Genomic DNA, 53,495 nt, shown 5'->3' on the forward strand with positions numbered 1-53,495 from the left:
CGCGCCTGGCACCTGGAGCTGAGCAACACCACGGGCGCCGAGTGCCGCGCCATCCACCCCATCGCGATCCTCGTCGACCGCGGGCACGTGCTGCGGCCCCGCCACATCCGGATGGAGTTCCTGGACCCCGACGAGGGCGGCAGATGGCGGCCCGTCTCCTTCGAGATCACCGACGAGGACGAGAACATCGGGGTCTTCGACGTCCCCTTCCAGGGGTTCACCGTCCCCGCGCACGGGAGCGTGAAGGTGGCGGTGCGGTCCCGCTTCACCGGCGCCGCGCCGATCGGCCCCGTCACCGCGAACGTCATCACCATGCAGCGCCGCGCGGACGACGGGGACTGGGTCGGCCAGTCCGACGACTACGACTTCAGCGTCGAGGGCGCGAGGGACGCGAGGGGCGCGGGGGACGCGAGGGGCGCGGGGGCGGAGGAGACGGGAGAGGCCCGGACGGAGGGGGCCCGTACCGGCGCGCCCCGCACCGACGGGCCCCCTGCCGACCGCGAGCCCGGCGCCGATCAGAGGACCGGCGCCGACGGGCGCACCGAGCGCACCCGCGAGGAGGCCTCCGGCGGCACCGACCCGCGCGGCGAGGGCAGCAGTCGCGACCATCTGCCGCCGGAACTCGCCGCGACGGGCCGGGGCGCCGTGCTCCTCCGGCTCGCCGTCGTCAGCGGCGCGCTCGTCCTCACCGGCACCGCGCTGCTGGTCAAGGCCCGGCGGCTGAGGCGGTGAGGCCCGGCGCGGCCGCTACTGCCCGCGGGGCGGCCCGCCCCGGCGGCGCATCTCCTCGTCCAGCTTCTCCGCGCCGCTCCGGCGCTGGTCGGCGGCGCCCTTGTCGCTCTTGCGCGAGGCCTGCCGCGCCCGCTCCTGGCCTTTGTTGATCGCTTCCTTGAGCTTGTCCTTGATGCTCATCTGAATCTCCTTCGCGGGGGAGCGGAAGAGGCCCGTCGGGACGCGGCCCTGCACCAACAGGATCGGCCGCCCGCCCGGCCCTGTCGCGCCGGGCCGCCCGCCGCGGCCCCACGGCGGCCCCGCAGCGGGTGCTCAAACAGGTCTACCGAGGTCAGAAGGGGACCGGGGCGGTCCGCTCCGGGCGCGGCTGACTACGCTTGGCTCGTCGGCACCGCTCGCAGTGGCGCGGCCGGTGTCCCCACTCACGCGTTACTGGCGCATGGCAGGAGTGTCCGCAATGGCAGAGCGCAAGCCGATCGAGTCCTGGCTCACCGACATGGACGGGGTGTTGATGCACGAGGGCATCCCGGTGCCCGGGGCCGACGCCTTCATCAAGCGGCTGCGCGAGTCCGGCAAGCCCTTCCTCGTGCTCACCAACAACTCCATCTACACCCCGCGCGATCTGCACGCCCGGCTGTCCCGGATCGGCCTCGACGTGCCGGTCGCCAACATCTGGACGTCCGCGCTGGCCACCGCGCAGTTCCTGGACGACCAGCGGCCCGGCGGCACGGCGTATGTCATCGGCGAGGCGGGGCTGACCACGGCCCTGCACGACATCGGCTACGTCCTCACCGACGTCGAGCCGGACTACGTGGTGCTCGGCGAGACCCGTACGTACAGCTTCGAGGCGCTCACCAAGGCCATCCGCCTGATCGACAACGGCGCCCGCTTCATCGCCACCAACCCCGACGAGACCGGGCCCTCCGCGGAGGGCGCGCTGCCCGCGACCGGTTCCGTGGCCGCGCTGATCACCAAGGCGACGGGGGCCGAGCCGTACTTCGTCGGCAAGCCGAACCCCCTCATGATGCGGGCCGGGCTGAACGCGATCGGCGCGCACTCCGAGAGCAGCGCGATGATCGGCGACCGGATGGACACCGATGTGCTGGCCGGTCTCGAGGCGGGCATGGAGACCTTCCTGGTGCTCACGGGGGTCACCCAGCCCGATGAGATCGACCGGCACCCCTTCCGGCCGTCCACGGTCGTGAACTCCATCGCGGACCTGGTCGAGCGGATCTGACGCCCGCCGGAACGCGCTGGAACGTACCGGAGCGCGTCTGACCCGTACGGAGCAGCCGGGGGCCGCAGCGGATGCGGCTTCCGGCGGTGCGCGTGAGCCTCGGTGGTATCAGGAGGTTTCACCATGCGCCCGCTCGCCCTCACGCTCCGTATGGCCGTCTGTGCGGCGGCGGTGGTCATGGCCATCGCCGGTCCCGCCGTCGCGGACCAGGAGGACGCCGCCCCCGCACGCCCCGGCCATGTCCACCGCGCCCACTCGGACCTCGCCCCGGCCGACGACGCGGCGCGCCGCGGCCTCGGCGGGGCCGAGGCGTACGGCCTGGCGCTCTCCGGAGCCACGGCGCTGGCCGTCGCCGGGCTGGCGGTGCGGCGCCGCCGTCGCCCGGTCGCCGCGGCGTCGGGCTGACGGCGGTGTATGGGAAGCGGCCCGGCGGCGTCGGCCGGGCGAGGGCGATCGCGGGGGTGGCCTGGGCGGCGCTGCTGCTCGGACTGTGGCTGTGGGGCCATGACGCGGCGGAGGGCCTGGGCGGAGCGGTGCCGTTGACGGGGGATGTGGCGGCCGTGGGGCGCCCGCCCACGCATCCGCTGCCCAGGGCCTGGCACCCGCTGCCGGCCGCGCCCGCGCGTCGTGTCGTCGTCGAGTCGGCGGGGATCGCGGCGCCGGTCGCCGGCCAGGGCCGGGACGGGAGCGGGGGCTGGTACGAGATGGGGGCGCGGCCGGGCGCCTCGGGGGCGGCGGTGCTGGTCGGGCCGGCCGACGCGGGGCTCCTCCGCCGCCTCGGCGGGGTCAGGCGCGGCGACGCGGTGCGGGTGTCCCGGGCGGACGGGACGGTGGCCGAGTTCACGGTCGAGGACGTCGCGATGGTCACCGCCACGCGGTTCGACGCGCGGCGGGTGTACGCGGCGCGGGCCGGGGGCCGCGCGGAGCTGCGGCTGCTCGCGGGCGGCGGGGCGGGCGGCGGAACGGTGGTGGTGTCGGCGTATCTGACGGGGAGCCGGTAGGCGGGAGCCGGTGGGCGGGGAAGCCCGCCCACCGGGCCCGAGGGTTACGCCGCGGTCGGGACCGGGTCCGGCCGGTGCGTCGTCGTGCCGCGCTCGCGCAGGGCGCGGAGGCCGAGGGCGCCGAACGTGGCGCCGAGGACCGCCCACATCACCGCGTGCGAGGCGAACGAGAGCATCCGGAAGTCCCAGAGGAGCGTGGACTCGACGGGGACCGGGTCGGGGTTGTCGGGGAGGGCGAACAGGGCGAGGAGCACCGCGACGACGGTCGCGGCGACCGCCGTCTGGGCCACGGCGGGACCACGGCCCGCCGCCGTCAGCCGGACGTGCACCAGCCGGGCGAGCACCATGCCGAGCACGCCGATCGCCACCGCGGCGATCCACATTGCCTGGCGGTCGCCGACCGTGCCCGCGTCGCCGACGCCCGGCGGGTTGGCCGGGTAGCGCAGGCCTGGCAGGAGCGAGAGGCCGGCGAAGCCCGCCGCGGCGAGGGTGAGCGCGCGGGGCCAGGGGCGTGCGGAGGCGTCGGATCCGCGGTGGACGAGCGCGTGCGCGACCGCGAAGAAGACGCCGAGCGCCAGCCCGACGACCACGGCGGTGACGACGAGGCCGAAGTGCTGGGTGCCGCGGGAGAACAGCTCCTCGTGGTGGGTGACCGCCGCGGCCGCGGCGGCGTGCGAGTGCTCGCCCTCCTGGCGTTTCTCCTCCAGCCGGATGGCACGGTCCATCAGGGGCTCGGCCAGCAGCAGGGAGAACAGCCCGGTGGCGAGGCCCGCGAGGGCGCCCGCCGCCAGGCCCCGCCGGAGCAGGGGGAGTACGGGAACGTGACCGTCTGCCATGGGGTGCCGGACCCCTCAGTGGCAGGGGGCACCGAAGAGGTGCCGGCCGTCGTGCGAGAACTCGTGCAGATAGTCGCCCGTCGCCGAGATCAGCGAGCCGTTGTCGATGAAGACCGCGTACAGGGCGATGAGAGCGAGGATGACCGCGCCGGCCGCGATCAGCCAGTCGCGGGTGCGGGCGGTGGCGGCCGAGACGGCCGCGGGGTCGGTGTGCCGTGCCGTGTGCAGGGACATCCGCTGTTGCCTCCTAGTGGGGTTTCCACGCCCCTCAGCAGGAAGGAGAACGACGGCCAGTTCCTGACTCCCGGGAAGTGCGGCGCCGTTCGCGCGCGCCGACTCCTGGTCACAGTGGCGGGACCGTCCCGGATTCGCACCGGGTTCCTGTACGCCGTCGTCTCGTTGTGTTGACTTGTCGCATCGGAGAGTCCCAGGCGGACGGGTACCTGTCAACCGGGCCCGGAGGGGCCGCTTCGCGCCGTACGGGCGAATTCACGCAAAGGGCTGTGGATAACCCCGTGAGGGCCGGTGTGGTGTGTAAGCATGGTTTCGACCGGTCTTGTCCTACCGGGGGCCTGAGGGGTGTCCCCCGGAGCGTGCACCCAAGGGGGAGTGGATGTACGGGAGTTACACCGGCCGTCGGCGAGGGGCTGTCCGTGCCGGGGCGGCGGTGGGGGCGCTGCTGTCGCTCGTGACGCTCTCCGGCTGCTTCGGCTCGTCGGGTTCCGGGCGTTCCGATCGCGAGGAGGAGGCGATCGCGGCGGCGAGGCCCGCACAGCGGCCCAGGAATGTCGTGCCGTATTGGGTGAACCCGGACGGCGCCGCGGCCCGGCAGGTCGCCGCGTACCGCAGGAAGGGGGAGACCGTCGAGGCGAAGCTGATACAGAAGATCGCCGCGCAGCCGGTCGCGGAGTGGCTGGGGGTGGACGACCCGGAGGGCCAGGCGCGGGGGTTCACCGAGGCCGCCGTGTCGGAGGAGCGTGACGCGCTGCTGGTCTTCTACAACATCCCGCACCGCGACTGCGGCCAGTACTCGAAGGGCGGCGCCGCCGACGGCAACGCGTATCGCGCCTGGCTGGACAAGGCGGTCAGGGGCATCGGTGACCGGGCCGCCACGGTCGTCCTGGAGCCGGACGCACTGCCCCACGCGGTGGACGGCTGCACGCCCAGGCGGTTCCTCGAGGAGCGTTACGACCTGCTGACCGGGGCCGTGGACAAGCTCAAGGGGCTGCCCCGCACCAAGGTCTATCTGGACGCGGGGAATCCGCACTGGATCAAGGATCCGCGCCGGATGGCCGAGCCGCTGCGGCGCGCCGGGCTGAAGAAGGCCGACGGCTTCGCGCTCAACATCGCCAACTATCAGACCACCGCGGACAACAAGGCGTACGGCAGGAAGCTCTCCGCCCTGGTCGGCGGAAAGCCCTTCGTGATCGACACCAGCCGCAACGGCAATGGGCCGGTGCCGGGCAAGGAGGACCCCGAGGCCTGGTGCAACCCCAAGGGGCGGGCGCTGGGCGAGACGCCCACGGTCCGCACGGGCGACGCCGCGGTCGCCGCGTATCTGTGGATCAAGCGTCCGGGCGAGTCGGACGGCACCTGCAAGGGCGGCCCGCACGCCGGCCGATGGTGGCCGCGATACGCCCTCGACCTCGCGCGCAACGCGAAATAGCCGCGGCGCCGGGGAAGCTCGGCGCCGCGGCTGTCGGGCGGGGGATCGGGGCGGTCAGGGTTCGGGGGTGTCCTTCGAGGCGGGCACCTTCACCCACACCGCCTTCGACGGAGTCCCCTCCTCGTCCGCCGCCGTGAGCATGTACCACCCCGGCGGGACCAGCGACGAGTCCTTCGGGATCCGCACCGTGACGCTGTCCTTGCTCCTGACGAAGTCCAGGGCGATCGACCGCTGCTCGACATTGGTCACATGGGTGAAGGAACCGGGCCGGATCAGCCGCACCCGCTCGATGGCCGACGCGTGCGGGGTGCGGTAGGTGGCCTTCGCCCCGCGCTTGAGGGTCCGGGGCGCGGTGTCGGTCAGCTTGGGCCGTGCGTCGCGGAACAGATAGGGAGGGGTGTAGAGATCGATCTGCTGCTGGAACGTCCCCGGCTTGGTGTTGGCGTCGTCGCCGAACAGCGAGTCGGAGCCGAAGGTCATCACCCGTCCGTCGGGCAGCAGCAGCGCCCCGGAGTGGTAGTTGCGGCCCACCAGCGGGTCCGCCACGCCGCGCGCGGTGTTGCTCCTGGCGTCGTAGATCTCGGCCCGCAGCACATTGCTGCCGTCCCGCCCCCGGTAGTCGCCCGAGCCGTTGGTGGTCAGGACGGTGTCGTCCGGGAGGATGACACTGCTGGGGTAGCGGACCTCGGAGTAGAGCTTCGGCCCGTCGTGGAAGCGCGGCCGGTCCTCGCTCAGATCGACGATGCGGGTCTTCGCGGTGGACTTGGGGTCCTCGCCGACCCCGCCGCCGCCGATCACCATGTACCGCTGCCGCTGGGCCGGGGGCAGCAGCACGGACATCGACGTCTCCAGGGCGTCCGGGTCGCTGATGCCGGGCACGGCCTTGAACGCGTTGGTCTTCAGGTCCCAGAGGCCGGGGGTGCGGCCCTTGTCGGCGGGGCCGTAGCCGGCGTTGGAGCCGGTGTAGAAGATCTTGCCGCCCTCGGCGAGGAACAGCGCCGGGTAGGTGGGGAAGAACCGCTTCTTGGGCAGGTACTTCCACTTCTTGGCCTTGGGGTCGTAGACCTCGTTCTTCCCCGGCACGACCTGGCCGATCTCGTCCAGGCCGGAGACCGAGAGCACCCGGCCGTCCTGAAGGGTGGTCAGGGTCGGGTACCAGCGGGCCTCGTTCATCGGATCGACGGGCACATACCGCTCGGCGACGGGGTCGAACTCGTACGCGTCCTTGATGCCCTGGAAGTCCTTCTTGTCGAAGGACAGCTTCTGCGCGATGCCGTAGAAGTTCTGCCGGTCCTTGCCCCGCAGCCCCGCGATCCGGTAGTTGTCCTCGGTGCCGGTCTGGTAGCGCGCTCCCTTGCGCAACGCCTCCACATAGACCCGGGCGGTGCTGGCGGTCACGGTGACCTTGCCGGTCTTGTCGTTCTTGGTCTTCTTGGCGCGCGGGACCAGGACCGGGTCCTTGGACTCGAAGGTCCTGCCGTTCTCCTTGCCGGTGAAGCGGGTGCCCGACGGGAAGGTCTTCGGCTTGTCCGGGTTCTCGTTGTGGACGAACATCAGGCCGCCGGCCTTCTCGACATCGCCCTTGAGCTTCTCGTAGCGCTGGGTGCCGCCCGCCACCAGCAGCTTTCCGTCCGGCAGCTGGGAGTGTCCGGCGCAGAAGAGGTCTTCGGGGGTGGGGATGTTCTTGAAGGTGTTCGTCTCCGGGTCCCACAGGACGCTCCGGAAGGACTTGGCGGCGAAGTTCTTGGCGTTGTTGCCCGAGCCGGCGACCAGCAGCACCTTGCCGGTGTGCAGCAGGGCGGCGTGGATCGTGTTGATCCGGTATTCCTCGGGGACGTTCACCACGGCCCAGTGGCCGTTCCTGGCCTTGTACTCCGGTTGGTTGATCTTGTATTGCTGGTATTTGTCCGAGCTGAACCGGTAGAGGGCCGGTCCGTTCATTCCGGCCAGCACGAACACAGCCGCCGCACCGATCCCGAAGCGGCGGGTGCGGCGACTCGGTCGGTACTTCACGTCTTATCGTCCCCCAAGGGATGCTTCGGCGGTCTGCTTCTCGGTCCGTTTCCCCTGGCGGACGGTCCACCGCCAGGCGACGATCGGCGCGGCCGTGACAGCCAGGGCAAGCGATGCCCAAACGGTCATCGCTGGATGACTGTGGCCGAAGTAGGAGGAAGAGGCGAGCGACCCGCCGAAGACCGCCAGGAAGAAAAGGTGAATCCGGAAGGTGCCGAAGAGCGTGTCGGGGCTCGCCGAGTCGCCCTTGGGCGTCACCACGAACCGGCTCTTGCGGCGCAGCACGGCGTCCATCAGCGAGCGGGCGTAGATCGGCGCGGAGAGCGCGGACATCACCATGCCGGCCACGCCCCCCGAGCCCTCCGGCTCGTGCGGGGAGACGTTGTGCCGCCGGTTCCAGACGTACAGGCCGATCTGGAGGGCCGAGGCGTTGCCGTAGAGCATCATCCAGATGGCGGAGTCGATCTGGAGGCCGGCGGCGCCGAAGCCGAGGAAGAGCGCGCAGCTGAGGGCGGCGAGAATCCAGTTGAGCGCCGACGCCGGATAGAAGATCACCATCAGTGTGTAGTTGAGGAGCCTGCCGGGCGGCAGGGTGAACGGCGCCTTCCAGAACTGCTTGAGGAGCGTCTCGTAGGTGCCCCGCGACCAGCGCAGCTGCTGGGTGAAGAAGTCGGTCCAGGCGGCCGGGCCCTCGCCGACCGCGAGCACGTCGGGGGTGTAGACGGAGCGCCACTTGCGGCCGGTGGCGGGGTTGCGGTGGCGGTGCAGCTCGAAGCCGGTGGCCATGTCCTCGGTGATCGAGTCGTACAGCCCGCCGATGCCCTTGAGCGCGCTGATCCGCACGGCGTTGTTGGTGCCGACGAACATGGGGCCGCCGTAGGCGTTCCCCGCGCGCTGGATGAGGGCGTGGAAGAGGAACTGCTGGCTCTCGGCGGCCTTGGTGACGGCCGTGTCGTAGTTGCCGTAGACCTGCGGGCCGACCACGAAGGCCACGTCGGGGTCGCGGAAGTAGCCGAGCATCCGCTCCAGGTAGTTGGGGAGCGGTACGTGGTCGGTGTCGACGGAGGCGAAGTAGTCGTACGCGGCGCCGTGGGCGTCCAGCCAGGCGTTGTAGTTGCCGTGCTTGGTCCGGGCGCGGTGCGGGCCCTTGGGCCGGTTCCACCTCTCGACGCCCTTGCGGCTGAAGTGGCGTACGCCCAGGCGCGCGCAGACCGCCTTGACCGCCGGGTCGTCGCCCTCGTCGAGGAGCCAGACGTGCAGCGCTCCCCGGTGGCGCACGCGCACCGCCGCCTCCAGGGTCCTGGTCACCATCTCCAGCGGCTCCTTGCCGGGCACGAAGGAGGTGAGGAAGGCGACCCTGGTGCCGGCCTCGGGCACCACCGGGACCGGGTCGCGGGCGACCAGGGTGGCATGCGCGTTGGAGAGCACATTGAGCGTGCGGAACAGCTCGATCAGCCCGATGGAGACCAGCATCACCGTGTCCATGACGGCCATGACCGGGCCGACGCCCTCCCGGCTGCTCCAGTGGGCGGGCCGCATCAGCCACAGCAGCAGCCCCAGCGAGAGCAGGGGCGCGGCGCCGATCAGCAGTGAGGCGCGGATGCGGTGCGGCTCCTCGGCCAGCAGGCCGCGGTAGCGCACCCGATACGGTTTGGCTGAATTCGCGGCATCTTCGGCACCCGGTCGAGTGAGCGGGCCGGCGAGCCGGCTGTAGTGCTCGTAGTCGTACTTCGGCAGCGGCGGCCGGGGCCGGCGCCATGGGCGGCGGCCCCGGTGCTGCCGTGGGATGCGCAGCGGGATCGTTGTGGACGGATCGGCCGCGGACGGTTCGGTGGTGGACGGATCGTACGAATGCTGCCGGGCGCCGGTCGGCGTCGACGTCATGGTCATTCCCCCCGCACGCGAAAGCCGTTCGCGTGCCTGAGCCGTTCTCGTGTGCTCTCCCCCGAAACGGCCCCTCTCGGCCGTACGGGCACATTAGTGGAGGCAACCGACCATGCGGACATAGAACGACTACCGCGCAATACGCAACAGCGAGAATCAGACTTTTCCGGCGGGGAGCCGGATCATGGGTGACGGGTCATGGGTGGTGCGGGGAGCCCAGCCGCTCCCGGATGTCGCCGAAGTGATCGCGGACCGCGGCCTCGGCCCGTACGACATCGCCGCTGCGCACGGCCTCCAGGATCTCCCGGTGCTGCCGACAGGTGATCTTGGGGTCGGCGTGGCGGTCGACCAGATCGGTGCGCACCCGGTGGAAGGCGTCCCAGAACGCCTCCAGCATCTCGCTGAGCAGCCGGTTGTCCAGCCCGCGGTGGAGGGCGGCGTGGAAGGCCCGGTCGGTCTCGGCGTGCACCGCGCCCTCGGCGGCCTCCGCCTCCATCCGCTCGACCAGGGCGTCCAGCTCGGCCAGGTCGGCCTGGGGTATCCGCCCGGCCAGCCGCGCGATCAGCCCGGTCTCCACCGCCTCGCGCAGCTCCAGCAGCTGGAGCAGGCTGTCCTCGCCCCGGTAGTGGCCGGCGACGGTGCGGAAGATCAGCCCCTCGATCATCGGAGCCATCGACATCGGGCCGACGTAGGTGCCGAAGCCGTGCCGGATCTCGACGATGCCCATGGCCTGGAGCCCCTTGAGGGCCTCGCGCACGGAGTTGCGGCTGACGCCGAGCAGCTCCATCAGCTCGGTCTCGGTCGGCAGCGAGGCGCCGGAGGGCAACCGCTGGTCGACGATCAGGCGCTTGATGCGCTCCTGGATGTCGCTCGCCATGCCGCGAGTGTGCGCCGCCACAGCCACCTCCGATCCGATCAGCTTAGCGGGGCGCGCGGCCGGGTGGACCGCGGCGAGCGCCCTTGCCGGGCCGTCCCGTCCGGGGGCGCTTCCGTAAGTTGCCCGAGCATGTTGAAATGGGCCATACATGCTGCTACTGGCATAAGTAGGGCATTTACGTTCTCCCCAGGGGACTCGCGTGGCGCAGTCACCGCGGGCCCCCGTCGGCTGTCGGGGTGGTGCGGGAGCCGGTCTCCTCGCCACCGGGTGAGGTCTCGATGGAGGAGTGGCACGCGGCGAAGGCGACGGATCGCCCCCGGACCTGGAGCGAGGAGCGGCTCGCGCTGCTCTCGGCGGTCGACGCGGGGCTCACGGACCGCGAGGTGGTGCAGCACGCCCTGGACCAGGCGGTGGCGGAGCTCGGCGGCCTGGCGGGAGTGGTGCACTGGTCCTGCGGGCCGGCGGGGAGCTGTGCGCTGCGCCTGGTGCTCGCCACCGGGCTGCCCCGGCCCGCCTTCCGGGAGTGGGAGGAGATCCGCGAGGACGACGCCTCGCTCGCCCCGGTCCGCGCGGTGCGGGACGGCGGGTTCGTCTGGATGCCCGCGACGGCCCCCGGCGCCCCCGTCCCCGAGCCCTCCGTCCCCGAGCCCCCCGTCCCTGATACCCCTGCCCCTGATACCCCCGGGGCCGCAGTCCGTCTCTCGCGAGGGCGGTTGCCCCCGGACACCATGGTCGCCTCGGTCCCGCTGTCCGGCCCCGGGGCACGGCTGGGGGCGCTGTCCGTGCTCACCGGCCCCCGCGAGCCGACCGCCGCACAGCGGAGCTTCCTCGCGGCGGTGGCCGGCTGGGCGGCGGAGCGCCTCGCCCGTTCCTCCCCGCTGGACACCGAGCGCTACCCCTGGTGGCAGGAACAGGGGCGGGAGCAGCCGGGCGGATCCGACCTCCGGCTGGCCCTGGAAGCGGTCAAGATCGGCTCCTGGGAGTGGGGCATACGCACCGGCGACATGGTCTGGGACCAGGCGGGGCTCACCCTCCTCGGGATACCCGACGACTACGAGCACCGGATCGAGAGCTGGATCGACCTGGTCCACCCCGAGGACGTGCCGCGCGTGATGGCCGCCACCGAGGAGTCGCTGCGGACCCGCGGCATCTACGAGGCCGAGTACCGGGTCTGCCGCCCCGACGGAACCACCGGCTGGGTCCACAGCCGCGCCCATCTGGAGCTCGACGAGAACGGCGAACCCATCCGCATGATCGGCAGGGTCTGGGACACCACGGAGAGCCGGATCGCGCGGGAGTCGGTCGGCCGGGCGCTCCAGTACATGAGCGACGGGTTCCTGGCCGTGAACCGGGAGTGGCGGATCACCTTCCTCAACGTCGAGGCCGAGCGCCTGGTCGGCCCCGCCGGGGACGTACTCGGCCGGCTGCTCTGGGACGGCCCCGCGGGCACCGTCCCCGGTCTGGAGGGCCGCTGCCGCCAGGCCGCCGCCGACGGCAGGCCGGCGGGTTTCGACATCCAGTGGCCCACCGACGAGCGCTGGTACCACATCCGGCTGGTCCCGGTCCCCGACGGGCTGACGGCCTATCTCACCGACGTCACCGACCGGCGGACCCGCGCCGCGCGGCGTGAGGCCGCCGAGCGCGCCGCCGCCGAGCAGGCGGCGCGGATCAGCGAGCTGACGAGCGCCCTCGCCGAGGCGGTGACCACGCGCGATGTCGTCGATGTCGTCGCCGCGCACATCCTGCCGCCGTTCGGCGCCACAGGCCTGCTGATCCAGGCGATCGAGGGCGACCGGCTCCAGGTGGTCGGATCGGTCGGCTATCCGCAGAGCTTCCTCCAGATCGTCGACGGGGTTCCCGCGCTGAACGGCTACCGTCCGGTCAACGAGGTGGTCAGCTCGCGCCTTCCGCGCTTCATCTCCTCGGCCGCGGAGTACGCCGAGCTGTTCCCCGACCTGGCCGGGAACCCCGCGATCGCGGAGAAGAACGCATGGGCCCTGCTGCCGCTGATCGTCTCGGGCAATCTGATCGGCAGCTGTGTGGTCTCCTTCGACCGGCCCCGCCACCTCAGCGGGGACGAGCGCACCCTGCTCACCGCGCTCAGCGGCATGGTCGCCCAGGCCCTGGCCCGCGCGCGGCTCTACGACGCGGAGCACGCCCGCGCCCAGGCGCTCCAGCGCGGGCTGCTGCCCCGGGCCCTGCCCCCGTCCGCGGCCTTCACCGCCGCCGTCCGCTATCTGCCCGCCAGCAGCGGCACGGACGTGGGCGGCGACTGGTACGACGTCATCCCGCTGTCCGCGGAGCGGGTGGCCCTGGTCATCGGCGATGTGATGGGGCACGGGCTGACCGAGGCGGCCACCATGGGCCGGCTGCGCACCGCCGTGCACACGCTCGCCGACCTCGAACTGCCCCCCGAGGAGGTCCTCGCCCACCTGAACGACATCGTGAGCGACCTGGGCGACGACTCCTACGCCACCTGCCTGTACGCCGTGTACGACCCGGTCACCGGCGTGTGCTCGCTCGCGCGCGCCGGCCACCCCCCGCCGTTCATCGTGCGTCCGGACGGGTCGGTGGACAGCCTGGACCTGTCGCCCGACCCGCCCCTGGGCGCCGCCGAGCCCCCGTTCTCCACCGTCGAGCTGCGGCTGCCCGGCGACAGCCTGATGGTGCTGTACACCGACGGGCTGGTGGAGTCCGCCACCCGCGACATCGAGCGGGGCATCGCCGAGTGCTCCCAGGTGCTGACCCGCGGCCTCGGGCGGAGGCTCGCCGGTCTCCCGGCCGACGGCCCGCACACGGCGCACACGGCGCACACGGCGCACGCGGACGAGGGTCCGGCGGGGCCGCCGCCGGACCCCATCGCGGACCGCGAGCGTCTCGACCGCCTCTGCGACGTCCTGATCAGCGCCATGCTGCCCGCCCAGCAGCTGACCGCCGACGACACGGCCCTGCTCATCGCCCGCCTCCACCGGCTGCCCGCCGAGGACGTCGCCGTCTGGCCGCTGCCCGCGGACCCGGTGGCCGCCGGCCACGCACGCGAGTACGTCCGGGAGCAGCTGGCGGCCTGGGGCCTCGACGAGCTGGTCATGACCACCGAGCTGCTGGCCAGCGAGCTGGTGGGGAATGTCGTCCGGCATGCGAAGGGGCCGGTCCAGCTGCGGCTGCTCCGGGGCCGGGCGCTGGTCTGCGAGGTCTCGGACGGCAGCGCCACCGTGCCCCGGATCCGCCGGGCCGCCGACACCGACGAGGGCGGGCGGGGGCTCCAGCTCGTGGCGGCGCTCTCCCAGCGCTGGGGCACCCGCTACACCGCCCACGGCAAGTCCATCTGGACGGAACAGGCCATACCGTCCGCCTGCCCCCGGGTCCGGGAGGAACCCCGGACTCGGGAGGACCGCCGGGAGCGGGAGGCCGCGGCGTCGCGGGGGACGGCGGCCCAGGAGCAGGAGACGGGAGCGCTGGGATGACCGCACCGGCCGCGCCGGTGTACGGGGACGCGATCGCCAAGGTCGAGCCCTTCGGCACCGGCCATATCCCCGACCACGAGCGGCACGGCACGCCCCGGTCGCAGTTCTTCGTCTGGTTCGCCGCCGGGCTCAACTTCCCCATCGTGGTCCTCGGCTTCGCCGCCACCGGCTTCGGGCTGAGCCTCGGCGCGGCGATCGCCGCCATTCTGCTGGGCGCCCTCGTCGGATCGGCGCTGGTCGCGATGATGAGCCGGATGGGGGTGCGGCTCGGGGTGCCCCAGCAGGTCCAGGCCCGCGGACCGCTCGGCTACTACGGCAACTTCCTGCCCGTGGCCTATGTGAACGTGTTCGCGGGGATCGGCTGGGCGGCCGTCACCGCGATCCTGGGGGGCAAGGCCTTCGCCGAGCTGACCGGGGTGTCGTTCTGGCTGTGCGCGCTGGTGCTCATGGCGCTCCAGGCGGTGGTCTGCGTCTATGGCTACAACATGATCAACAGCCTTCAGCGGGTGCTGGCCTATGTCCTCACCCCGCTGTTCGTGCTGATCACCGTGGTGGCCCTGGTGCGCGGCGGCGGCGCGGCGCACCCCGCCCGGCACCCGGGCGGATCCCTCGGCGCCGGAGGCTGGATCACCTTCGCGAGCTGGTTCCTGGCCTTTCTGGTGGCCTGGGCGCCGTTCGCCTCGGACTACTCGCGCTATCTGCCGGACACCCCGGAGGTCGCCCGGCGGGCGGCCTGGTACACCGGGCTCGGCAACTTCGTCACCATCTCCTGGCTCGGCACGGTGGGGGTCCTGGTGGGCAGCGGGGCCCACGGCGCGGACCCGATCGTGGCACTGCACCGGCTGGCCGGGCCCTTCGCCGCCCCCGCGCTGATCGCGATCGCGGTGTCGGCCTTCGCGCAGAACTTCCTGAACATCTACGGCAGCGCGCTTTCCCTCCAGACGCTGCGCGTACCGGTGTCCCGGGTCGGTGCGGTGGTCTGCGTCAGCCTGCTGACGTACGGGGTCGTGCTGTGGGGCGCGGCCGGTACGGAGGCGAAGTTCGTCTCGTTCCTCAATCTCACTACGTACTTCATCGCACCCTTCGTCACCGTGCTGATACTCCACTACCTGCGCGGCGGCGGGTCCGACAGCCGCCGGGTCGGTGAGCTGTACGACCGCGGCCGGGTGCTGGAGTGGGGGATCGTGGCCTGGGCCGGCGGGGTGCTGGCGGCCGTGCCGTTCTGGAGTTCGCGGCTGTACACCGGCCCGCTCGCGGCCGCGCACCCCGGCTGGGGCGATCTGAGCATGTTCGTGGCGGCGGCCGTGGCCGCGGTGCTCTATCTGGCCCTCCACCGGCTGCCGCCGCTGTGGACATGCGACAGGGGCCCCTCGGAGAACCGAGAAGCCCCTGGTCAGTGGCTTAAGCCAAGGTGCGCCGCCAGGGACTCGAACCCCGGACCCGCTGATTAAGAGTCAGCTGCTCTAACCAACTGAGCTAGCGGCGCCTGCTGACGATTGAATCCTACCTGACCTGGCGGGGTGCTCCGGACCGGGCGCGTTCCATTGGTATGGACATGTCTCTGACTTGGTATGGACATGACCAAGAATTCGCCGCTACTCTGCGACTTGGTCTAGACCGCAATGCACTCGGCTCGCCGAAGCACTCCCCACGTCTTCAGGAGCGAAGCATGCGCAAGAAGATCAGCGCCGCTGTGATCGGCATCGGGCTCGCGGCGATCTCCGTCCTCACCACCGGCGGCAGCGCCTCCAGCCACGGCTACACCGACTCACCCATCAGCCGCCAGAAGCTGTGTGCCAACGGCACCGTCACCAACTGCGGCGACATCCAGTACGAGCCGCAGAGCGTCGAGGGCCCCAAGGGCTTCCCGTCCGGCGGTCCCGCGGACGGCACCCTCTGCGCGGGCGGCAACAGCAGGTTCTCCCAGCTGGACGACCCGCGCGGCGGCCAGTGGCCGACCACCAAGGTCAGCTCCGGGCAGAGCTACACCTTCAACTGGCGCTTCACCGCCGTGCACGCCACGACGGACTTCAAGTACTACATCACCAAGAACGGCTGGAACCCCAGCCAGAAGCTCACCCGGGCGAGCCTGGAGTCCGCGCCGTTCCTGACCGTCCCGTACAACGGTCAGCGGCCGCCGACCACGTTCTCCCACACGGGCACCCTCCCGAGCGGCAAGTCCGGCCGGCACCTGATCTTCGCCGTGTGGACGATCGCCGACACCTCCAACGCCTTCTACGCGTGCTCGGACGTGCAGTTCTGATGGGCCCACGGGCCTGAACAACGCGGAGCCCGGCCCGCCGTCGGACCGGGCCCCGCGCCGTCTCACGCGTCGTACCGGCCCGCCTTCACGCCGCGTACGAAGGCGGCCCAGACGGCCGGGGCGGCGCCGAGGACCGCGCCCGGGTCGTCGCTCTCGCGCAGCCGGACCAGGCCGTCCCACGCGGCGACCTCGACACACTGGCCCTCGCCCACGGAGTGCGAGGACTTGCGCCAGCGCGGGCGGGCCGCGCCGGCGGGCGGATACGGGCTCGGGGCCGCGTCATGCGGGTTCTCGGGTAACTCGGGGATGTTCATGGTGTGGGGCCCTCTTTCCTACGAGATCGTCGAGGAGGGCCTTCGTCTCATCCGGCGACAGCGCGCTGTCGACGATGTGGCCGAAGGCGTCGGCGAAGACATTGACGTCGTCGGCTCCTTCGACGTACACGGGGCCGCGCAGGTTCTCCTGGGTGACCACGTCCGGCATCGGACCGGGGAACTCCACGAGCGTGAAGGCGCCCGCGTCCCCCGGGTTGGGCGCGGCGTCGATCGGCATCACCTGGAGCGTGACCGTGGGCCAGTCCGCCACGTCCCGCAGCCGCCGCAACTGCTCGGTCATGATGGCCGGGCGGCCGGCGAACCGCCGGTGCAGGGCCGCCTCATGGATCACGGCCCACAGCAGCAGCGGAGCGCGCGGGCGCGTCAGCACCGCCTGGCGGGCCAGCCGCACCTCGGCGAGCGCGGCGACCTCCGCCTCGGTGCGGGCGACCGCGTTGGCGGCGATCGTCTCCCGGGCGTAGTCGGGCGTCTGGAGCAGGCCGGGAACGACCAGCGGGGCGTAGTCGCGGACGCGTTCGGCGTCGCTCTCCAGCGAGATGTAGTCGGCGTACGCGGGGGCGACCACGCCGCGGTAGGTCTGCCACCAGCCGCGCTTCCCGGCGTCCTTGGCCAGCCTCTCCAGCGCCGCGCGCACCTCGGCGTCGCTGATCGCGTAGGCCTCGAGCAGGGTGGCGACCTCGGTGGCGCGGATCGTGGCGTTCGCGTTCTCTATCCGCGACAGCTTGGGGGCGCTCCAGCGGCGGGCGTCCGCGCGCCCCCTCTGGGCCGCGTTCAACGCCTCGGCGGCCGCGTCCAACGTCATCCCCGCTTCGGTGCGCAGCTTCCGCAGAGTGGACCCCAGCCGCCTGCGCCGCACGGTGGGCACTGGGTGGTAGGACATACCGCCAGTCTGACGTATCGCCAACTACGACGACCAGGCGGCATATGCCAGTCTTGTGTGAGTGGGTCGAAACATTGCGAGTAGCACGGACATGGGACAGGATCGCCTGTGCGACACGGCAGCGCGCCGTGCTCTGGAGGGCCCTGGACGACATGGCAGAGAACACCCCGCAGGGGGCACCTCCCAGCGGTGGCTGGGGGAGATACGAGCTACGTCTGCGCGTCCATCCGCAGACGCTCGCGGACGTGCGCCGCGCCGTGGGCGCGCGGCTGCGCCAGTGGGGCCGCGAGGAGTTGATCACCCCGGCTGCCATGTGCGTCACCGAGCTGCTGTCCAACGTCCATAAGCACGCCGCCTCGCCCGACTGCGTGCTCACCCTGGAGAACCGCCCGTACGGAATATGGGCCGCCGTCAGCGACACCGAGCCCTCGCTGCCGGTGGTCAAGGAGCCCGACTTCCTGTCCGAGAGCGGGCGCGGGATGTTCCTGCTGAGCAAGACGGCCGACGAATGGGGCACGGACCTCAACACCACGGGAAAGACGGTCTGGTTCACGCTTCGTGCGGAATCCGTCGGTCCGTGAGCCGCCGTTCGGTAGCGTGCTGTGTGGATGACGATGGCGGCGCGTGAACCGGGGAGGGGCCGATGGATCCGCTGACGGCGGGAGCGCTGATCGCGGCGGTCAACGCGGTGGTGTCCGGGGCCGGCGGCGAGGCCGGCCGGCGGGCGCTGGAGGGGCTGAGCGCGCTGTCCCGCAGGGTGCTGCGGCGGGGTGCGGCCGACCCGGCGGCGGATCCCGCGGGCGACCCGGGCGCGGACCCGGCGGGTGACGGCGAGCCCGTCACGATTCGGTACGACGACCCGGAGCAACTGCGCCGGCTGGCCGAGCTGCTGGTCGAACGGGCCCGTCAGGACCCGGAGTTGAGCCGCGATCTGGCGGCCTGGATGAGCCGGTACGGAACGCCGTCCGGCGCCGTCCACAATTCCGTCTCGGGCGATGCCCGTATCACCGGGCCGGTTATTCAGGGCCGGGATTTCCACGGCCCCATCAGCTTCGGCTCGTAGCGCCGGGACGCGGCGCGACGCGGTGACCCCCGGCGCCCGGCGGCGTCTCACCCCCCGGACGGGGGTAGCGGGCATCCGGTGGGCGGCTGGCAGCAACCGGACAGCGGCTCGCGCCGTCGCTCGCCCAGTGTGGTCCGGTGGATGCGCTCGGTGTCGGTCCGGCGGCCGTACGCCGGGGATGCCTGCAACTTCCTGACAGACGGCGTGTCGTTCCACGCGCGAGGCGATGCGCTAGGGTCTGACACGCCGTCATTTGCCAACCCTTTACCTAACCCGTTGCGTTGACGTCGTCGCTGTGTGCGAATTAGTGTCGTCGACGAAATTGCATGGCAATTGCTCCTGCCTGCGCGGCGCAACAAGAAGAGCGCGGGGCGGGAGCGGCACGAGCAACTGCACGACCAGAAATTCTCGAACCAGGCCCGCAGCAGGGGAAGTCATGGTTGGTCTTGCGAGGATGCCCGAGCCGTCACCCGAGCACGGGGCGGCCGGCGCCGCGGGCTCCGACCATGTGGAGCGGGCGCTGCTGGCGGCGCACGACCTGATCGAGACCGCGGTGTCCCGGCACCGCCAGGATCTGGCCCGCCAGTCGTGGGTGCGGGCCGGGCCCGGCGGCCCTTCGGTCGCCGAGGCGGCCGTCCGGCTCATCGCCGGAGCCGAGCGGACCGTGGCCGTCGTCCTGTCCGGGGACCCGGAGCAGGAGGAGACCGTCTGCTCGGCGCTCGCCCGTCCGCCCGTCCCCGGCCGTGAGGGCGTCGCCGTCCGGCTGCTGTGTCTGCCGCGCGCCCTGGCCGGCCCGCGGGTCCGCGCGCTGGCGCGCACCGACCCGCGCTGCGAGGCGCGGACGACCGACGGCGGGTTACCCGAGGCCCTGCTCGTCGACGGCCGGATCGGCTACGTACGGCCGGAGCCCGGTGCGGGGCCGGGGGTCTCGCTCGTGGAGGACCCGGCCACGGTGCAGACCCTGGATCTGATGTTCGCCGGGGCCTGGGGGAACGCCGTGGCGCTCGCCGAGCCCCCGCGCCCGGCCGGACGGCTGTGCACCGACTCCGCGCTGCTGATCCTGGAGTGTCTGCGGGCCGGCCTCACCGACGAGGTGGCGGCGCGCGACCTCAAGGTGTCGCTGCGTACCTACCGCCGGTACGTGGCGGAGATCATGCGCGAGCTGGGCGCGCACTCCCGGTTCCAGGCGGGGGTGCGGGCCGTGGAGGCGGGGCTGCTGCCGGGCCACCCCTGAGAGCACTCGAGACCTGACCATGTCGCGAGGCGGGATGACGAAGGCATGACCAAGCGATGACGGAGCGGATCAGCGAGGACGTCCTCGACCGCACCCTGCGGGAGGTGCGCACCCTCCTGGAGTCCACCGTCCACGAACACCGGGCCCGGCAGTCCCGGAGCGCGCAGTTCGCCGAGGTGGGGGCGGCGGACGCCGCCTTTCTCGCCGCCGCCGAGGAGGTCGCCGGCCAGGCCGTGCGCAGCGTCGACGTCGCCTTCCCGGAGCCGAGCCCCCGGCTGGCCGCCGACCACGCGGCCCTGCACGCCCTGGTCTCGGGCCTCGGCGACACGGTCGACGTACGGGTGCTGCGCACCCGGCCCCTGGCCGAGCCAGGCCCCGCGCTCGGGCCGGGCGGCGGCCTCGGGGCGCGCCCCGCGCAGATCCGGATCGCGGCGGTCGCGCTGCCCACGGCCGTGATCGCCGACGGCCGGACCGCCCTGGTGTGCACGGACTCGGCCGACGGGCGGCAGGCCTCGCTCGTCCAGGACCCCGCCGTCGTCGCCGCGCTGCACGGCATGTTCGGCAACATCTGGCGCACCGCCGCGCCCGCCGCCCGCCCCCTCGACTTCGGCAACCGCGCCCGCACCGAGATGGTGCGGCGGGTGCTGCGGCGGCTGGGGGACGGGGTCACGGACGAGGCCGCGGCCCGGGAGCTGGCGATCTCGGTGCGCACCTACCGCCGGTACGTCACCGGAATCCTGGAGTTGCTCGAGGTGAACTCCCGTTTTCAGGCCGGTGTGCGCGCCTCCGAGCTCGGCATCCTCGACCGAATCTCCGGCGGTGCGTGAAGAACCGGCGTGAAGAACGGGCGTGAGAACCGGCGTGGACAACCGGGGACAACCGGTGGGAAGAACCTGCGGGAGAGTCCCGGGAACATCCCTGTCAAGATCGCCGTCAAGAGCCCGGCTAAGATCGCCGTCAAGCTCTTTTTCATGTCGGAGCGATTTCCTTTTTCCCAACCGCATTGTGATCCGGAGCGGGCTGGCGATAGGTTGCACGCGGGCGTGCCGGGAGATCTGGCAACAGCCGGTAATACAAGGGGATTTGGGGATGACGCAAGGGCGCGGAAGGGGTGCGACCGCCACGGCGGGCGCCGATGGCGGACCGGGTACGGACCCGCCGCATTCACCCCGTCCCGGACAGGTACGAAAGTCCGGCAAGAACAGCGGCAAGAACAGCGGAAAGGCATCGCACAGGGGTCGCGGAAGTCAAAGCGCCCGAGGGGCGCATGGCCGCCGAGTTCGCGGGAACGCGGCGGGATCCCTGTTCCGCGGGGTGCTCCCGCCGCTCGTATTCGGGGCGGCCCTGCTCATCGTGTGGGATCTCGCCATCCGCGTCGGCGCCGTGGACACGTTCTACCTCCCGGCGCCGTACGACCTGGCGAAACATTTCGTCGACGAGTTGCTGCACGGCGATCTGCCCAAGTACACCGAGCAGACGGTGCGGGAGGCGCTGGCGGGCTGCGGCATGGGGCTCGGGGTGGCCCTGCCGCTCGGCTACCTCATCGCGCGCAGTGACCTCGCGGCCTCGGCGCTCCAGCCGTATCTGGCCGCGTCGCAGGCGGTGCCCGCGGTGGCCCTGGCCCCGCTGTTCGCGCTGTGGTTCGGCTACGGGCTGCTGCCCTTCGCCATGATGTGCGCGCTGCTGGTCTTCTTCCCCATCCTGGTGAACACCGTACTGGGCCTGCGTTCGCTGGACCCCGATGTGATGGGGGCCGCGCGCGTGGACGGCGTGGGCTGGTGGGGGATGCTGTGGCACATCGAGCTGCCGCTCGCGCTGCCCAGCATCCTCACGGGGGTGCGCAACGGCTTCACCCTGTCCATCACCGGTGCGGTGGTCGGCGAGTTCGTCATGGGCGGCGAGGGGCTGGGACAGCTCCTCTCGGTCCAGCGGCAGGAGGCCGACACCATTGGGCTGTTCTCGACGCTCGTCATGCTCGCACTTCTCGCCGCAGTGTTCTATGGCGTGATTCGCCTGGTCGAGCGGCTCGTACAGCGCTGACCGACATCTTCCACTCATTGAGGAGAAGTACGTGCGTTTGGTTAGGACGTCCACGAGGCACACCCCGAGACACCGGGTCATGGGGGCGGCTCTCGCGTCGGTGGTGGCGCTGGCCACCCTGACCTCGTGCGCCGAGAAGCCGAAGGACGCGGGGGACAAGGTCGGAGAGAGCGTCACGGTCGGGCTGACCTACACGCCCAACATCCAGTTCGCCCCGTTCTATGTGGCGGCCGAGAAGGGGTACTACAAGGACGCCGGGCTGAATGTCACCCTGCGTCACCACGGTGCGGCGGAAGATCTTTTCGGAGCCCTGAAGTCGGGCAAGGAAGACGTGGTCTACGCGGGCGGGGACGAGATGCTCCAGGCCCGCTCCAAGAATCTCCCCATCGTGGACATCGCCACCTTTTATCAGAAATACCCCGTGGGCCTGATCGTCCCCAAGGAATCCGACATCAAGAAGCCCACGGACCTGAAGGGCCGTACGCTCGGCACCCCCGGTCCCTATGGCGAGACCTATTTCGGTCTGCTGGCCCTGCTGAAAGAGGGTGGCCTCTCTGTCAAGGACGCCGACGTGAAGAACATCGGCTTCACCCAGCAGGCGGCGCTGACCGGCAAAAAGGTCGAGGGCGTGATGGGTTACCTCAACAATGACGCCATCGCCTTCCAGGAGGCCGGCAAGGAGGTCCGCGCCCTGACGCTCGACGGGGGTGCGGAGGGCGACCCGCTGGTCGGGGTGGGAATCGGCGTCGAGAAAAAGACGCTGGACAAGCGCGGCGACGACATGAAGAAGTTCGTCGAGGCATCTCTGCGGGGTCTGCGGTACGCCATCGACAACCCCGAGGAGACCGTCAAGCTCAGCGAGAAGTACGTGCCCGGGCTGGGAGACTCCAAGCGGCACAAGAACGCGCTCGCGGTGCTCAAGGCCACCACGCCCATGATGCAGAACGACGCGGGCGACCTGGGCGCCAACGACCCGCAGAGCTGGAGCCGCATGGCGGACTTCATGTACGAGCAGGGGCTGCTGGAGAAGACGGTCACCCCTGAAGAGGCGTACTCCAACGACTATCTGCCCAAGGCGTAGTCAGCCACACCCGGCCGGGCGGCGGGAGCTCACCCGCCCGCCGCCCGGTGCTCTGCCGCCCGGTGGTGCAGTGCGCCCGCCACCGCGAACGCCGCCGCCGCGCCGCCCGCGAGCGCGACCCAGCTGCCCGTCGCGGAGGTGTTCGCGATCACCAACAGCCCGATCGGCGGCCCGGAGGCCGTGCCGAGGTTCCACGCCAGCGACGCCAGCGCGCTCGCCCGGCCCACCGCCGCCTCCCCGGACCAGCGCAGCAGCAGCGGATAGAACGCCGAGGAATACATCAGCTCGCCCGCCGCGAACACCACCGCGAAGGCCAGCAGCAGCCCGTACCGCACCACGGACGAGGCCGAGTCCCCGGCGAGCACCGCGCCGAGACCGCAGCCGAACGCCGCCGCCCACAGCACCGGACCGGCGGCCAGCGCGACCGTCTCCGGCAGCCGCTCCAGCCGCCGTCGCAGCAGCGGCTGGAGCGCCACCAGCGCGAACGAGTTCGCCGCCACCACCGCGGACACCCACCCCAGCGTGACGCCCATGTGGTCGTGCAGCAGCAGTGGCACCGTGGCCTCGATCTGCGTGAAGCCGACGATCGCGAACAGCGCCTGGGCCAGCACCAGCAGCGCCATCGGGCGGCCGCGCAGCAGCGTGCGGTAGGTCGGCCCGCCGCCCGGCTCGCTCTGCTCTTCCCGTACCTGGGCGGACTCCCGCGGCCGCAGCGCCCAGATCGCCACCAGCAGCGGCACCGCGGCCGCCGCGTTGGCCACATACAGCCAGCGCAGCGTCCCGACCGGGGCCTCGGCCCCGTGCAGCACCAGCCCGGCGACGACCGAGCCCGCCCCGATCCCCACGTTGTTCACGATGTGCCGGACGGAGAACGCGGTACGGCGCCCGCTCTCCGGGACCGCGGCGTCCACGACGCCGACGATCGAGGCGTAGAACAGGCCGAAGCCCACCCCGACGCACGCGCCCGAGATCAGCACCGGAACCACCGCGTCGACCGGCGCCAGCATCCCGTACCCGACCGCCAGCGCCGCGGCGCCCAGCGCCCCCACCCGGTGCGGCCCCGCCCGGTCCGCGAGCGGTCCGCCGAGCAGCGCGGCCGCGAAGCTGGCCGCCGCCATCGCGATGAAGTAGCCGCCCGCGGCCCGGGAGCCCAGCCCGAGCAGCTCGCTGATGTAGATGGCGGTGAACGGGAAGCAGAGGCCGTTGCCGAGGGTGGACACCAGCAGACAGCCCATGAGCAGGCGAAAGCGCCGCCCCAGGGACTCGCGGGGCGGCGCGGCGTCTGCCGTCAAGAAGCCCGCCCGGCGCCCAGCGCCTCGCGCACCTTGAGCAGCTCCTCCACCTGGCGCAGGTCGTACGGCGCGGCCAGGGACAGCACCACATGGACCGCGCCGGCCTCGGCGAAGCCCTCCACGAGCGGCAACTGGTCCGGGTTGATCATGACCGTACGGGCCACCTCGCCCGGGTCGCGGCCGACCCGCTCGCACCACTGGTCCAGCACGCCGTTCAGCTCGCGGAAGTCGGCGACCGGGTCCTCGGAGGCCCAGCCGTACCAGTTCCACCAGTCGGCCTCGCGCGCCACCAGCTCCAGCGTGCGCCGCCGCCCGGCGCCGCCGATCAGCAGCGGAAGCGGCCCGGCGGGCCCGGGGTTGAGCTTCCCCAGCCGCTCTTTGACGGCCGTGAGGGAGGCGGCGAACGCGTCCATGCGCTCGGCCGGGCCCGGGAACGGGATGCCGTACTCCGTGTGCTCCGCCTCGAACCACCCCGCGCCGAGCCCCAGGACCAGCCGCCCCCCGCTGAGCTGGTCCACGGTGCGGGCCATGTCGGCGAGCACATGCGGATTGCGGAACGCCGTGCAGCTGACGAGGGGGCCGATGGTGGCCCGGCTGGTCTCGACGGCCATCGCGGACAGCAGCGACCAGCACTCGAAGTGGTTGCCGGCCGGGTCGCCGTGGTGCGGCAGGAAGTGGTCCCAGGTCCAGATCGAGTCGACGCCGAGGGCGTCGGCCTCGCGCCAGGCGGTGCGGAGTTGGTCGAGCTCGGTGTGCTGGGGGTGCAGCTGCACGCCCACGCGCAGGGTTCTCTGCGGCACGGTGTTCCTCTCGGTAAGTGGGTTTTGCTCCCCGCGCCCCAAAATCCAGCCCCTCGGGGGGCACCTCCCAGCGGTAGCTGGGGGAGATTGAGGACCGGGGTCCGGCGCGGAGCCCCAGAGCCGCCCGCGGGGCTACGGGGTCACGACTACCCGGTAAACCGGCGTCTCCGCCGCCTGCTTCAGCGCCTTCTCGACCTCGTCCAGCGCATACCGCGCCGTGACCAGCGTCTCCAGCCGCCCCGTCAGCGCGCCCCCGCGCAACAGCTCCGCCGCCGCGCGCCAGTCCTCCGGCTCATGGCTGAAGGAGCCGGTGACCGTCAGCTGGCGGCGGTGCACCTCGTAGCCGGGCAGCTCGGCGGGCGGCCCGCCGGGGGAGCCGCCGAAGAGCACGATGCGGCCGCCGTCGCCTACCGCGGCCAGCGCGGCGGCGATGGCGTCCTTGGAGGCGATGGTCACGAACACCACGTCGGCGGCGGGCAGTTCACCGAGGTCGTCGGGGGTGACGGCCGCGTCCGCGCCGGCCGCCGCGATGGCGGCCAGGCGCTGCTCGTCCCGCTCCACCACGGCCACGCTGCGCGCCTGGAGCGCCTTGGTCACGGCGAGGTGCAGATGGCCCATGTAGCCGGCGCCGATCACGGTGACCCGGTCACCGGCCCCGAAGGAGCCGCGGCGCAGCGAGTGGACCACGCAGGCGAGCGGCTCGCCCATGGCGGCGACGGCCGGGTCGGTGTCGCCCACGGACCACACCCGCGAGGCGTCCACCTTGATGTAGTCCGCGAGCCCCGCGCCCATCGTGATCGCGCCGTCCTCGCGCTTGTGGCCCTGGAGGGCGACGCAGATGGCGGACTGGCCGGCCCGGCAGCTGCGGCAGGTGCCGCAGCGCGGGAGCCCGTCGATGGTGACGAGGTCACCGACCGCCGGCATGTCGTCCAGCCCGGCGGCCTTGGCGCCCACCTTCTCGACCCATCCGGCGATCTCATGGCCGGCGGCGGCGGGGTAGACGGTCATGCGTCCGGCGTACAGATTGGCCTCCATGGTGCACACCCCGCACGCGGCGATGCGTACGAGCACCTCGGAGTCACCCACGTCCGGTACAGGTATCTCTCTGATTTCCACCTGTTCTGGCGCGGTGATGACAGCTGTACGCATGGGAACTGCCTTCCGAATTACGGTCGTTGTGTCCGGAGGCTATGCCTGGGTCGCCGACGGAGGCAAGGAATTGATCACAGTCGTTCAGCCCGCGATCGGGCGGTGCGACTGTGTGCCCAGATGACGACGCGCGCCCGGAGTCAGGGCAGGGCCTCGATGGCCTTCAGGATCAGCGCCCGCGCCTCGGCCCCGTATACGGCATGCCGGTGCAACTCTCCGAACGCCTTGAGGTACTGCGCCACCTCGTCAGGCGCTGTGATCTTTACGGAAGCCGACAGCGGCTCGTGGTCCACGCGTTCGTCGTCGAAGACTGTGAATGACTCAATAGGCCACATGGCCCGCTCCACAGAGGCCGGGATGATCCCAAGCGACACCGAGGGCAGGTCCATCACCGAGAGCAGCGAGCCCAACTGCCCGGCCATCACGCCCGCGTCGCCGAGCCGGTATCGGAGCACCGTCTCTTCCATGAGGATGGCGAAGGTGCGCCTGGACTTCCGGATGATGGCGGAACGGTCCATGCGGGCGGTAACAGCCTCGGCCACATCGTCGGGTAGGCCACGGAACGTGGCAATGGCGTGGAGGAGCGCGGTGGCGTAGCCCGGGGTCTGCAAGAAGCCGGGAACCACGTTGGAGCAGTACACCTTGAAGTGCTTGGTCCGCTCGATCAGTGGCAGGTTTACCTTCTGGAGCTGCTTGAGCCCTGTGCGCTGGAGCCGCTTCCACTGGACGTACATGGAATCGGCCTGGCGATTGGCCGCGATCAGGTCGGGCGCCTGCTCCTCGGCCTCGCAGGCACGGCACCACGCCCGGAGATCGTCGTCGGAGGGCGCGGTGCGGGCGTTCTCGATTCGCGAGGATTTCGCCTCGCTCCACCCGCACCGGACTGCCAACTCTCGTTTGGTGATCCCCGCGTCCAATCGGACCTCGCGGAGCCGCGCGGCGAGCGCTTCACGCGCGGCCTGCGCGCTGGTCGATGGGGAACTGGGCGGCATGGTGTGCTGTCGTACTAGCGGATCTCGTACTGGTCGTGCGGTACAGCCCGCTCCCAGATGCTCTCAAAGGCAGTTGCGTTGAGCTCGACGAGTGCCTTGTCGTCGAAGAACCCCTCGCCGAGCCAGTCGCCGTTCCCTGAGAAGTCGTGGACTCGGATCACCTGGTTGTCGAAGATCCAGAAGTCGCAGCCGGGCATCAGAAGGTCGGCGGCTCGACGGCGGGCCAGCCACCGCACCTGTTCGCCCGCTGCCACGTTGGCGCGCGTCTGGTAGTGCTCCCAGCGGATGTAGTCGCTGACCGGCTCGGAGACGACCCGGGCACGGCGTACCACCACGCCGCGGGCTACGGCGTCCGCGATGTCCTGGTGGAACGGACGCCACCAGGAGGTGCGGTCGTCCCAGTTGACGCGCTCGCCTTTCTGCCATGCCTCGAAGCGCGGGTTGCTGTAGTACATGTCCCGCATCTCCAGGTGGACGGCAGACCGCTTGGCGTTGGCCAACTGCTCATCGAACGACGTCGGGATGCTCGATGGCATCACATGCCTCCCTCAGAATGTGCACCATGCGCGCGGGAATCCGCACCACTGCCTCGTAGTCGGGCAGCGGCCCGGTGGACCGTACCTCGTTCTCCACGGCCTCGCCTGCCTTCCAGCCCTGGAAGACGAGTTCCTTCTTCTCATCGTCCACCCACACGCGGGGACAGTTCTTCTCGTCGGTGTTCGGGTCAACGCCAATGAACCGTAGCGCCACGATGCCCTCCAACGCTTCGTTGTTTACGCGGACTTGCACCACCGTGGGCTCTTCGAGCGGGACCGTCAAGGGCGCGAAGGGGCACAGAGCTCATGAGAAAACTCAGGTGCAAGCTGCTGCAAGGTTGTAGCGATTGCGAGGCCCGGGTTTCTAGCGTCGGCAGGTACGACGACCCCGGCGAGGCCGTGGAACCTCCCGCCCCCCAAGAACCCCCTGCCGGTCGGCATAGCCGCGGCGCGGCCGCCGACAAGGGAGGGGCGAAGGGACTTCGGCGCGGCCGGGGCCCCGTGCCGAGGTCCCGTCCAGCAAGGCTCGCCCCGGCCTCCCGCTTGCAGGCCAGTAGCCGGGACGAGCACCGCGCAACCGCGCGGGGACATCCCCTGCGCGGGTGAACTCACAGGAGGCCCGATGCGCTTACAGCATGTCGTCCGCCAGGACCCGGACGACGGCGACACCATGCCGGACACGGACGCCCCGACACCGAGCGGGCAGACGCCCGGCGACGCAGATGACGGACGCCAGTACGCGCGCTAGGCGGCGCCAAGCGCCGTAGGTAGACGGCGGCCCGTCCTCGGACAGCCCCGCCGCAGGGCGTGGCCGCTCCCGCCCTCGCAGGAGGTACCCCGCATGACAGCACCGCTCCCACTCACGCCGGATCACTGGCACTGCTACCGCTGGTCCGGGGAGCGACGTACGTACGACGACGAGTCCGCGCGCCGCCCGCCGCATCTCGTCGTCCAGGACATCTCGCCCCGGGAATGGAGGCAGATCGCGGCTGCCTCGCCGGCCTTCATGGCGAGCGAGGTACCGCCGCTGGAGGTACCTCACTGGCTGCTGCGCCCGGCCAGGATGGTCAAAGCCACCTTCCAGGACCCGGAGAAAGCCGCTGCCTGGTACAGAGACCAGGTCACCGAGTTGGCCCCCTCCTTCATGACCGACCACGACAAGGACCCCACGCGGCGGGCCCAGCGGTTCGCGGTCGCAGAAGACCGGCTCGGCTGGGGCGGAGATGTCGTCGGCGGGTGGTATCTGCGGGGTACCGGGTTCGCCTCGGTGCAGCTTGTGGCGTGCAGCGCGAATCGGACCCGCCCGACGATCCCCTGCCCGGTGACCCCCCAGTGATACGCCGGGCGCGCTGGACGACTCAGACGGGGAACTCCCCGCGTATGACGGCGGAGACGAACGAGGACCAGCCGTCAGGGGAGAAGACGAGTGCCGGACGGTTCGGGGCCTTGGAGTCCCGAACGGGGATCACACCGGACGCGGCGAAGCTCCTGGAGAATTCGACGCACTCACCGCCGGACGATGAGCTGTAGGACGACTTGATCCAGACGGCAGGCGTCAGGTTCTGGTGATGGCTCATGACGTGTACTCCTCGCGCACAGTCTCGATGAAGGCCAGCGATTCGTCAGGGGGTAGTGCGTGCGCCCGTAGCCGATCGTAGTTTTGCACGACAGCGGCCGTCGTCGTCGCAGTGCGGCAGAGCCTGCCTCCTTGCGGATCATCCGAGTACAGCACCGTGGGCGAGTCCTTGAAGGTGAGCAGCGTAAACGGCACCGAGTGCGCGGCTGCGGCTCCGGCCGTGAAGGGGATCACCTGAAGGTCGATGCCGGGGCGAGTAGCCGATTTCACCAAGAAATCGAGCTGACCGGCCATGGCGGCCGGGCCGCCCACATGCGTCCGCAGGCATGCTTCGTGGAGAACGGCCCACAGCTTCGGCGGCCTGTCCTGGCTGAAGACCTCGCGTCGCCTTATACGTGCCGCCACCCGGCCCTGGATCACCTCGTCCGATGAGAACGGGTGGCCCGCGCGGAAGATGGCGCGAGCGTACTTCTCGGTCTGGAGCATGCCCACGATGATGGTCGCGGAGAAGTTGAGGATGTGGGACGCCTTCTGCTCCAACTGGACGTAGGGCACGAAATGCGTGGGGTGGTCCCCCTCCTCGAGCCGGTGGAGCATGCCCGTGAACAGTCCGTTCGTCCCGAACACCCGGTCACAGCCGCTGGCGAACTTCTCGCTCGGGAGCAGCTTCCCGGACTCCACCCCACTGACGTACGACACGGAGTAGCCCGTGCTCGTGGCCAGGTGCTTCTGCGTGAGGTTACGTCCCAGGCGTACGCGCCTCACATCCGCACCGTAGCGCTGGAGCGGGTTCAGAGAGGGATTGCTGAAGTCCTCGGATGGGATCGACTCGTCCAACACTGTGACCTCCCGACTTGCGCCCGCTGCCAGCGGCATGGCAGGGCAGCGGATTACAGCAAATGCTGCTGAACCCTCCCCATTCTACGGGGAACTGCGTTCTCCTGGTGACCAGTTGACTACACCCGGTACATATCCGGGGCAGTCAGTCGCCGCACCAGCGGCCACACGCAAGACCCCCGCAACCGCATGCACCGCGGTCCGGGGGCGTGGCCCACAACCGCATGGAGATTGCGAGCATGGAAAACGCTATCGCGTGGATTTTGAAGACGCTGCTACGACTGCTGTTGCCCCCGTCGGGCCGTCACCGCGCGGCGCCGCACCAGCACACGTCGACGACGCCGCGTCCGGCACGCGTGCCTGCCCCGCCCGGCGCGCCCATCCTCTCCGGGCTGTCGGACGACGCCGGTCCCGCCACGGTCCGGCCGTGCGTCCTCACGCACGCGCAACGCGCGAAGCGCGCTGCGCGGCGGCAGCGTCGGCGGGCGCTGTGGCTGGCCGTGCACGGAATCGACATCGGCCCGCGCGTCATCCATGGCGTCAGGGTGGTGGCGTAGATGACCACTCCGCCAACGCCCCCACCACAGCAGGGGCAGGACGACGGACCGCAGGGCGGTGACGATCGCCCGACCCTTGAAGAACTGTGGGAACAGTCCACCGTCCTGAGCGAGCGGATTGCCCAACACCTGGGGCGGGTGTCGAAGTGACGAAGAGGACCGGCACCGCACCCAACCTCGCAGTCGGCATGGTGGTCTACGACCGGCATTACGACATGCCCGCGACCATCACCGACTTCGTAGGACCGTTCGTCTGCCTCACCCGTCCCACCGGCCTCACCTGGCGCGCGCCCCAGGCATCCGTACGCCCCGCCACCACGTACGAGCGGCGGCAACTACGGGCCATCGCCCGGCTGCACGCCCTGCGCCAGCGAGGCATCGCGCCCGCGTAGAACCTGTCCCTGCCGGGTGACACCCCGGCAGGGGCACCGCGCCCACAGAACTCACCGAACACTTCGCCGGAGCGGACGATCAACCCATGCCGCATGGACCTTGGCAGGCCGAATGGACGTTCATCAGCGAAGCCGGGGTCACCACCGGGACCGCGCACACGCCACGGTACGTGGACATTCGCACGGCCGTATTCAAGGCCGCCGACAAGTCGCAACGGGATCTGGCCCACGACGAAACCGCCGAGAGAGCCGAGCCCTGGAAACTCCTTGTCGGAGCCCTGTATTCCGAAGCGATGCTCACGGCAGACGAACTCGGCACCTGGCGGTACGTAAGCCTGGATGGGTGGGCCAACGTAACCATCCGATTCACACCGTAGCGGTCACATTTGCCCACCAGTAGAAACCCCCGCCCTGAACAAGCTCAAAAGATGCGGGGTCGGAAGCATGGCGTGGTGTTTCGCCCATTGTGGGGCTATGGCCGGGCGGCTGAGTGGCTGGATCAGGTCAAGGCAGCCGGGTGGGATTCCCCCACCAACCGTCACGGCCTACCCGCCTCAACAGCCCTTGCGGAGCCCCTCGAATGTCCCTGACAACCCCTGCCGGTACTGCTTGTGGCCTTTGGTCTTGGCCGGCACCTTCAAGCCATCCGCGGAGGCCTCCCACGCCTGCGGGGCCTGTTCCGAGCGGCCCTTGGGGCGCCGGGCCGCCGCCGTGGTCGCTCAGCCGGCGTGGAGGATCCGAAAGCGATTGGGTTCCGCCGGGTCTCGGTCAACGACCTGGACCGGCGGCCAAGCCCATTGCCAAACGCCGATGCCCGGTGTGCGGGAGAACCGGATCTGCCCGCGGGTGCCTTCGACGGCGACGCGCGGCCAGGATTCGGCAATGCGCGCCCGGTCCGCGCCGTGAGAGCGCAGCACATCGGCGAGGACGGTGACCGTGTCGTAGCCCTCGAAGGCGACGAAGGAGGGCGCTTCGCCCAGCCGCTCACGGAGGGCCGTCTCGACTCGTGCACCGAGTGGGCTGAGGCGCTCGGGCAGGTAGCGCAGGAACGGGATCGCGGCGCTGTCGTCGCCCAGCAGCGTCGCGAATTCGGAGAACTCCGGTTGTCCGGCCGGAGCACCGATCAGGATCTCGGCGAGGCGCTGGTCGCGGCGGACGGACTTGACGATCGGCACGGCCGGTTCCGGATGGCCGACCAGGAGAAGGAGGGCTGTCGCGCGATTGCCGGCGAGTTCGTCGCACACCGCCTCGGGGGTGAGCGCGCGCATGTCGAGTTCGACGAGGGTGCCGCCGCGTGGAGCGAGATAGTCCCGCAGAACGCGGGCCCCGGATGCCCAGTAGACACTCGGGTCGGCCGCTACGGCGATGCGGCTGTGGCCCGCGCCGAGGAGGTGGTCCGCGTAGATCTGCCAGCCGTGGGACTGCGCCGGGGCGAGGCGCGCGACCCATTCCGTCGGCTGGTCGGTGAGCGCGTCGAGAACCGCCGACGAGCAGAGGAACGGCAGGCCGAGGGCGTCGGCCCGGGCGGCGGCGGCACGAGCGACGACGCTGTGGTACTCGCCCGCCAAGGCGGCCACGCCCAGCCGAGCCAGTTCGTCCACGGCCGCCGCGGCCCTCTGCGGATCGGCCGCGGTGTCCCGGACCAGCAGCTCCAGTGGTCTTCCGGCGATACCGCCGGCGTCATTGACTTCGCGAACGGCCAGCTCGAGGCCGGCGAGCAGGTGTCGGCCCGCCTCGACCCAGCCGGGCCGGGTCAGCGGAACGAGGACGCCGATCCGGACGGCTGACTCGTCGGTCCGCTCCGAGCCAGGTGGCGATGGTGGCGTATTCATGCGTGGGTGTCTCCCGAGCGAGGATGCGGTTCCGGCTTCTGAACCCGGCGACCCTATGCGGTCACAGCACTGGCTGGCGCTGCTCCGCTGTCGTGACTTTCCCGTCACTCAGGGGTCGCGCGGCTGTTGATCACGTCCGCGGATCCCTCCCGATGGTGCTGGTCTCCTATGGAGAAGCGGGCTTCTCCGGCCAAACCGGTCGTTCACGGTCAGTGCGTATGCTGCCGGGGGTGGATCTTCGACATTTTCGCTATGCGCTCGCGTTGGCGGAACACCAGCACTTCGGGCGGGCCGCGGAGGCATTGGGCATTGCGCAGCCGCCGCTGTCCAAGCAGATTGCGGCGTTGGAGCGGGAGGTGGATACGCCGCTGTTCGAGCGCACGGCGCGCGGGGTGTTTCCCACCGCTGCGGGGGAGGCGTTCCTGGCGCGTGCGCGGCGGGCGCTGGACGAGGCGGCGGGTGCCACGGTCGATGCGCGGCGCGCCGCGCGGGGTGAGACGGGGCGCTTGCGGGTGGGGTTCATCGGGTCGGCGCTGTTGCAGCTGTTGCCCACGGTGGTGTCGCGGTTCGGCGCGGCGCACCCCGAGGTGGTGTTGGAACTGTATGAGATGTCCTCCTCGGCAGCGGCGCGTGCGCTGGTCGACGGGGAGGTCGATGTGATCGTCACCCGCGGTGCTCCCCGCGGGCCGGGGGCGCAGTCGCTCGTTTCGGTGGCATTGGACGTCGAGCGGATGGTCGCGGCGGTCAGCCGGGCGCACCGCTTTGCCGGGTTGGCGACGGTGAGCTTGGAGCAGCTGGAGCCGGAGGTGCTGATCGTGACGGCGCCGCAGGAGGAGCCGGCCGCGACGGCCCGGATGGCTGTGCTGCTGAACAGCCCACGCCGCTGGTCCGTGCGCACGGTCCACACGCGGGATGTGCACACCGTGCTCAGCTTGGCGGCGTGCGGCATCGGGGTGGGTATCGGGCCCGCTTGCCTGAAGGCGGCAATCCGGCCCGATGTGTGGACCTGCGAGGTGGAGCCGGTGGTCGAACTGCCCGCGCTGGTGGTGTCCTTCCGTGACGGGGACCGCTCTCCGGTCCTGCGGGCCTTTCTCACGGTGGTCCGCGACGGCCACGCCGTGGCGCGAGCCCGCCTGGACCGGTTCCTGGCGGACTGGAGTCCTGCGACCGGCAGCGGCGAAGGACCTGCTGCCCGCCGGCCGCGGTGACTACAGTCCGCCTCCGCCCGTGTGGTGCTCGGGAAGCTGTCAGCCCTGGCCCTGCACCGGGTCGGTGTTGAACGTGTACAACACGATCTTCCAGGCGTCGCCTGTCTTGCGCAGCACGAAAACCTCGCGGTTGTAGTCCTGGACCTCCTTGCCGTTCTCGATGACTGTCTGCCCGACATGGTGGTGGGTGCGGACCACGGCGGTCGTGCCGTAGACGTTGATCGCGTCGTAGGCGAAGGCGGTCGAGAACTTGGCCGTCCTGAACAGCGCGTCGTATCCGTCGATCTTCTGCTGACGGGTGGCGTAGGTGACCTTGTCGTTCCACTCCGCCACGCCGCCGGGGGCGAAGAGATCGACGATCGCCTTGGTGTTCCCGGTATTCAGACCGGTCTGATACTGGTGGATCACCTGGTACACCGTGCGCTGCACCGGTGTGATCGCAACGCTGGGATAACCGCTGGTGTTCGCCGGACTCGCGGTCGCCGCGCTGGAGGCGGATGCCGTCGTCGAAACCAGGGTGCCGGTGAGGCCCGCAACCAGGGCACCGGACACGGCGAGGGCGGCCAGGTTCCGCCGGGCGAGGATAAAAGCCTTCATTGCTTACTCCTGTTGACAGGGGATTCACTTCGTGAGGTGTGCCGACATTCCGGCACGGAGGGAAAGTTTCGGGTGACCGCGCAACGGGTGTGATCGGTCCGGACGGTGGTCCGCGACGGCCGCGCCGTGGCGCGAGCCCGCCTCGACCGGTGCCTGGCGCTGCGGGAGCGGAGTTCTACGACCGGGGGCGGTGGACGGTCTCCCGCCCGTCGGCCGCGGTGACCTCGACGCCGGTGAGGTCGGGGCCGTCGCCGGTGACGTGGACCGCGTCCGAGCCGCGTCCTTCGGCTGCGATGCCGCCGGAGACGTCGAAGCTACCGAGTTCGCCGTCGATCTCGACGCTGACCAGGCCATCGCCGTGGGCGGTGATCCGGCCGCCCACGGTCGCCTGGTCGATCTTGCCGCCTGGCTTGACGCTGAAGGCGATCGCCTTCAGCTGCACCTGGACGCCGCGGACCAGGCTGGTCCCGGTGCCGCCGGAGGTGGTCAGATCGCCGCGCACCTCCAGCCGCGGCAGGTGCTTGCTGACCTGGATGCCCACCGCGCCGTCGCCCGTGGTGGCGATGGAGTCGAACGAGGCGTGCCGCAGCGAGCCGTCGTACAGGTTGAAGCCGCGTGCGCCCGTGCCGTGCGTGATGATCGGGGCTCGCACGTCCAGGCGGTCGAGTTCGCCGAAGTTGACGAAGCCGATGCCGCTCGGCCCGTGGGAGACCACCGGCGCGGTGGCGGTCCAGTTCCGCACCTGGCCCCAGTTGTCCAGCACCATGTCGTTCTGGCCGTGCGTGGTGACCGGACCGGCGGTGTGGACCTCCTCGACCACCGCGCCGGAGATGACGAAGACCCCGCCGCTGATCAGATCAGGTGTGCCGGCCAGGATGCCGCCATCGGTGTGGATCTCGCCGGTGCGCAGCAGGCTCACCCGCACGGTGCCGCCCGAGCTGACGCCGTTCCAGTCGCCGTAACCGCCGACGAACACCCCGCTGCCGCGAACCGGGTGGTCGGCGCTGCCGGCGGCCACGTCGAGGAGCTCGGCGGTGATCTCGATGGCGGGGTCCGGTTGCAGGTTCCACAGGGTGAAGCCGCCTTGCAGGGCGTCCACGCCGAAGCCGTGCGGCCGTTCGACCCGCCCGCGCAGGTCGGCGGCCTCCACTGTCAGCCCCGCTACCCGCACGTGACCGGAGCGCACCGACTCCCGCCCCAGCAGCAGTACCTGACCGCGCGTACGCACTCTGCGCAGCTCCAGCGTGCCCAGGGCGTCGACGGAGGTGTCGTTGAGCACGGCGACCTCGTGCTCAGGGGAGTGGATCACGATGTCTTCCAGGGCGTTGTCCCGCGTCAGGCGCACGCCCTTGGCGCCGAACTCCAGCGTGCCGCCCCGCAGCCGCGTTCCGGGCGGCAGAGTGATCATCGGCATTCCCCGCAGCACGCCCTCGACCTCGATGGTCGGTACCTGCCGTTGGACCGCCTCCACCAGCTCGGCGGCCGTCGATACCCGCGTCCACTTACCCACCGTGACCTCCCGCGCTTTTGTGTCGCTATGTCTCTCCGAGTACACACGGCGGGTCGGGGGCCGGCCACCGTTATGCCGGGGAAGACCAGCGGCGATATCCGGCGGGTATCGCTGCCTCTCTGGTCGACCGCCCTCGACGGCGCAGGGCGCATGCGCAGGGCGCATGCGCAGGCTCCACGGACTTCTGCGGAGCGGCACTAGCAGGCGCAGTGAGCGGACCCGACCGGCGCCGTCAACGGGTCGGCCGCGCGCCGCACCACACCGCTTGGACCCTCGACCGGGAATCCCTCACGGATCCAGTACTCGATGCCGCCGATCATTTCCTTGACCTGGTAGCCGAGGCGGGCGAGGGCGAGCGCGGCACGGGTCGCGCCGTCGCAGCCGGGCCCCCAGCAGTAGGTGATGACCGGAACGGCAGGGTTCAGCAGGTTCGCGGCGCGCGCCGGTATCTCGGCGGTCGGCAGGTGCACCGCACCGGGGACATGCCCCTGCTCCCATGCCTCGTCCCCGCGTGAGTCGATGAGTACGAAGCCCGGGTCGCCGGACTCCAGCGAGGCGCGGACATCGGACACATCGGCCTGGAAGGCAAGGCGTGCGGCGAAAAAGGCGGCTGCCTCTGCGGGTGCCGCCGGCGGCACCCGCAGAGCGGCGCTGATCAGGGTCTTGGACATGTCCTCAACGCTAGGCTCCCCGCCCATTCCCCAGAACTCAAGATCAACGGTCCGGCCCGCACCGCGCCGTGCAATTCGTGGTATCCATCGGCCATGGCCGCTGATTCCCTTGACACAACCGATATACGCATCCTGGAAGCCCTGCAACGCAACGGCCGCGCCAGCTACGCCGAGCTGGCCCGTAGCGTCTCCATGTCGCCGAGCGCCGTCACGGAACGCGTCCGGCGGCTGGAGGAGAGCGGCGCCATCTCCGGCTACTCCGCCATCGTGAGCCCCGAGGCCCTGGGGCTCGACATCCTGGCTTTCGTCCGTCTTCGCTACCCCACGGGCAACTACAAGCCGTTCCACGACCTGCTCGACACCACTCCCGAGATCGTGGAGGCCCACCATGTGACGGGCGAGGACTGCTTCGTCCTCAAGGTCGTCGCCCGCTCGATGCGCGACCTGGAACGCACCACGGGCCGCATCGCCGCCCTGGGCTCCGTCACCACGAGCGTCGTCTACTCCAGCCCTCTTCCGAGCCGGTCGGTAACGACGGCCGTGTCCCGGGTGCCGTCCGGCGGGTCCGGCGGCTGACCCACCGGACAGGGCCGGTTCAGGCCGGGATGCCGGTGGGGCGGTCCAGCCACTCGGACAGCAGGGAGCGCTCGGTGGCGGTGAGCATCGGAAGGTCCGGTACGACGGCCCGGAAGGCGATGGTGGCCGCGGCCGCGCTGTCCTCGGCGACAGCGGGCAGCTCGGTGAGGATCGACCGGGCGACCGCGTCGTACATCGCGTCCGCGAGGCCGGGGTCCCGGTCCTGCGGATCCATCGCGAGCAGCGTGAGCACGGCGCCGGTGCCGGCGGCGTGGATCAGCTCGACGGCGCGGCGTTCCGGGACCCGTAGCCGGCCGATCGCCGCGACGCGATGCACGCGGGCGCGCAGGACGTCCAGGCCGACGGCCGCGGCCGGGGAGCGCGTGTCGCGGCCGGGGTCCGCGAGGAGGCCGAACACCGCCGGGTTGGCCAGGCCGAAGCCGATGTGCGTGTCCCACCCCGCCCGCAGATCCGCCACCGGGTCGCCGGGGTGCTCGGGTCTCTTCCCCGCGACGTAGGTGGCGAGTACGTGCTCGGCGACGGCGTCGAGGAGCCCGTCCTTGTCCCCGAACAGCCGGTAGATGGCCGGCGCCTGCACGCCGGCGGCCTGGGCGACCGCGCGGGTGGTGACGCCGCTCGGGCCGTGCTCGCGCAGGAGCTGTGCCGCGACCTCCACGAGGTTCGCCCGCGTCCCGGATCTGCTGTCGACGCCCGGCTTGATGTCCATGGTCCGACGATAACGCACCCTTGCTATCGCCGATACTATCGGTGATAGCGTCATGTGCGTTCCAGTGATAACACGGATGGAGCGAAACATGATCGTCATCACCGGCGCCACCGGCCAACTCGGCTCCCGGATCGTTCGTCAGCTGCTCGAGCGGGTCCCGGCGGACCGGGTCGGCGCCAGCGTGCGCGACCCCGGGCGCGCCGCCGGCCTCCTCGCCGACGGTGTACGCGTGCGGCGCGGCGACTACACCGACCCGGCCTCCCTCGCCGACGCGTTCGAGGGCGCCACGCAGGTGCTCATCGTCTCCGCGAACGAGACCGGCGGGGGCGCGGTCGCTCAGCACACCGCCGCGATCGACGCCGCCCGCGCCGCCGGCGCGCAGCGCGTCCTGTACACCAGCCACCAGGCTGCCGACGCCGACTCGGTCTTCGCGCCCATGCCCGACCACGCGGCCACCGAGCGGTACCTGGCCGCAACGGGCACACCGTTCACGTCGCTGCGCAACGGCTTCTACGTCGGCACCATCCCGCACCTCCTGGGCCGGGCGCTGGAGACCGGGCAGCTCGTCGCACCGGCCGACGGGCCCGTGTCATGGACCGCCCATGACGACCTCGCCGAGGCGACGGCGGTCATCCTCACCGGCGACGCCCGCTTCGAGGGCGCGACCCCGCCGCTGACCGCACCGCGGGCGCTCGACCTCGAGGACGTCGCCGGCATCCTCACCGAACTCACCGGACGCACCATCCGCCGCGTCGTCGCCGATGACGACGAGTGGACGGCGGGGCTGGTCGGGCACGGCGTCCCCGCCGAACGGGCGACCATGCTGCTCGGCATGTTCCACGCCTCCCGGCGCGGCGAGTTCGCCACCGCCGGAACCGCGCTCGAGGACCTGCTGGGGCGCGCCGCCACCTCGCTCCCCACGTTCCTCGAAGGGGTCGCGGCCTCCCGCTGAGGGTCCTCAGGTGGTCGTGGGGGCGAGCCGCCACTGCTGGCAGTTGTTGTTCAGCCAGGTCCACTGGCGTACGTCGGCGCCGTCCGCCGTGGAGCAGTCGGCGACGTCGGCGACCTTGCCGCTGTTGGCGTTGGTGATCCGGACGTAGTCGCCGCCGGTGTAGACGAGCCGGGACTTCTGGCAGTTGTTGTTCAGCCACGACCACTGGCGGATGTCGGCGCCGTCGGCGGTGGAGCAGTCGGCGGTGTCCATGACTTTGCCGGTGGCCACGTTCACCAGGCGGCTGGTGTCGTCGCCCATGTCCTCGACGCGCCACTTCTGGTTGGCGCCGCCGGTGCAGGTCCACTGGAAGATGTTGGTGCCGTCGGCGGTGTTGCCGCCCGATACGTCGAGGCACTTGCCGCTGTTGCGGTTGACCAGGGTGTACGCGGCGGGGGTGGTCGCCGTCTCGCCGGACGGGCCGGGCAGGGTGGTGCCCAGGGCGACGGGGGTGCCGAAGTTCGGGGTGCCGTCCGCGTTCCAGGTGAACTTCTGCGCCCGGGTCGTACGGCCGTTGCCGCAGCCGCCGTTGGCCGCGTTGTTGCCGTGGTAGACGATCCAGTTCTCGGTGCCGTCGGGGGAGGTGAAGAACCCGTTGTGGCCGGGGCCGTAGACGCCGGCGGCGTCATTGCGCTGGAAGACCGGCGTCTGCTTCTTGGTCCAGGCGGCGGGGTTCAGCGGGTCGGCGCCGGTGAGCTCCAGCTGGCCCAGCTTGTAGTCGGGGGTCTGGCAGGAGCTGGCGGAGAAGGTCAGGAAGGTGCGGCCGCCGCGGTAGAGCGGCTCGGGGCCCTCGTTGACCGGGCTGCCGGAGGTCTCCCAGCTCAGGGTGGGGCTGGAGATAATGGTGAAGGTGGAGTCGGCGAGCGTGTACGGGTTGCTCATCGGCGCGATGACCAGGCTCTGCGCGCTGCCGTTGATGAAGCCGCTGCCCACCAGGTACAGCTTGCCGCCGTGCCGCAGCACGCTGGCGTCGATGAGCCAGCCGCCGGGGGTGAGGTTGGATCCGGTGAGGCTGTTCTTGTAGGTGTACGGGCCCATGGGGTCGGAGCCCGCGCTCTCCAGCACATGGGTGCGCTGGGTGTCGCAGCAGGCGGAGCCGCGGTTGCCCGCGGAGTAGTACAGGTACCACTTGCCGTCGAGGAAGTGGATCTCGGGCGCCCAGAAGTTGGAGTTGCGGCCCGAGGCGGCGTCGGACCACACCTGGACGCTCGGCGCGGTGGAAAGACCGGCCAGCGTGGGCGACTTGCGCATGGTGAGCTCGCCGGTGAACGAGGTCGTCACCAGGTAGTAGCTGCCGTTGTAGTACTCCAGCCAGGGGTCGGCGCCCTTCTGCGCCTTGACCGGGTTGGTGTACGGCCTGCCGTCGGCCGCGGCGGCGGCCTGGGCGGACTGGACGGTGACCAGGGGCGCGAGCAGGGCCAGGAGCGCGGCCCCGAGGATCAACCAGCGGTGGGTGCGGGTGCGGTGCACGGCAAGTCCCTTCCAGCGGCGGCCTGTTCGAGATCACGAACGCTGTACGTAACTTCGGCCAGAAGGTAGAGGCGGCGCCGGACGGGCGTCAAGAGAACGGACGCGTTTCGGTGGCGACGGGCGCGCGGGCGTACCGGGCCGGCCCGTCGCACGGGCCCGTCGCGCCGGGCGCGTCCCGTCAGCCGCGCTCGGCGCCGCGCTCGGAGTAGACCGGCCGGCGGAAGGTCCACCAGATGATCGCGGCGCCCACCACGGCCGCCGCCGCGCCGACGACGGCCGCGACATGCATGGCATGGACGAAGCCCTCGTCCGCGAAGTCGGACAGCCGGGGCATGGACAGCCGGTCGGCGAGCACCCGGGTGGCCTCCGGCGACTCCGCGGCGGCGTCGGCCGCGGCCGGGGACAGGCCGTCCAGCTTCGGGGTGATCTCGTTCCGGTACACCCCGGCCAGGACGGAGCCGAGGACCGCGACCCCGAGCACCCCGCCGATCTGCCGCATCGAGTTGTTGACGGCGGAGCCCGCGCCGGTCCGGTCGGCGGGGAGGACGGCCATGATGGCCTCGGTGGTGGGGGCGACGGCGGCGCCCATGCCCAGGCCCTGGAGGACGAGGAAGACCCAGAACAGCCCGAGGCCGCTGTGCTCGTCGAGGAAGACATAGCCGAAGAAGCCCACCGTGGCGATCAGCATGGCGCAGGTCACCACGGCCCGCGCGCCGTGGAGGCGGACCAGCCGGGCCGACAGCGGGGCGCCGAACAGCACGCCGAGGGCCACCGGGGCGATGGAGAGGCCGCACTCCAGGGGGGTCTGGCCGTGGACGCCCTGGAGATAGAAGCTCGTGTAGTACATCGAGCCGTTCACCCCGAAGAAGGTGAGCATGACCGCGACGCTCGCGCCGGTGAACCGGACGTTGCGGAACAGCCGGACGTCGAATCCGGGGCTCGACACCCGGAGTTCGACCAGGACGAAGACGGCGACCAGGAGCGCCCCGCCGGCCAGCGAGCCGAGGACGGCCGGGCCGGTCCAGTCGTTGCGGTGGCCGCCCTCGATCACGCCCCAGACGACGGCGAACAGGCCGGCGGTGGAGAACAGCACGCCGAGCGGGTCGAACTTCTTGCGGACCTTGGCGAGCGCACCGGGGAGGTAGACGAACGAGCCCACCGCGCACAGCACCACGATCGGCACGTTCACCAGGAAGATCGCGCCCCACCAGAAGTGGTCCAGGATCGCGCCGCTGATCATCGGGCCGGTGGCGATGGCGATGCCGCTGGAGCCGGACCAGATGGCGATGGCCATGGCGCGGTGCCGCTCGTCGAAGACCTGGGCGATGAGCGCCAGGGTCGCGGGCATGATCAGCGCGCTGCCCAGGCCCATCACGCCGCGGGCGACGATGAGTTCCTCGGCCGAGCGGGCGTAGGCGGCCCACACGGAGGCGGCGCCGAAGACCAGCATGCCGGTCAGCAGCAGTCTGCGGTGGCCGTACCGGTCGGCGAGTACCCCGCCGGTGAACAGCAGCACCGCGAAGATCAGCGTGTAGGAACTGATGCTCCACTGAAGCTGTTTGGGGCTGGCGCCGAGTCCGTCGTCCGGGTCGGCCAACGTCGTGAGCGCGACGTTGAGCACGGTGTTGTCCAGCCACACCGCCAGTTGGGACAGGACGAGCACCGACAGAGCGAGCCATTGGCGGCCGGTCGGCGACCGGGAAGGGTCGGCCGGCGCGGCGGCGGTCGTCGCGGTGTTCTGTGCAGCCATGTGTGCGGCGCCTTTCGGGACCCGGGGGTAGATGGGTCCGCCGTCGTACGGCAAGGGACTCGTGCTGGCTTCAAGCGAAGTTATCAATGGGGGGCCGGGGCCGCAGCCTCTTGAGCACACGGGAAGGCATATCTCGGCCTGAGTGAACCCTGACCGCTGGCATTTTCCTGCCGAAGATTGGCCCTATATACCCTCAGGGGTATGCCTTGCGGTTGGGTGCGGACCCTCGTTACTGTGCCGAAAAAGGAACCGGGGGGTGTCCTTTGAGCCAATTTCGAATTCAACCAGACGACGGTACGCCCATTGAAGGAATTGCGGGGGAAGTGGGCGTGAGGGGGGCGATTCGGGCGGAGCCGCAGACGGGGGCCGACAGCCTCGAAGACACTCTTGGGCAGGCATTGCGCCTGCTCGAGTCCGCCGTGCATCACCACCGGCGCGCAACGCTCGTCTCCGTGACGGCCGATCTGCCCGTGGACGGCGAGGCCGTGGCCGGGTGGGTGGGCCGGCTGGTGCTGCGGGCCGAACAGGACGTGATCTGGGCGCTGCCCGAGATCGCCTCCGACGAGCACGCCAAGCTGACCGCCCAGACGCTCGCCCAGCTCCTGGACAAGGGCGTCAGGGTCAGGCTGCTCTGCCCGCAGCCGGTGATCAGGGGCGCCCGCTGGCACCGGACCATCGGGGAGCTGGGGCCCCGGGTGGACGTGCGGCTGTCCGGCGCGGTGCGCCAGGAACTGGTGGTGGTGGACGGTGCGGCGGTCATCGCCCCCGACGCCGCACCGGGGGAGCCGGGCGGGTCCCGGGCCTCGATGATCCAGAACTCGACCGTGGCCGACATGCTGTACCGGCTGCTGTGCGGCATGTGGGACGCGGCGCAGCGCCCCTCGCGGCCGCTGTCCTTCGAGGGCGGGGCGCGCGGGCGGGTGCTGCGCGAGGTCCTGATCCTGATGGCCGAGGGGTACAAAGACGACGCGGCGGCCCGGAAACTGGGGCTTTCGGTGCGTACTTACCGGCGCTATGTGGCCGACATCATGCGGGACCTGAGGGTCGAATCCCGATTCCAGGCCGGTGTGTGGGCCGCGCGCGCGGGGCTCATGGAGTCGTACCCCGATTGACGCCCGGACTGACGGCCCGACTGGCGGCCGCCATGGGGACCCGCGACTCGGCCGCTGGCTCGATTTCGCGGGTTTCATGACGTCCGGTGGTTTGCGGCCGCCTCTAGTGGTGTCCCTAGAACCGTCTCCTTAACTGGCGGCGACTGGCAGCTTGCTGCCGATTAACCGGGCGCAACACCTGTGACCGAGCCGGGCGCGGCAGGTATATGACAGCCGGGGTTACCAATCGGTCACCTGAGACCGGGCGCATGACAGCTAGTGGACTCCGGGGTTGTCGCGGTCTGAACCGGCGCTTAGCGTCATGGGCACGTTCCTCGCTTGCTTTGCCCATGCCCAAAAATGGAGGTGCGCGGTAATGGCCGCCATCGTCGAAGAGCGCCAGGAAACAATCAAGGAAATCGTCACGGATATCCTGGAGATAGACCCGGACGAGGTCACGGAGACCAGCCTCTTCAAGGAAGAGCACGACGCGGATTCACTGCGGGCCATCGAGATTCTGGCGGCCCTCGAAAAGGAGTTCAACGTCGTCATCCCGCAGGCGCAGCTCAGCCGCATGGTGAACCTCGACGGCGTCTACGAGGTCGTCTCCGAAGCGGCCGGCTGGTAACGGACCCCGTGGCGGATTCAAGCGAAGGCAGGGCGATATGCAGGGTGAGCCGGCCCGCAGGGTCGTGATTACGGGTCTCGGCACGGTGTCCGGCATCGGCGTCGGCACCGCCGAGTTCCTGGCCGGACTGCGGTCCGGGAAGAGCGCCGCGAAGCCGATCACCGCTTTCGACACCGAGGGGTTCGACCACGCCACGGCGTGCGAGATCACCGACTTCGACCCCGGCGAGTGGATCCGGCACCTCGACGTCCGGACCCTCGGCCGGGCCAGCCAGTTCTCCGTGTCGGCGGCGCGGATGGCGGTGGCCGACGCCGGGCTGACCGAGGACGACCTGCGGGATGTCCCCACGCTGATCTCGGTCGGCACCACCGACGGGGAGTCCAGGGACCTCGACCACCTGGTGGAGGTGGAGGTCGACCAGGGGCCCGAGCAGATGGACGGCGTCATCGCCCGGCGCGTCCCGGCGGGCCGGCTGTCCGCCGCGGTCGCCCAGGAGCTGGGGCTCACCCGGGTGGAGGCCGTCACCCTGCCCACCGCCTGCGCGGCGGGCAACTACGCGATCGGGTACGGCTTCGACGCCATACGCGGCGGAGATGTGGACTTCGCCCTGTGCGGCGGCGCCGACGCCCTGTGCCGCAAGACGTTCACCGGTTTCTACCGGCTGGGCACCATCGCCCCCGAGCGCTGCCAGCCTTTCGACAAGGACCGCAAGGGAATCCTCACCGGCGAGGGCGCGGGCATATTGCTGATGGAGAGCCTGGAATCGGCGCTCGCCCGCGGCGCCCGTATCTACGCGGAAGTCCTCGGATACGGCCTCAACTGCGATGCGCACCACCCCGTCGCGCCCCACCAGGACAGCGTGGCCCGCTGTATGCGGATCGCCCTGGACAATGCCGAAGTCAAGCCGGAGGAAGTCGACTTCATCTCCGCGCACGGCACCGGCACCAAGGCCAACGACGTGACCGAGGCGCGCGCCATCCGCCAGGTTTTCGGCGAGGACGATCCGCCCCGCACCGTGTCCGTCAAGTCGATGGTCGGCCACACCATGGGGGCCGCCAGCGCGCTGGCCGCCATCGCCTGCTCCCTCGCGCTCACCGAGGGCTTCATCCCGCCGACCATCAACCACACCGAGACCGACCCCGAGTGCGGGCTCGACGTCGTGCCGAACCGGGCCATCGACGCCGACGTGAAGATCGTGCAGAACAACGGCCTGGCCTTCGGCGGCAACAACGCGGTCGTGATCTTCGGCAAGCGCGACGCGGACTGGTCATGAGTCAGCTGGTGACCGGCGCGGGCGCCGTGGCGAGCGTGGGCGAGGGCGTCGACGAGGTCTTCCGGGCGCTGTGCGCGGGCACCAGCGGACGTGGCGAACTGCGCGGCTTCGACCGGGACCGATACCGGGCGCGCCACGCGTACGAGATCGACGACCGCCCCGCCGAGGGCGGCGACATCCCCGGCCGCGCCACCGCGTGGCTGCTGCGCGCCGTCGCCGAGGCCGCCGCCCAGGCCGGCCTCGGCGACGACCTGAGCGGGGTGCCGGTCCTGGTCGGCACCGGACTGCGGGAGCTGCGCTCGGCCGAGCTGGCGTGGTGCGAGGGCACCCCCCTCGACCCCGACCGGCTGCACTTCGGCCCCGCGCTGCGCGAGCGCTTCGGCGCGGAGCGCAGCTACACCTTCTCGGGCGCCTGCTCGGCCTCCCTCTACGCGCTCGCCCTGGCCGCCGACCTGCTGGCCACCGGCGCGGAGGACACCGTCGTGGTGGCCGGGGTCGACACCCTCACCGAGTCCATGTTCGGCCTCCTGGACCGGGTGCACGCCGAACCGCCCGAGCGCGTCCAGCCCTTCGACCGCGCGCGGCGCGGGGTGCTGATGGGCGACGGCGCGGCGGCGGTGGTGCTGCGGCGGGAGGAGCCGCAGCGGGAGGAGCCGCCGCGGGAGGACGCGCCGCGGGGAGGGCCGGCTCGGGCAGGGGCCGCCGGCGCGCCGTTGGGGCTGCTGCGGGCCGTCAGCATGAACTGCGACGCGCGCCATGTCACCGCCCCCGACCCCAAGGGGATCGCCGAGGCCGTGACCGAGGCGCAGTGGCGGGCCGGCGTCAAACCCGGCGAGATCGATCTGGTCCTGCTGCACGGCACCGGCACCCTGCTCAACGACGAGGCCGAGGCGACGGCCATCGCCGAGGTCTTCGGCCATGACGTCGGGGCGCCCCTGATGACCGCCATCAAGTCCATGACCGGCCACACCTCCGGGAGTTCGGGGCTGCTGAGCCTGATCGTCGCGCTCAAGTCGCTGTCCACCGGCCAGGTGCCGCCGACCCTGGGGCTGACCGACCCCGTGGCCGAGGCGGCGGGCTTCCGCTTCGTACGGGAGCGGGTGGAGGGCGCCGAGCTGAACGTCGCACAGATCGACGCCTTCGGGTTCGGGGGCGTCAACGCGGTGGCGATCGTGGAGCGGGCGGAACCATCTCCCGGATCTCCGGCTGGCGCGGGCGGGAGGACGGGCAGATGACCCCCCGGACGCAGCGGACTTCCCAGGAGGTCGTCGTCACCGGTGTCGGGCTGGCCCTGCCCGGCGCCGACACGCCCCGGGAGCTGCTGCGCCCCGCCGACACGCCCCGCGCGTCGCACGCGCCGTACGACACGGGCGCCCGCATCGGCCGCCGCGGCCACCGCTACAAGGACCGCGCGACCCAACTGGCGCTGTGCGCCGCGCTCGGCGCGCTGCGCGACGCCGACCTGATCCGCGGCGACGGCGACGGCGGCGACGGCAGGGAGCTGACCGTGCCGGGCGTGACGGTGGGCGTGGTCGCCAGCTCCAACCTGGGCAACCTGGACACGGCGTGCCTCACCGCCGCCGCCATCGCCAAGGAGTCGGTGGCCGGCCTCAGCCCCATGGGCCTGCCGAACGCCTCCAGCAATGTGATCGCCTCCTGGGCGGCGATCCACTTCGGGCTGCGCGGCCCCAACCTGATGCTGTGCAACGGCGCCACCTCCGGCCTGGACGCCGTCCACTGGGCCGCGACGCTGGTGACCGCCGGGCGGGTGCGCCGCGCGCTGGTGATCGGCGTCGAGACGCGCAACCCCGTGGTGGAGGGGCTGCTGCACGGCTCGGCAGACGGCCTGGCGGACGGCTTGGCGGACAGCTCCGCCGGGGAGCCGCTGCTGGACGGCGCGGCCGCGCTCGTCGTCGAGGGCGCCGCCTGGGCCCGCGCCCGCGGCGCCGCGCCCGCGGCCGTCCTGGGCCGCTACGAACGCCGGGCCGAACTCGCCGCGTGCGTCGAGGCGTTGGTGCCAGGGGACCGTACCCCGGGCGTCTGGTTCACCCCCGAGGGCTACGGCACGCCCCGCGACGCGGAAGCCGGGCGCCGGGGCGTCCCCACCCCCCTCCCTGAAACCGTACCCCGCCATGACCTCACCGCCGCCTTCGGCCGCGCTTCCGGCGCGCTCGGCGTGCTCCAGTGCGCCGCCGCGGTCGGCTGGCTGGGCGGGGCCGGGACCGGGACCCGGGCTGGGGCCGACGCGCTGGTCACCAGCGGCGACGATGCCGCGGACGCCATGGCCGCGCTGCTGCTCGGCCCTCCCGGGCGGCCCTCCGCCGACCCCCGGCAGCCCGGCGGAGCCGCCGCGTGAACCCCGCAGCCGCGCCGGTTCACGGCGCCGAACCGGGCCGCATGGTGCGGCTGATCCGCCCGGCCGCCACCGAAGACCCCACCCCGGCCCGGCTGCTGTTGTTGCACGGCCTGGCCGGCGGCGCCTCCGTATGGGAGGGCTTCGCCGAACTGGCCGACCCGGCCTGGGAGGTGTGGGCGGCCGATCTGCCCTGGAGCGGCTTCTCGCGCCCCGGGTGGCCGGACCGCCCCGTCACCGACTGGGTGGACCGCGCCGTGGCCGGGGTGCCCGGCGGACCCGATGTGATCGCCGGCCACTCCTTCGGGGCCAACGCGCTGCTCGCCTGGCTCGCCGGGCCCGGACCGCGCAGCGCGCCCCGCCCCGCCGGAGCTGTCCTCGTCTCCCCGTTCTACCGGCCGAGCCGGCACGACTTCGACTGGGCCACGCTCTCGCACTACGTCAACAGCTTCGACCGGATCATCGAAGAGGGCCTGACGGTCAGCGCCGGGCACCGGCTGGCCGCCGACGTACGGCACCAGATGGCGCTCAAGGTCCGCGAACACGTCGGCCCGTACGGCTGGATGCGCTTCTTCGGGATGTATCTGGAGACCCCGCGGCTGCCCGTGGAGCGCCTGCGCACCCCGTTCCTGATCGTCGGAGGGGAGCGGGACGGGGCCGCCCCGGCCGCCGAGGCCGAGGCGCTCGGCCGGTCGCTGCCCCACGCCGACGTGCGCGTCGTCACCGATGCCGGCCACTTCCCGATGGTCGAGCGCGTGGCCGAGTTCTCGGAAGCGGTCAACGGCTTCCTTCGCACGATCACCGTCCGGCGCCCCCGGCCGGGCGGACCCCGTTCCGTTGACCGTTTCGCTGACGGTTTCCCCCTTGATGGTCCCCCCGATGGAGTACACCTGATGACAGCTGCGGTAGAGCCGACATTGACCAAGGCCCTGCTCGCCGACACCACCACCGTGCGGCTGCGACCTCGCTACGAGGGCTCCAACATCTGCACCTGGATCGGGTTCAAGCACGTCAATTACCTGGTGGAAGAAGCCGTGCTGATCCACTTCGCGCAGAGCGGGGTGCCGGCCCGGCAGCTGTACGAGGAGTACGGCCTCGGCCTGGACGTCGTCGGCCTGGACACCCGCATCCTGCACGCGTTCCACATGGACGACGAGGCCGAGGCCGAGGTGGTGCCGGACACCTCGGCCGAGGACGGCACCCTCGGCTTCCGGGTGACCGTCCGCGTCGACCGCGACGGCTCCGCCCTGAAGGCCGTCACCTCCAAGGTGCGGGTCTCGCTGCGCACGGACAGCTATCTGGACCTGCCCACCGAGGCCCCCGCCGAGCTGGCCCGCTTCACCGTCGCGCGCCTCGGCACCCACGAGGGGGCGGCGGAGGAGGCCGGGGCCTGCGTGGCGGCGGACGCGGTGCTCGCGGCGGGCGGCGACGAGGCGGCGGTGCTGGGCGCCCTCACCGAGGGCCGCAACGCCTACGCCTGGAAGTGGAACATCACCTACCCCTACTGCCACTTCACCGAGCGGCTCCAGATGTCCGGCTATCTGCGGCTCATGGAAGAGGCCAAGGACCGCTTCGTGCTGGACCGCGGCATCTCCATCAAGACCCTGCTGGACGACCGCAAATGGATCCCGGTCGTGCCGCGCTCCGCCATCCGGATCGTCGACGAGGCGCTGATGGAGGAGGACCTCTACACGGTCTACACCGTGGAGGAGATCTTCAAGGACTTCACCTACACCTCCCGCATGGACTGTTACGTCGTCCGCGACGGCAGGCTCACGCTCACCGCGACCGGCCGGATCGTGCACGGCTACGCGGTGATCGAGAACCGCCGCGACTGGCATCTGGTCCCGTTCGACCAGCGGGTGCTCGGCGCGCTCGCCGGCAAACCCGGAAGCGGCAGCTGATGTCCGGCGGCGCGACCGACGTACTGGTCACCGGGCTGGGCGCGCTGAGCTGTCTGGGCTCGGGCACCGATGCCCTGTGGCGGGGCATGCACGCCGCGCGCAGCGCGCCGACGAAGGTGCCCGACCCGCTGGCGCACATGGACCACCCGCACATGTATCTGGTGCCCGAGGCCGATCTGCCGACGGGGCCCGAGGAGCAGGACGGGCTGCCGCTGGGGCGCGGATCCCAGTTCGCCATCGCGGCGGCCCGCGAGGCCGTCGACAGCGCGGGGCTCACCGGCCTGGCCGGGGTGGACCCGCGCCGGGTGGCCGTCTCGATCAGCAGCGGCATGGGCGACTCCGATCTGCACGAGCGGCGGCGGGCCGGCGAGCCCGCGAGCCACGACGGCTGGGCGCCCGCGTTCCCGGTGGCCTCGGCCGTCGGCGGATGGCTCGGCGCCCAGGGCCCCAACACCAGCCTCACCAACGCCTGCGCGGCCAGCGGCTACGCGCTGTCCGTCGCCGCCGACCTGATCCGCGCCGGCGAGGCGGACGTGGTCGTCGCGGGCGGCACCGAGGCGTACTCCCGGGTCGCGCTGGCCTGCTTCAACCGGCTGGGCGCGATCGACCCCGAGCGCTGCCGCCCGTTCGCCGCCGACCGGCGCGGCACGATCTTCGGCGAGGGCGCCGCCGTGCTGGTCCTGGAGTCGGCGGCGCATGCGCGCGAGCGGGGCGCGAAGACGGTCTACGCGCGCCTGGCGGGCGCCGGCTGGAGCTGCGACGCCCACCACGCGACCGCCCCCGAGCCCGGCGGCCAACAGATCGAGCGCGCCATGCGCGAAGCCCTGCGGGAGACGGACCCGGCCCTGGAGGCGGCGCCCGGGGCGGGCGGGCTCGGTTTCGTCGTCCCGCACGGCACCGGCACCGAGCTCAACGACGTCGTGGAGGCCCGGGCGCTGGCCGGTGTGCTCGGCGAGGCCGCGCCGCGGACCCCGCTCTACAGCGTCAAGGCGCTCCTCGGCCACACCGGCGGCGCGGCGGGCGCGTTCGCGGCGCTGGCCGCCGTCCTGGTGCTGCACCACAGGACGCTTCCGCCGAACGTGCCCGTGGGCAGGCAGGACCCCGAGTGCGAGGTGCCGCTGCCCACCGAGCCGACCCCCATGACCGCGCCCTACGGCCTGGTCAACGCCTATGCCTTCGGCGGCAACAACGTCTCGCTCGTGCTCCGGGAGGCGGGCTCATGACCGAACTGGTGGTGTCGGGCGTCGGCACGGTGCGCCCCGAGGGGTTCGACTTCAAGACCGCGCTCGGCCCCCGCGGCTACAAATACCTGCCCACCGCCTCCCAGTACTTCCTCGCCGCCGCCAAGCGCGCACTCGCCGGGATCGGGCCGGACGCCCTGGACGGTGTGGAAGCCGAGCGCCGCGGCGCCGCGGTCGGCACCAACAGCGCCGCCGCCGCGCTGCACGACGCGATGGACCGTACGGTCATGGAGACCGGCGCCGAGGATCTGAGCCCGGTCACCGCCCCGTACTTCTCCATCAACCTCTTCGGCAGCCGCCTGGCCACCGAGCACGAGCTGAAGGGCTTCAACCTCACCTTCGCCAGCCCCCGGGTCGCCGGTCTGGAAGCCATCGAGAGCGGCCGGCGCGCGCTGGCCGCCGGCCGGGCCCGGTGGCTGCTGGCCGGGGCCACCGAGCAGGTGCTGGCCGAGGGCGAGCCGGGGGCGGACACCTCCGAGGCCGGGGCGGTCGCCCTGGTGCTGGAGCCGGCGGCCGCCGTCGCGGCGCGCGGCGGGCGGGCGTACGGCCGGGTGGCGGTCCGCTCGTTCTTCCTGCCGCCGGCCCTGGCCGCCGCCGGGAGCGGCGCCGAGCGCGCCCGGGCGCTGATCGACGGCGCGCTCCAGGCCCTCGGCCACCGGGGCTCGGGGCCGGACGGCCCGCTTCCGGTCACGGCCGTGCTCGACGGCTCCCCGGTCGGCGAGGCCGTCGCGGCGGCGCTGGGGGAGCGGGCCGAGTACGTGCCCGCGGGCGCCGGCTGTCTGGAGCCGGTGGCGCGGGTCGCCGCCGCCCTGGCGGACGGGGCGGGCCCGGCGCGGGTGGTCGTCACCGCGGCGGCGCAGGGGAACGCCGCGGTGTGCCTGGTCACCCCGGGCGACCCCGGAACACAGGCCAAAACACAGGCCAAAACACAGGCCAAAACACAGGCCGGAACAAGGACCGGAGCAGAAACCCGAACACGAGCCGAGACACAAGCCGAAACGACGCGTACCGAAGCACAAGCGGAAGAAGGCGGAGGCTGAGCGGCTGATGATCACATCACTCGAGGGTTCCTGGTGCCTGATCCTGGGCGCCTCCAGCGGTATGGGCCTGGCCACGGCCCAGGAGCTGGCGCGCGAGGGCGTCAACATCCTGGGCGTGCACTTCGACACCGCGGACGGGCAGGAGAAGGCCGCCGTCGCGGGGGAGGAGCTGCGCGCCCACGGCGTCCAGGCGCACTTCTTCAACGCCAACGCCGCCTCCGCCAGAACCCGGGAGGAGCTGCTGCCCAGATTCGCCGAGCTGACCGGCGGATCCGGGATCAGGATCCTGGTGCACTCCCTCGCCTTCGGCACCCTGCTGCCCTTCGTCGCACCCGAGGGCGAGCCCGGTGTGACCTCCCGCCAGATGAACATGACGCTCGACGTCATGGCCCACTCCCTCGTCTACTGGACGCAGGACCTGTTCACCGCGGGCCTGCTGCGCGAGGGCGCGAAGGTGTACGCGATGACCAGCGCGGGCGGCGCCCGCGTGATGCCCAGCTACGGCGCCGTGTCCGCGGCCAAGTCGGCCCTGGAGTCCCACGTACGCCAGCTCGCCCTGGAGCTCGCCCCCTCCGGCATCGCCGTCAACGCGCTGCGCGCCGGGGTGACGCCGACCCCGTCCATGGAGCGCATCCCGAACAGCGGCCGGCTCGCCGAGTACGCCCGCGGGCTCAATCCGCACCGCAGGCTGACCCGGCCCGAGGACGTCGCCGAAGCCATCTCCCTGCTCTCCCGCACCGACTCCTCCTGGATCACCGGCAATGTGATCGGAGTCGACGGCGGCGAGATCCTGACCTGACCGGCCTGCTGTGATCCCGTGGCCCGAGGACCGACGATGACCAGTGCGAAGACCGGCGGCGCCCCGCCGCGGCGGCCGGGCGACGCCCTGCGCGCCGCCGTGGCGCCGCTGCTGGGCCTCGCCGCCGCGGCCAAGCACGCGTATCAGCTCTACCACCCCCCGCGCCCCGCCGGGCCCGCGCGCACCCCGGCGGACAAGGGGCTGCCCACGCACCACAAGACCGTGGTGGCCTCCTACGACGGCGTCCCGCTGCGGGCGTGGGTGGTGCCGGGCGCGGGGCCGCACACCGTGGTCGTGTGCCACGGCATGGGCCGCACCAAGTCCATGACGCTCGGCCACATCGCACTGCTCCACCGGGCGGGCCACCACGTCGTCGCGTACGACATGCGCAACCACGGGGACAGCGGCGCCGACCGGGCGCTCGGCCGCATGGCGGAGCGCTACATCAGCGATCTGCGGGACGTGCTCTACGCCACCGCCGCCGACCCCCGGCTGCGCGGTGGCGCCATCGCGCTGTACGGCTTCTCCTTCTCGACCTGGCCCGCCCTCCAGGTGGTGCCCCGCTCCCGGGTGCCGGTGGCCGCCGTCATCGCGGACAGCGGCCCGGCGTACGACGTCCCGGCCGGGCTGCGCCACTTCGCGGCGCTGCGCGGGCGGACCATGCGGCGCTGGCTGCGCGGACCGCTCACGCTCGCCGTCCAGGGGCGCGCCTTCGAGTTCTTCGCGATGCGCATGCTGGGCCTCGCCGACTGGCCGCCGGACCTGTCGGCGTACGGCACCCGGCTGATGTTCATCGGCAGCGCGGAGGACACCTTCGTCCGCCCCGAGGCCGTCGAGCGGACCGCCCGCCACTACCCCCGCGCCGAGTACTGGACGGCGGCCGGCGCCCCGCACATGAGGGGGGTGCGGTTCGACGCGGCGGAGTACGAGAAGCGGGTCCTCGGCTTCCTGGCCGAAGCGTTCGACGCGTCGGAGAAGGCCGCGGAGGTGGGCGACCATGACTGACCATCTGCTCGTCGAGAGCGGCGGGCCCGAGTCCGGGGCCCCCTGCGAACGGTTCGTCGGCGACGCCGTACGGCTGCTCCAGGACGGCCACC

Annotated in this window: 57 protein-coding genes, 1 tRNA gene, 1 pseudogene and 1 riboswitch (2 of these 60 running past the window's edge); of the genes and pseudogenes, 35 read left to right on the forward strand and 24 right to left on the reverse strand. The window is 71.5% G+C overall.

Annotated elements, in window-relative coordinates:
• Positions 1-732, forward strand: the 3' portion of a protein-coding gene (locus ABTY62_RS39800) for a hypothetical protein (protein ID WP_352134257.1). Its footprint begins 219 nt before the window's first position; the window shows 732 of its 951 coding nt (coding positions 220-951); the start codon falls outside the window, past its left edge; its stop codon occupies positions 730-732.
• A 15-nt stretch (positions 733-747) separates the two neighbouring features.
• Here ABTY62_RS39800 and ABTY62_RS39805 read toward each other — a convergent pair whose 3' ends face one another.
• The gene (locus ABTY62_RS39805) at positions 748-912 is read right to left on the reverse strand and encodes an antitoxin (RefSeq protein WP_352134258.1); all 165 of its coding nucleotides are present in this window, start codon (positions 910-912) and stop codon (positions 748-750) included.
• 277 nt (positions 913-1,189) lie between these two features.
• Here ABTY62_RS39805 and ABTY62_RS39810 point away from each other — a divergent pair, with 277 nt between their 5' ends.
• From ABTY62_RS39810 to ABTY62_RS39820, 3 genes are all read left to right on the forward strand, one after another.
• Positions 1,190-1,969, forward strand: coding sequence for an HAD-IIA family hydrolase (locus ABTY62_RS39810; protein WP_311727285.1), 780 nt, complete (start codon positions 1,190-1,192; stop codon positions 1,967-1,969).
• Between the two features lie 123 nt (positions 1,970-2,092).
• Positions 2,093-2,374 (forward strand): hypothetical protein, encoded by a 282-nt coding sequence (locus ABTY62_RS39815; RefSeq protein ID WP_352134259.1) that lies wholly within the window; start codon positions 2,093-2,095, stop codon positions 2,372-2,374.
• Entirely contained in the window at positions 2,371-2,970 is a 600-nt protein-coding gene (locus ABTY62_RS39820; protein WP_502997612.1) for a sortase domain-containing protein, read from the forward strand. Before ABTY62_RS39815 ends, ABTY62_RS39820 begins: the two co-directional genes overlap by 4 nt.
• Before the next feature lie 44 nt (positions 2,971-3,014).
• Here ABTY62_RS39820 and ABTY62_RS39825 read toward each other — a convergent pair whose 3' ends face one another.
• Positions 3,015-3,806, reverse strand: coding sequence for a CbtA family protein (locus ABTY62_RS39825; protein ID WP_352134261.1), 792 nt, complete (start codon positions 3,804-3,806; stop codon positions 3,015-3,017).
• 15 nt (positions 3,807-3,821) lie between these two features.
• Positions 3,822-4,040, reverse strand: a complete 219-nt coding sequence (locus tag ABTY62_RS39830) for a CbtB domain-containing protein (RefSeq protein WP_311727280.1) — start codon at positions 4,038-4,040, stop codon at positions 3,822-3,824.
• Positions 4,041-4,077: 37 nt separating this feature from the next.
• Positions 4,078-4,214: riboswitch (cobalamin riboswitch) on the reverse strand.
• A gap of 205 nt (positions 4,215-4,419) precedes the next feature.
• Here ABTY62_RS39830 and ABTY62_RS39835 point away from each other — a divergent pair.
• On the forward strand, positions 4,420-5,472 hold the full coding sequence (locus tag ABTY62_RS39835) for a glycoside hydrolase family 6 protein (RefSeq protein WP_352134262.1): 1,053 nt from the start codon (positions 4,420-4,422) through the stop codon (positions 5,470-5,472).
• Between the two features lie 54 nt (positions 5,473-5,526).
• On the opposite strand, the gene glxA is transcribed toward ABTY62_RS39835, so the two are convergent.
• The 3 genes from glxA to ABTY62_RS39850 form a co-directional block, all read right to left on the reverse strand.
• Positions 5,527-7,485, reverse strand: a complete 1,959-nt coding sequence (gene glxA, locus ABTY62_RS39840; RefSeq protein ID WP_352134263.1) for a radical copper oxidase GlxA — start codon at positions 7,483-7,485, stop codon at positions 5,527-5,529.
• Between the two features lie 3 nt (positions 7,486-7,488).
• Positions 7,489-9,369 carry a glycosyltransferase family 2 protein gene (locus ABTY62_RS39845; RefSeq protein WP_352134264.1) on the reverse strand — a complete coding sequence of 627 codons (1,881 nt, stop codon included), beginning with the start codon at positions 9,367-9,369 and terminating at the stop codon, positions 7,489-7,491.
• A 196-nt stretch (positions 9,370-9,565) separates the two neighbouring features.
• Entirely contained in the window at positions 9,566-10,246 is a 681-nt protein-coding gene (locus ABTY62_RS39850; protein ID WP_352134265.1) for a FadR/GntR family transcriptional regulator, read from the reverse strand.
• 236 nt (positions 10,247-10,482) lie between these two features.
• Between ABTY62_RS39850 and ABTY62_RS39855 the strand changes: the two genes are divergently transcribed.
• Both ABTY62_RS39855 and ABTY62_RS39860 read left to right on the forward strand, forming a co-directional pair.
• Positions 10,483-13,710 carry a SpoIIE family protein phosphatase gene (locus tag ABTY62_RS39855; RefSeq protein ID WP_352134266.1) on the forward strand — a complete coding sequence of 1,076 codons (3,228 nt, stop codon included), beginning with the start codon at positions 10,483-10,485 and terminating at the stop codon, positions 13,708-13,710.
• Entirely contained in the window at positions 13,707-15,161 is a 1,455-nt protein-coding gene (locus tag ABTY62_RS39860; protein WP_352134317.1) for a purine-cytosine permease family protein, read from the forward strand. Before ABTY62_RS39855 ends, ABTY62_RS39860 begins: the two co-directional genes overlap by 4 nt.
• Here ABTY62_RS39860 and ABTY62_RS39865 read toward each other — a convergent pair.
• A tRNA-Lys gene (locus ABTY62_RS39865) sits at positions 15,123-15,196 on the reverse strand. The two genes, ABTY62_RS39860 and ABTY62_RS39865, sit on opposite strands and share 39 nt — an antisense overlap.
• A gap of 183 nt (positions 15,197-15,379) precedes the next feature.
• Between ABTY62_RS39865 and ABTY62_RS39870 the strand changes: the two genes are divergently transcribed.
• On the forward strand, positions 15,380-15,973 hold the full coding sequence (locus tag ABTY62_RS39870; RefSeq protein WP_352134267.1) for a lytic polysaccharide monooxygenase auxiliary activity family 9 protein: 594 nt from the start codon (positions 15,380-15,382) through the stop codon (positions 15,971-15,973).
• A 62-nt stretch (positions 15,974-16,035) separates the two neighbouring features.
• Here ABTY62_RS39870 and ABTY62_RS39875 read toward each other — a convergent pair whose 3' ends face one another.
• Positions 16,036-16,287 (reverse strand): DUF397 domain-containing protein, encoded by a 252-nt coding sequence (locus ABTY62_RS39875; protein WP_352134268.1) that lies wholly within the window; start codon positions 16,285-16,287, stop codon positions 16,036-16,038.
• Positions 16,253-17,188 carry a helix-turn-helix domain-containing protein gene (locus tag ABTY62_RS39880; RefSeq protein WP_352134269.1) on the reverse strand — a complete coding sequence of 312 codons (936 nt, stop codon included), beginning with the start codon at positions 17,186-17,188 and terminating at the stop codon, positions 16,253-16,255. Before ABTY62_RS39880 ends, ABTY62_RS39875 begins: the two co-directional genes overlap by 35 nt.
• A 152-nt stretch (positions 17,189-17,340) precedes the next feature.
• Here ABTY62_RS39880 and ABTY62_RS39885 point away from each other — a divergent pair, with 152 nt between their 5' ends.
• From ABTY62_RS39885 to ABTY62_RS39910, 6 genes are all read left to right on the forward strand, one after another.
• Complete coding sequence (locus ABTY62_RS39885; protein ID WP_352134270.1) at positions 17,341-17,769, forward strand: ATP-binding protein; 429 nt, start codon at positions 17,341-17,343, stop codon at positions 17,767-17,769.
• Between the two features lie 62 nt (positions 17,770-17,831).
• A complete protein-coding gene (locus tag ABTY62_RS39890; RefSeq protein WP_352134271.1) occupies positions 17,832-18,251 on the forward strand; it encodes a hypothetical protein in 420 nt (139 codons plus the stop codon).
• Between the two features lie 454 nt (positions 18,252-18,705).
• Entirely contained in the window at positions 18,706-19,485 is a 780-nt protein-coding gene (locus ABTY62_RS39895) for a helix-turn-helix transcriptional regulator (protein WP_352134272.1), read from the forward strand.
• A gap of 56 nt (positions 19,486-19,541) precedes the next feature.
• A complete protein-coding gene (locus ABTY62_RS39900) occupies positions 19,542-20,312 on the forward strand; it encodes a helix-turn-helix transcriptional regulator (protein ID WP_352134273.1) in 771 nt (256 codons plus the stop codon).
• A gap of 652 nt (positions 20,313-20,964) precedes the next feature.
• Positions 20,965-21,525, forward strand: a complete 561-nt coding sequence (locus tag ABTY62_RS39905; protein ID WP_352134318.1) for an ABC transporter permease — start codon at positions 20,965-20,967, stop codon at positions 21,523-21,525.
• Positions 21,526-21,604: 79 nt separating this feature from the next.
• Positions 21,605-22,606 carry an ABC transporter substrate-binding protein gene (locus ABTY62_RS39910; protein ID WP_352134274.1) on the forward strand — a complete coding sequence of 334 codons (1,002 nt, stop codon included), beginning with the start codon at positions 21,605-21,607 and terminating at the stop codon, positions 22,604-22,606.
• A gap of 29 nt (positions 22,607-22,635) precedes the next feature.
• Here the strand turns inward: ABTY62_RS39910 and ABTY62_RS39915 are convergent, their stop codons facing one another.
• The 3 genes from ABTY62_RS39915 to ABTY62_RS39925 all read right to left on the reverse strand — a co-directional run bounded on the left by ABTY62_RS39915 (position 22,636) and on the right by ABTY62_RS39925 (position 25,784).
• Positions 22,636-23,898 carry an MFS transporter gene (locus ABTY62_RS39915; protein ID WP_352134275.1) on the reverse strand — a complete coding sequence of 421 codons (1,263 nt, stop codon included), beginning with the start codon at positions 23,896-23,898 and terminating at the stop codon, positions 22,636-22,638.
• The gene (locus tag ABTY62_RS39920; protein ID WP_352134276.1) at positions 23,895-24,698 is read right to left on the reverse strand and encodes an LLM class F420-dependent oxidoreductase; all 804 of its coding nucleotides are present in this window, start codon (positions 24,696-24,698) and stop codon (positions 23,895-23,897) included. The genes ABTY62_RS39915 and ABTY62_RS39920 overlap by 4 nt, the downstream gene beginning before the upstream one ends.
• A gap of 132 nt (positions 24,699-24,830) precedes the next feature.
• Positions 24,831-25,784, reverse strand: coding sequence for a zinc-dependent alcohol dehydrogenase (locus ABTY62_RS39925; protein ID WP_352134277.1), 954 nt, complete (start codon positions 25,782-25,784; stop codon positions 24,831-24,833).
• Positions 25,785-25,845: 61 nt separating this feature from the next.
• Here ABTY62_RS39925 and ABTY62_RS39930 point away from each other — a divergent pair, with 61 nt between their 5' ends.
• Positions 25,846-25,971: a hypothetical protein gene (locus tag ABTY62_RS39930; RefSeq protein ID WP_352134278.1), complete on the forward strand. Its 126-nt coding sequence runs from the start codon at positions 25,846-25,848 to the stop codon at positions 25,969-25,971.
• Positions 25,972-25,987: 16 nt separating this feature from the next.
• Here ABTY62_RS39930 and ABTY62_RS39935 read toward each other — a convergent pair whose 3' ends face one another.
• Genes ABTY62_RS39935 through ABTY62_RS39945 form a run of 3 tightly spaced genes read right to left on the reverse strand, consistent with a single transcriptional unit; the run spans position 25,988 to position 27,658 of the window.
• Positions 25,988-26,839, reverse strand: coding sequence for a helix-turn-helix domain-containing protein (locus tag ABTY62_RS39935; protein WP_352134279.1), 852 nt, complete (start codon positions 26,837-26,839; stop codon positions 25,988-25,990).
• 14 nt (positions 26,840-26,853) lie between these two features.
• Positions 26,854-27,375 carry a DUF6879 family protein gene (locus ABTY62_RS39940; RefSeq protein WP_352134280.1) on the reverse strand — a complete coding sequence of 174 codons (522 nt, stop codon included), beginning with the start codon at positions 27,373-27,375 and terminating at the stop codon, positions 26,854-26,856.
• Positions 27,344-27,658, reverse strand: coding sequence for a hypothetical protein (locus tag ABTY62_RS39945; protein ID WP_352134281.1), 315 nt, complete (start codon positions 27,656-27,658; stop codon positions 27,344-27,346). Before ABTY62_RS39945 ends, ABTY62_RS39940 begins: the two co-directional genes overlap by 32 nt.
• A gap of 339 nt (positions 27,659-27,997) precedes the next feature.
• On the opposite strand from ABTY62_RS39945, the gene ABTY62_RS39950 reads away from it, so the two are divergent.
• Both ABTY62_RS39950 and ABTY62_RS39955 read left to right on the forward strand, forming a co-directional pair.
• Positions 27,998-28,123 (forward strand): hypothetical protein, encoded by a 126-nt coding sequence (locus ABTY62_RS39950; RefSeq protein WP_352134282.1) that lies wholly within the window; start codon positions 27,998-28,000, stop codon positions 28,121-28,123.
• 93 nt (positions 28,124-28,216) lie between these two features.
• Positions 28,217-28,711, forward strand: a complete 495-nt coding sequence (locus tag ABTY62_RS39955) for a hypothetical protein (RefSeq protein ID WP_352134283.1) — start codon at positions 28,217-28,219, stop codon at positions 28,709-28,711.
• A gap of 22 nt (positions 28,712-28,733) precedes the next feature.
• Here the strand turns inward: ABTY62_RS39955 and ABTY62_RS39960 are convergent, their stop codons facing one another.
• Together ABTY62_RS39960 and ABTY62_RS39965 are read right to left on the reverse strand one after the other, a co-directional pair.
• Positions 28,734-28,952 (reverse strand): DUF397 domain-containing protein, encoded by a 219-nt coding sequence (locus ABTY62_RS39960; protein ID WP_352134284.1) that lies wholly within the window; start codon positions 28,950-28,952, stop codon positions 28,734-28,736.
• Positions 28,949-29,791, reverse strand: a complete 843-nt coding sequence (locus tag ABTY62_RS39965) for a helix-turn-helix domain-containing protein (RefSeq protein ID WP_352134285.1) — start codon at positions 29,789-29,791, stop codon at positions 28,949-28,951. The genes ABTY62_RS39960 and ABTY62_RS39965 overlap by 4 nt, the downstream gene beginning before the upstream one ends.
• A gap of 236 nt (positions 29,792-30,027) precedes the next feature.
• Between ABTY62_RS39965 and ABTY62_RS39970 the strand changes: the two genes are divergently transcribed.
• The 3 genes from ABTY62_RS39970 (at position 30,028) to ABTY62_RS39980 (ending at position 31,114) form a co-directional block, all read left to right on the forward strand.
• Positions 30,028-30,345 carry a hypothetical protein gene (locus ABTY62_RS39970; RefSeq protein WP_352134286.1) on the forward strand — a complete coding sequence of 106 codons (318 nt, stop codon included), beginning with the start codon at positions 30,028-30,030 and terminating at the stop codon, positions 30,343-30,345.
• A gap of 146 nt (positions 30,346-30,491) precedes the next feature.
• Positions 30,492-30,737, forward strand: coding sequence for a hypothetical protein (locus tag ABTY62_RS39975; protein ID WP_352134287.1), 246 nt, complete (start codon positions 30,492-30,494; stop codon positions 30,735-30,737).
• 86 nt (positions 30,738-30,823) lie between these two features.
• The gene (locus tag ABTY62_RS39980) at positions 30,824-31,114 is read left to right on the forward strand and encodes a hypothetical protein (RefSeq protein ID WP_352134288.1); all 291 of its coding nucleotides are present in this window, start codon (positions 30,824-30,826) and stop codon (positions 31,112-31,114) included.
• Positions 31,115-31,456: 342 nt separating this feature from the next.
• Here ABTY62_RS39980 and ABTY62_RS39985 read toward each other — a convergent pair whose 3' ends face one another.
• Positions 31,457-32,569, reverse strand: a complete 1,113-nt coding sequence (locus ABTY62_RS39985) for an ABC transporter substrate-binding protein (RefSeq protein ID WP_352134289.1) — start codon at positions 32,567-32,569, stop codon at positions 31,457-31,459.
• 230 nt (positions 32,570-32,799) lie between these two features.
• Between ABTY62_RS39985 and ABTY62_RS39990 the strand changes: the two genes are divergently transcribed.
• Positions 32,800-33,777 (forward strand): LysR family transcriptional regulator, encoded by a 978-nt coding sequence (locus tag ABTY62_RS39990; protein ID WP_352134290.1) that lies wholly within the window; start codon positions 32,800-32,802, stop codon positions 33,775-33,777.
• A gap of 39 nt (positions 33,778-33,816) precedes the next feature.
• On the opposite strand, the gene ABTY62_RS39995 is transcribed toward ABTY62_RS39990, so the two are convergent.
• From ABTY62_RS39995 to ABTY62_RS40005, 3 genes are all read right to left on the reverse strand, one after another.
• Entirely contained in the window at positions 33,817-34,374 is a 558-nt protein-coding gene (locus tag ABTY62_RS39995; protein ID WP_352134291.1) for a YybH family protein, read from the reverse strand.
• Positions 34,375-34,549: 175 nt separating this feature from the next.
• Positions 34,550-35,884, reverse strand: coding sequence for a hypothetical protein (locus ABTY62_RS40000; RefSeq protein ID WP_352134292.1), 1,335 nt, complete (start codon positions 35,882-35,884; stop codon positions 34,550-34,552).
• A gap of 197 nt (positions 35,885-36,081) precedes the next feature.
• Positions 36,082-36,555 (reverse strand): rhodanese-like domain-containing protein, encoded by a 474-nt coding sequence (locus ABTY62_RS40005; RefSeq protein ID WP_352134293.1) that lies wholly within the window; start codon positions 36,553-36,555, stop codon positions 36,082-36,084.
• 93 nt (positions 36,556-36,648) lie between these two features.
• Between ABTY62_RS40005 and ABTY62_RS40010 the strand changes: the two genes are divergently transcribed.
• Positions 36,649-37,131, forward strand: coding sequence for an Lrp/AsnC family transcriptional regulator (locus ABTY62_RS40010; protein WP_352134294.1), 483 nt, complete (start codon positions 36,649-36,651; stop codon positions 37,129-37,131).
• A 19-nt stretch (positions 37,132-37,150) separates the two neighbouring features.
• On the opposite strand, the gene ABTY62_RS40015 is transcribed toward ABTY62_RS40010, so the two are convergent.
• Complete coding sequence (locus ABTY62_RS40015) at positions 37,151-37,858, reverse strand: TetR/AcrR family transcriptional regulator (RefSeq protein WP_352134295.1); 708 nt, start codon at positions 37,856-37,858, stop codon at positions 37,151-37,153.
• 88 nt (positions 37,859-37,946) lie between these two features.
• On the opposite strand from ABTY62_RS40015, the gene ABTY62_RS40020 reads away from it, so the two are divergent.
• A complete protein-coding gene (locus ABTY62_RS40020; RefSeq protein ID WP_352134296.1) occupies positions 37,947-38,810 on the forward strand; it encodes an NmrA family NAD(P)-binding protein in 864 nt (287 codons plus the stop codon).
• A 6-nt stretch (positions 38,811-38,816) separates the two neighbouring features.
• On the opposite strand, the gene ABTY62_RS40025 is transcribed toward ABTY62_RS40020, so the two are convergent.
• Together ABTY62_RS40025 and ABTY62_RS40030 are read right to left on the reverse strand one after the other, a co-directional pair.
• The gene (locus ABTY62_RS40025; protein ID WP_352134297.1) at positions 38,817-40,319 is read right to left on the reverse strand and encodes a family 43 glycosylhydrolase; all 1,503 of its coding nucleotides are present in this window, start codon (positions 40,317-40,319) and stop codon (positions 38,817-38,819) included.
• A gap of 178 nt (positions 40,320-40,497) precedes the next feature.
• Complete coding sequence (locus ABTY62_RS40030; protein WP_352134298.1) at positions 40,498-42,069, reverse strand: MFS transporter; 1,572 nt, start codon at positions 42,067-42,069, stop codon at positions 40,498-40,500.
• A 452-nt stretch (positions 42,070-42,521) separates the two neighbouring features.
• Here ABTY62_RS40030 and ABTY62_RS40035 point away from each other — a divergent pair, with 452 nt between their 5' ends.
• From ABTY62_RS40035 to ABTY62_RS40090, 12 genes and pseudogenes are all read left to right on the forward strand, one after another.
• Positions 42,522-43,181 (forward strand): helix-turn-helix transcriptional regulator, encoded by a 660-nt coding sequence (locus ABTY62_RS40035; RefSeq protein WP_311727251.1) that lies wholly within the window; start codon positions 42,522-42,524, stop codon positions 43,179-43,181.
• Positions 43,182-43,536: 355 nt separating this feature from the next.
• Positions 43,537-43,788 (forward strand): acyl carrier protein, encoded by a 252-nt coding sequence (locus ABTY62_RS40040; RefSeq protein ID WP_311727250.1) that lies wholly within the window; start codon positions 43,537-43,539, stop codon positions 43,786-43,788.
• Between the two features lie 37 nt (positions 43,789-43,825).
• Positions 43,826-45,061, forward strand: a complete 1,236-nt coding sequence (locus ABTY62_RS40045) for a beta-ketoacyl-[acyl-carrier-protein] synthase family protein (protein ID WP_352134299.1) — start codon at positions 43,826-43,828, stop codon at positions 45,059-45,061.
• Entirely contained in the window at positions 45,058-46,296 is a 1,239-nt protein-coding gene (locus tag ABTY62_RS40050) for a beta-ketoacyl synthase N-terminal-like domain-containing protein (RefSeq protein ID WP_352134300.1), read from the forward strand. Before ABTY62_RS40045 ends, ABTY62_RS40050 begins: the two co-directional genes overlap by 4 nt.
• Positions 46,293-47,417, forward strand: coding sequence for a beta-ketoacyl synthase N-terminal-like domain-containing protein (locus ABTY62_RS40055; protein ID WP_352134301.1), 1,125 nt, complete (start codon positions 46,293-46,295; stop codon positions 47,415-47,417). The genes ABTY62_RS40050 and ABTY62_RS40055 overlap by 4 nt, the downstream gene beginning before the upstream one ends.
• A gap of 41 nt (positions 47,418-47,458) precedes the next feature.
• A pseudogene (locus tag ABTY62_RS40060) lies at positions 47,459-48,130 on the forward strand (alpha/beta fold hydrolase); the annotation flags it as partial.
• A 177-nt stretch (positions 48,131-48,307) separates the two neighbouring features.
• Positions 48,308-49,318, forward strand: a complete 1,011-nt coding sequence (locus ABTY62_RS40065; protein WP_352134319.1) for a hypothetical protein — start codon at positions 48,308-48,310, stop codon at positions 49,316-49,318.
• On the forward strand, positions 49,318-50,541 hold the full coding sequence (locus tag ABTY62_RS40070) for a beta-ketoacyl-[acyl-carrier-protein] synthase family protein (protein WP_352134302.1): 1,224 nt from the start codon (positions 49,318-49,320) through the stop codon (positions 50,539-50,541). The genes ABTY62_RS40065 and ABTY62_RS40070 overlap by 1 nt, the downstream gene beginning before the upstream one ends.
• Positions 50,538-51,599: a beta-ketoacyl synthase N-terminal-like domain-containing protein gene (locus tag ABTY62_RS40075; protein ID WP_352134303.1), complete on the forward strand. Its 1,062-nt coding sequence runs from the start codon at positions 50,538-50,540 to the stop codon at positions 51,597-51,599. Before ABTY62_RS40070 ends, ABTY62_RS40075 begins: the two co-directional genes overlap by 4 nt.
• Before the next feature lie 7 nt (positions 51,600-51,606).
• Positions 51,607-52,398, forward strand: coding sequence for an SDR family oxidoreductase (locus tag ABTY62_RS40080; protein ID WP_352134304.1), 792 nt, complete (start codon positions 51,607-51,609; stop codon positions 52,396-52,398).
• 36 nt (positions 52,399-52,434) lie between these two features.
• Positions 52,435-53,403, forward strand: coding sequence for an alpha/beta hydrolase (locus ABTY62_RS40085; RefSeq protein WP_352134305.1), 969 nt, complete (start codon positions 52,435-52,437; stop codon positions 53,401-53,403).
• Positions 53,396-53,495: the 5' portion of a hypothetical protein gene (locus ABTY62_RS40090; protein WP_352134306.1), read on the forward strand. The gene runs 227 nt beyond the window's last position; only the first 100 of its 327 coding nucleotides appear in the window; the start codon lies at positions 53,396-53,398; its stop codon lies off the right edge, out of view. Before ABTY62_RS40085 ends, ABTY62_RS40090 begins: the two co-directional genes overlap by 8 nt.

Source organism: Streptomyces sp. NPDC097640, assembly GCF_040302705.1.
Classification (GTDB): domain Bacteria; phylum Actinomycetota; class Actinomycetes; order Streptomycetales; family Streptomycetaceae; genus Streptomyces.

Excerpts from the sequence above, each read along its gene's own strand:
- ABTY62_RS39805 (WP_352134258.1), bottom strand. The coding sequence starts at position 912 with ATGAGCATCAAGGACAAGCTCAAGGAAGCGATCAACAAAGGCCAGGAG.
- ABTY62_RS39810 (WP_311727285.1), top strand. The coding sequence starts at position 1,190 with ATGGCAGAGCGCAAGCCGATCGAGTCCTGGCTCACCGACATGGACGGG.
- ABTY62_RS39815 (WP_352134259.1), top strand. The coding sequence starts at position 2,093 with ATGCGCCCGCTCGCCCTCACGCTCCGTATGGCCGTCTGTGCGGCGGCG.
- ABTY62_RS39825 (WP_352134261.1), bottom strand. The coding sequence starts at position 3,806 with ATGGCAGACGGTCACGTTCCCGTACTCCCCCTGCTCCGGCGGGGCCTG.
- ABTY62_RS39830 (WP_311727280.1), bottom strand. The coding sequence starts at position 4,040 with ATGTCCCTGCACACGGCACGGCACACCGACCCCGCGGCCGTCTCGGCC.
- ABTY62_RS39835 (WP_352134262.1), top strand. The coding sequence starts at position 4,420 with ATGTACGGGAGTTACACCGGCCGTCGGCGAGGGGCTGTCCGTGCCGGG.
- ABTY62_RS39845 (WP_352134264.1), bottom strand. The coding sequence starts at position 9,369 with ATGACGTCGACGCCGACCGGCGCCCGGCAGCATTCGTACGATCCGTCC.
- ABTY62_RS39850 (WP_352134265.1), bottom strand. The coding sequence starts at position 10,246 with ATGGCGAGCGACATCCAGGAGCGCATCAAGCGCCTGATCGTCGACCAG.
- ABTY62_RS39860 (WP_352134317.1), top strand. The coding sequence starts at position 13,707 with ATGACCGCACCGGCCGCGCCGGTGTACGGGGACGCGATCGCCAAGGTC.
- ABTY62_RS39870 (WP_352134267.1), top strand. The coding sequence starts at position 15,380 with ATGCGCAAGAAGATCAGCGCCGCTGTGATCGGCATCGGGCTCGCGGCG.
- ABTY62_RS39875 (WP_352134268.1), bottom strand. The coding sequence starts at position 16,287 with ATGAACATCCCCGAGTTACCCGAGAACCCGCATGACGCGGCCCCGAGC.
- ABTY62_RS39880 (WP_352134269.1), bottom strand. The coding sequence starts at position 17,188 with ATGTCCTACCACCCAGTGCCCACCGTGCGGCGCAGGCGGCTGGGGTCC.
- ABTY62_RS39885 (WP_352134270.1), top strand. The coding sequence starts at position 17,341 with ATGGCAGAGAACACCCCGCAGGGGGCACCTCCCAGCGGTGGCTGGGGG.
- ABTY62_RS39890 (WP_352134271.1), top strand. The coding sequence starts at position 17,832 with ATGGATCCGCTGACGGCGGGAGCGCTGATCGCGGCGGTCAACGCGGTG.
- ABTY62_RS39895 (WP_352134272.1), top strand. The coding sequence starts at position 18,706 with ATGCCCGAGCCGTCACCCGAGCACGGGGCGGCCGGCGCCGCGGGCTCC.
- ABTY62_RS39900 (WP_352134273.1), top strand. The coding sequence starts at position 19,542 with ATGACGGAGCGGATCAGCGAGGACGTCCTCGACCGCACCCTGCGGGAG.
- ABTY62_RS39910 (WP_352134274.1), top strand. The coding sequence starts at position 21,605 with ATGGGGGCGGCTCTCGCGTCGGTGGTGGCGCTGGCCACCCTGACCTCG.
- ABTY62_RS39930 (WP_352134278.1), top strand. The coding sequence starts at position 25,846 with ATGGGAACTGCCTTCCGAATTACGGTCGTTGTGTCCGGAGGCTATGCC.
- ABTY62_RS39935 (WP_352134279.1), bottom strand. The coding sequence starts at position 26,839 with ATGCCGCCCAGTTCCCCATCGACCAGCGCGCAGGCCGCGCGTGAAGCG.
- ABTY62_RS39940 (WP_352134280.1), bottom strand. The coding sequence starts at position 27,375 with ATGCCATCGAGCATCCCGACGTCGTTCGATGAGCAGTTGGCCAACGCC.
- ABTY62_RS39950 (WP_352134282.1), top strand. The coding sequence starts at position 27,998 with ATGCGCTTACAGCATGTCGTCCGCCAGGACCCGGACGACGGCGACACC.
- ABTY62_RS39955 (WP_352134283.1), top strand. The coding sequence starts at position 28,217 with ATGACAGCACCGCTCCCACTCACGCCGGATCACTGGCACTGCTACCGC.
- ABTY62_RS39960 (WP_352134284.1), bottom strand. The coding sequence starts at position 28,952 with ATGAGCCATCACCAGAACCTGACGCCTGCCGTCTGGATCAAGTCGTCC.
- ABTY62_RS39970 (WP_352134286.1), top strand. The coding sequence starts at position 30,028 with ATGGAAAACGCTATCGCGTGGATTTTGAAGACGCTGCTACGACTGCTG.
- ABTY62_RS39980 (WP_352134288.1), top strand. The coding sequence starts at position 30,824 with ATGCCGCATGGACCTTGGCAGGCCGAATGGACGTTCATCAGCGAAGCC.
- ABTY62_RS39985 (WP_352134289.1), bottom strand. The coding sequence starts at position 32,569 with ATGAATACGCCACCATCGCCACCTGGCTCGGAGCGGACCGACGAGTCA.
- ABTY62_RS39995 (WP_352134291.1), bottom strand. The coding sequence starts at position 34,374 with ATGAAGGCTTTTATCCTCGCCCGGCGGAACCTGGCCGCCCTCGCCGTG.
- ABTY62_RS40005 (WP_352134293.1), bottom strand. The coding sequence starts at position 36,555 with ATGTCCAAGACCCTGATCAGCGCCGCTCTGCGGGTGCCGCCGGCGGCA.
- ABTY62_RS40010 (WP_352134294.1), top strand. The coding sequence starts at position 36,649 with ATGGCCGCTGATTCCCTTGACACAACCGATATACGCATCCTGGAAGCC.
- ABTY62_RS40015 (WP_352134295.1), bottom strand. The coding sequence starts at position 37,858 with ATGGACATCAAGCCGGGCGTCGACAGCAGATCCGGGACGCGGGCGAAC.
- ABTY62_RS40020 (WP_352134296.1), top strand. The coding sequence starts at position 37,947 with ATGATCGTCATCACCGGCGCCACCGGCCAACTCGGCTCCCGGATCGTT.
- ABTY62_RS40030 (WP_352134298.1), bottom strand. The coding sequence starts at position 42,069 with ATGGCTGCACAGAACACCGCGACGACCGCCGCCGCGCCGGCCGACCCT.
- ABTY62_RS40040 (WP_311727250.1), top strand. The coding sequence starts at position 43,537 with ATGGCCGCCATCGTCGAAGAGCGCCAGGAAACAATCAAGGAAATCGTC.
- ABTY62_RS40045 (WP_352134299.1), top strand. The coding sequence starts at position 43,826 with ATGCAGGGTGAGCCGGCCCGCAGGGTCGTGATTACGGGTCTCGGCACG.
- ABTY62_RS40050 (WP_352134300.1), top strand. The coding sequence starts at position 45,058 with ATGAGTCAGCTGGTGACCGGCGCGGGCGCCGTGGCGAGCGTGGGCGAG.
- ABTY62_RS40055 (WP_352134301.1), top strand. The coding sequence starts at position 46,293 with ATGACCCCCCGGACGCAGCGGACTTCCCAGGAGGTCGTCGTCACCGGT.
- ABTY62_RS40065 (WP_352134319.1), top strand. The coding sequence starts at position 48,308 with ATGACAGCTGCGGTAGAGCCGACATTGACCAAGGCCCTGCTCGCCGAC.
- ABTY62_RS40070 (WP_352134302.1), top strand. The coding sequence starts at position 49,318 with ATGTCCGGCGGCGCGACCGACGTACTGGTCACCGGGCTGGGCGCGCTG.
- ABTY62_RS40075 (WP_352134303.1), top strand. The coding sequence starts at position 50,538 with ATGACCGAACTGGTGGTGTCGGGCGTCGGCACGGTGCGCCCCGAGGGG.
- ABTY62_RS40080 (WP_352134304.1), top strand. The coding sequence starts at position 51,607 with ATGATCACATCACTCGAGGGTTCCTGGTGCCTGATCCTGGGCGCCTCC.
- ABTY62_RS40085 (WP_352134305.1), top strand. The coding sequence starts at position 52,435 with ATGACCAGTGCGAAGACCGGCGGCGCCCCGCCGCGGCGGCCGGGCGAC.